The 55,614-nt window shown below is 67.2% G+C and carries 55 protein-coding genes (2 of these 55 running past the window's edge); 31 read left to right on the top strand and 24 right to left on the bottom strand.

All coding sequences use genetic code 11. From position 1 onward, the window contains the following. Nucleotides 1–801, top strand: the 3' portion of a protein-coding gene (locus tag IEY58_RS23590; protein WP_189050377.1) for an aspartate-semialdehyde dehydrogenase. It extends 204 nt beyond the left edge of the window; only the last 801 of its 1,005 coding nucleotides appear in the window; its start codon lies beyond the left edge, outside the window; its stop codon occupies nt 799–801. 56 nt (nt 802–857) lie between these two features. Here the strand turns inward: IEY58_RS23590 and IEY58_RS23585 are convergent, their stop codons facing one another. Further along, entirely contained in the window at nt 858–1,367 is a 510-nt protein-coding gene (locus tag IEY58_RS23585; RefSeq protein WP_189050375.1) for an Lrp/AsnC family transcriptional regulator, read from the bottom strand. A 132-nt stretch (nt 1,368–1,499) separates the two neighbouring features. Between IEY58_RS23585 and IEY58_RS23580 the strand changes: the two genes are divergently transcribed. Further along, nucleotides 1,500–2,822 carry an aspartate aminotransferase family protein gene (locus IEY58_RS23580; protein ID WP_189050373.1) on the top strand — a complete coding sequence of 441 codons (1,323 nt, stop codon included), beginning with the start codon at nt 1,500–1,502 and terminating at the stop codon, nt 2,820–2,822. 36 nt (nt 2,823–2,858) lie between these two features. On the opposite strand, the gene argE is transcribed toward IEY58_RS23580, so the two are convergent. The 3 genes from argE to moaA form a co-directional block, all read right to left on the bottom strand. After that, entirely contained in the window at nt 2,859–4,016 is a 1,158-nt protein-coding gene (gene argE, locus IEY58_RS23575) for an acetylornithine deacetylase (RefSeq protein WP_189050371.1), read from the bottom strand. Between the two features lie 62 nt (nt 4,017–4,078). Next, entirely contained in the window at nt 4,079–4,870 is a 792-nt protein-coding gene (locus IEY58_RS23570; RefSeq protein ID WP_189050369.1) for an NAD kinase, read from the bottom strand. 64 nt (nt 4,871–4,934) lie between these two features. Continuing rightward, nucleotides 4,935–5,927 (bottom strand): GTP 3',8-cyclase MoaA, encoded by a 993-nt coding sequence (gene moaA / locus IEY58_RS23565; protein ID WP_189050367.1) that lies wholly within the window; start codon nt 5,925–5,927, stop codon nt 4,935–4,937. A 45-nt stretch (nt 5,928–5,972) separates the two neighbouring features. Here moaA and mobA point away from each other — a divergent pair, with 45 nt between their 5' ends. Next, complete coding sequence (gene mobA, locus IEY58_RS23560; protein ID WP_189050365.1) at nt 5,973–6,581, top strand: molybdenum cofactor guanylyltransferase MobA; 609 nt, start codon at nt 5,973–5,975, stop codon at nt 6,579–6,581. Here mobA and IEY58_RS23555 read toward each other — a convergent pair. Then, the gene (locus tag IEY58_RS23555; RefSeq protein WP_189050363.1) at nt 6,578–6,766 is read right to left on the bottom strand and encodes a DUF3553 domain-containing protein; all 189 of its coding nucleotides are present in this window, start codon (nt 6,764–6,766) and stop codon (nt 6,578–6,580) included. The genes mobA and IEY58_RS23555 overlap by 4 nt on opposite strands. Before the next feature lie 100 nt (nt 6,767–6,866). Between IEY58_RS23555 and IEY58_RS23550 the strand changes: the two genes are divergently transcribed. The 6 genes from IEY58_RS23550 (at nt 6,867) to IEY58_RS23525 (ending at nt 13,415) form a co-directional block, all read left to right on the top strand. Continuing rightward, nucleotides 6,867–7,478, top strand: a complete 612-nt coding sequence (locus IEY58_RS23550; protein ID WP_189050362.1) for a histidine phosphotransferase family protein — start codon at nt 6,867–6,869, stop codon at nt 7,476–7,478. Between the two features lie 166 nt (nt 7,479–7,644). Next, entirely contained in the window at nt 7,645–10,338 is a 2,694-nt protein-coding gene (locus tag IEY58_RS23545) for a hybrid sensor histidine kinase/response regulator (RefSeq protein WP_189050361.1), read from the top strand. Next, nucleotides 10,335–10,832: a chemotaxis protein CheW gene (locus IEY58_RS23540; RefSeq protein ID WP_189050360.1), complete on the top strand. Its 498-nt coding sequence runs from the start codon at nt 10,335–10,337 to the stop codon at nt 10,830–10,832. Before IEY58_RS23545 ends, IEY58_RS23540 begins: the two co-directional genes overlap by 4 nt. A gap of 44 nt (nt 10,833–10,876) precedes the next feature. Next, complete coding sequence (locus tag IEY58_RS23535; protein ID WP_189050359.1) at nt 10,877–11,242, top strand: response regulator; 366 nt, start codon at nt 10,877–10,879, stop codon at nt 11,240–11,242. Nucleotides 11,243–11,319: 77 nt separating this feature from the next. Continuing rightward, nucleotides 11,320–12,576 carry a protein-glutamate methylesterase/protein-glutamine glutaminase gene (locus IEY58_RS23530; RefSeq protein WP_189050475.1) on the top strand — a complete coding sequence of 419 codons (1,257 nt, stop codon included), beginning with the start codon at nt 11,320–11,322 and terminating at the stop codon, nt 12,574–12,576. Next, entirely contained in the window at nt 12,573–13,415 is an 843-nt protein-coding gene (locus IEY58_RS23525) for a CheR family methyltransferase (protein ID WP_189050358.1), read from the top strand. Before IEY58_RS23530 ends, IEY58_RS23525 begins: the two co-directional genes overlap by 4 nt. Before the next feature lie 193 nt (nt 13,416–13,608). Here the strand turns inward: IEY58_RS23525 and IEY58_RS23520 are convergent, their stop codons facing one another. Continuing rightward, nucleotides 13,609–14,136, bottom strand: coding sequence for a chromate transporter (locus tag IEY58_RS23520; protein WP_189050357.1), 528 nt, complete (start codon nt 14,134–14,136; stop codon nt 13,609–13,611). Further along, on the bottom strand, nt 14,133–14,702 hold the full coding sequence (locus tag IEY58_RS23515) for a chromate transporter (protein WP_189050356.1): 570 nt from the start codon (nt 14,700–14,702) through the stop codon (nt 14,133–14,135). Before IEY58_RS23515 ends, IEY58_RS23520 begins: the two co-directional genes overlap by 4 nt. Nucleotides 14,703–14,779: 77 nt before the next feature. On the opposite strand from IEY58_RS23515, the gene gcvA (IEY58_RS23510) reads away from it, so the two are divergent. After that, complete coding sequence (gcvA, locus tag IEY58_RS23510; protein WP_189050354.1) at nt 14,780–15,697, top strand: transcriptional regulator GcvA; 918 nt, start codon at nt 14,780–14,782, stop codon at nt 15,695–15,697. Between the two features lie 15 nt (nt 15,698–15,712). On the opposite strand, the gene IEY58_RS23505 is transcribed toward gcvA (IEY58_RS23510), so the two are convergent. From IEY58_RS23505 to ctrA, 5 genes are all read right to left on the bottom strand, one after another. Beyond that, nucleotides 15,713–16,696 carry an ABC transporter permease gene (locus tag IEY58_RS23505; RefSeq protein ID WP_189050352.1) on the bottom strand — a complete coding sequence of 328 codons (984 nt, stop codon included), beginning with the start codon at nt 16,694–16,696 and terminating at the stop codon, nt 15,713–15,715. 5 nt (nt 16,697–16,701) lie between these two features. Beyond that, a complete protein-coding gene (locus tag IEY58_RS23500; RefSeq protein ID WP_189050350.1) occupies nt 16,702–17,685 on the bottom strand; it encodes an ABC transporter permease in 984 nt (327 codons plus the stop codon). Then, nucleotides 17,682–19,235: a sugar ABC transporter ATP-binding protein gene (locus IEY58_RS23495; protein ID WP_189050348.1), complete on the bottom strand. Its 1,554-nt coding sequence runs from the start codon at nt 19,233–19,235 to the stop codon at nt 17,682–17,684. The genes IEY58_RS23500 and IEY58_RS23495 overlap by 4 nt, the downstream gene beginning before the upstream one ends. 70 nt (nt 19,236–19,305) lie before the next feature. Beyond that, nucleotides 19,306–20,448, bottom strand: a complete 1,143-nt coding sequence (locus tag IEY58_RS23490; RefSeq protein WP_189050346.1) for a sugar ABC transporter substrate-binding protein — start codon at nt 20,446–20,448, stop codon at nt 19,306–19,308. Between the two features lie 236 nt (nt 20,449–20,684). Then, a complete protein-coding gene (gene ctrA, locus IEY58_RS23485) occupies nt 20,685–21,404 on the bottom strand; it encodes a response regulator transcription factor CtrA (RefSeq protein ID WP_189050344.1) in 720 nt (239 codons plus the stop codon). Nucleotides 21,405–21,600: 196 nt separating this feature from the next. On the opposite strand from ctrA, the gene fliI reads away from it, so the two are divergent. Next, nucleotides 21,601–22,926, top strand: a complete 1,326-nt coding sequence (gene fliI, locus IEY58_RS23480) for a flagellar protein export ATPase FliI (protein ID WP_189050343.1) — start codon at nt 21,601–21,603, stop codon at nt 22,924–22,926. Then, on the top strand, nt 22,923–23,339 hold the full coding sequence (gene fliJ / locus IEY58_RS23475; protein ID WP_189050341.1) for a flagellar export protein FliJ: 417 nt from the start codon (nt 22,923–22,925) through the stop codon (nt 23,337–23,339). Before fliI ends, fliJ begins: the two co-directional genes overlap by 4 nt. Nucleotides 23,340–23,353: 14 nt before the next feature. On the opposite strand, the gene IEY58_RS23470 is transcribed toward fliJ, so the two are convergent. After that, on the bottom strand, nt 23,354–23,851 hold the full coding sequence (locus tag IEY58_RS23470; protein WP_189050339.1) for a hypothetical protein: 498 nt from the start codon (nt 23,849–23,851) through the stop codon (nt 23,354–23,356). Nucleotides 23,852–24,097: 246 nt separating this feature from the next. Here IEY58_RS23470 and IEY58_RS23465 point away from each other — a divergent pair, with 246 nt between their 5' ends. Beyond that, nucleotides 24,098–24,610, top strand: coding sequence for a DUF1499 domain-containing protein (locus tag IEY58_RS23465; protein WP_189050337.1), 513 nt, complete (start codon nt 24,098–24,100; stop codon nt 24,608–24,610). 6 nt (nt 24,611–24,616) lie between these two features. Here IEY58_RS23465 and IEY58_RS23460 read toward each other — a convergent pair whose 3' ends face one another. Together IEY58_RS23460 and IEY58_RS23455 are read right to left on the bottom strand one after the other, a co-directional pair. After that, complete coding sequence (locus IEY58_RS23460) at nt 24,617–25,195, bottom strand: sel1 repeat family protein (protein ID WP_189050335.1); 579 nt, start codon at nt 25,193–25,195, stop codon at nt 24,617–24,619. 149 nt (nt 25,196–25,344) lie between these two features. After that, complete coding sequence (locus IEY58_RS23455) at nt 25,345–25,689, bottom strand: DUF1491 family protein (RefSeq protein WP_189050333.1); 345 nt, start codon at nt 25,687–25,689, stop codon at nt 25,345–25,347. Nucleotides 25,690–25,900: 211 nt separating this feature from the next. Between IEY58_RS23455 and IEY58_RS23450 the strand changes: the two genes are divergently transcribed. Then, nucleotides 25,901–27,076 (top strand): hypothetical protein, encoded by a 1,176-nt coding sequence (locus IEY58_RS23450; RefSeq protein ID WP_189050331.1) that lies wholly within the window; start codon nt 25,901–25,903, stop codon nt 27,074–27,076. A 199-nt stretch (nt 27,077–27,275) separates the two neighbouring features. Here the strand turns inward: IEY58_RS23450 and IEY58_RS23445 are convergent, their stop codons facing one another. Further along, nucleotides 27,276–27,833, bottom strand: coding sequence for a tetratricopeptide repeat protein (locus IEY58_RS23445; protein ID WP_189050329.1), 558 nt, complete (start codon nt 27,831–27,833; stop codon nt 27,276–27,278). Nucleotides 27,834–28,013: 180 nt separating this feature from the next. On the opposite strand from IEY58_RS23445, the gene IEY58_RS23440 reads away from it, so the two are divergent. Then, on the top strand, nt 28,014–30,899 hold the full coding sequence (locus IEY58_RS23440; protein WP_189050328.1) for an FAD-binding and (Fe-S)-binding domain-containing protein: 2,886 nt from the start codon (nt 28,014–28,016) through the stop codon (nt 30,897–30,899). 224 nt (nt 30,900–31,123) lie between these two features. Further along, the gene (locus IEY58_RS23435) at nt 31,124–31,720 is read left to right on the top strand and encodes an Hpt domain-containing protein (RefSeq protein ID WP_189050327.1); all 597 of its coding nucleotides are present in this window, start codon (nt 31,124–31,126) and stop codon (nt 31,718–31,720) included. Between the two features lie 35 nt (nt 31,721–31,755). Here IEY58_RS23435 and gph read toward each other — a convergent pair whose 3' ends face one another. After that, on the bottom strand, nt 31,756–32,409 hold the full coding sequence (gph, locus tag IEY58_RS23430; protein WP_189050326.1) for a phosphoglycolate phosphatase: 654 nt from the start codon (nt 32,407–32,409) through the stop codon (nt 31,756–31,758). 126 nt (nt 32,410–32,535) lie between these two features. On the opposite strand from gph, the gene glmU reads away from it, so the two are divergent. The 9 genes from glmU to IEY58_RS23385 all read left to right on the top strand — a co-directional run bounded on the left by glmU (nt 32,536) and on the right by IEY58_RS23385 (nt 45,285). After that, nucleotides 32,536–33,882 (top strand): bifunctional UDP-N-acetylglucosamine diphosphorylase/glucosamine-1-phosphate N-acetyltransferase GlmU, encoded by a 1,347-nt coding sequence (glmU, locus tag IEY58_RS23425; RefSeq protein WP_189050325.1) that lies wholly within the window; start codon nt 32,536–32,538, stop codon nt 33,880–33,882. 71 nt (nt 33,883–33,953) lie between these two features. Further along, on the top strand, nt 33,954–35,783 hold the full coding sequence (glmS, locus tag IEY58_RS23420; RefSeq protein ID WP_189050324.1) for a glutamine--fructose-6-phosphate transaminase (isomerizing): 1,830 nt from the start codon (nt 33,954–33,956) through the stop codon (nt 35,781–35,783). Between the two features lie 292 nt (nt 35,784–36,075). Continuing rightward, complete coding sequence (locus tag IEY58_RS23415) at nt 36,076–38,385, top strand: tetratricopeptide repeat protein (RefSeq protein WP_189050323.1); 2,310 nt, start codon at nt 36,076–36,078, stop codon at nt 38,383–38,385. Nucleotides 38,386–38,546: 161 nt separating this feature from the next. After that, nucleotides 38,547–38,978 carry an OsmC family protein gene (locus tag IEY58_RS23410; RefSeq protein WP_189050322.1) on the top strand — a complete coding sequence of 144 codons (432 nt, stop codon included), beginning with the start codon at nt 38,547–38,549 and terminating at the stop codon, nt 38,976–38,978. A 155-nt stretch (nt 38,979–39,133) separates the two neighbouring features. After that, a complete protein-coding gene (locus IEY58_RS23405) occupies nt 39,134–40,420 on the top strand; it encodes an arsenic transporter (RefSeq protein ID WP_189050320.1) in 1,287 nt (428 codons plus the stop codon). 36 nt (nt 40,421–40,456) lie between these two features. Continuing rightward, a complete protein-coding gene (locus IEY58_RS23400) occupies nt 40,457–40,654 on the top strand; it encodes a dsRNA-binding motif domain-containing protein (RefSeq protein ID WP_189050318.1) in 198 nt (65 codons plus the stop codon). A 142-nt stretch (nt 40,655–40,796) separates the two neighbouring features. Then, nucleotides 40,797–41,912 carry a 2'-deoxycytidine 5'-triphosphate deaminase gene (locus IEY58_RS23395; RefSeq protein ID WP_189050316.1) on the top strand — a complete coding sequence of 372 codons (1,116 nt, stop codon included), beginning with the start codon at nt 40,797–40,799 and terminating at the stop codon, nt 41,910–41,912. A gap of 72 nt (nt 41,913–41,984) precedes the next feature. Next, the gene (gene gabD / locus IEY58_RS23390) at nt 41,985–43,439 is read left to right on the top strand and encodes an NADP-dependent succinate-semialdehyde dehydrogenase (RefSeq protein ID WP_189050314.1); all 1,455 of its coding nucleotides are present in this window, start codon (nt 41,985–41,987) and stop codon (nt 43,437–43,439) included. Nucleotides 43,440–43,581: 142 nt separating this feature from the next. Then, the gene (locus IEY58_RS23385) at nt 43,582–45,285 is read left to right on the top strand and encodes a methyl-accepting chemotaxis protein (protein ID WP_189050312.1); all 1,704 of its coding nucleotides are present in this window, start codon (nt 43,582–43,584) and stop codon (nt 45,283–45,285) included. A 29-nt stretch (nt 45,286–45,314) separates the two neighbouring features. Here IEY58_RS23385 and IEY58_RS23380 read toward each other — a convergent pair whose 3' ends face one another. Continuing rightward, on the bottom strand, nt 45,315–45,536 hold the full coding sequence (locus tag IEY58_RS23380) for a hypothetical protein (RefSeq protein WP_189050310.1): 222 nt from the start codon (nt 45,534–45,536) through the stop codon (nt 45,315–45,317). A gap of 44 nt (nt 45,537–45,580) precedes the next feature. Beyond that, a complete protein-coding gene (locus IEY58_RS23375; protein WP_189050308.1) occupies nt 45,581–45,772 on the bottom strand; it encodes a hypothetical protein in 192 nt (63 codons plus the stop codon). Between the two features lie 354 nt (nt 45,773–46,126). Here IEY58_RS23375 and IEY58_RS23370 point away from each other — a divergent pair, with 354 nt between their 5' ends. Next, complete coding sequence (locus IEY58_RS23370; protein ID WP_189050306.1) at nt 46,127–47,008, top strand: class I SAM-dependent methyltransferase; 882 nt, start codon at nt 46,127–46,129, stop codon at nt 47,006–47,008. Here IEY58_RS23370 and IEY58_RS23365 read toward each other — a convergent pair. Beyond that, nucleotides 46,977–48,104: a DUF3466 family protein gene (locus IEY58_RS23365; protein ID WP_189050304.1), complete on the bottom strand. Its 1,128-nt coding sequence runs from the start codon at nt 48,102–48,104 to the stop codon at nt 46,977–46,979. The two genes, IEY58_RS23370 and IEY58_RS23365, sit on opposite strands and share 32 nt — an antisense overlap. A gap of 440 nt (nt 48,105–48,544) precedes the next feature. On the opposite strand from IEY58_RS23365, the gene IEY58_RS23360 reads away from it, so the two are divergent. Then, entirely contained in the window at nt 48,545–49,165 is a 621-nt protein-coding gene (locus IEY58_RS23360; RefSeq protein WP_229743906.1) for a hypothetical protein, read from the top strand. A gap of 23 nt (nt 49,166–49,188) precedes the next feature. Continuing rightward, the gene (locus tag IEY58_RS23355) at nt 49,189–49,533 is read left to right on the top strand and encodes a hypothetical protein (protein ID WP_189050302.1); all 345 of its coding nucleotides are present in this window, start codon (nt 49,189–49,191) and stop codon (nt 49,531–49,533) included. Nucleotides 49,534–49,633: 100 nt separating this feature from the next. On the opposite strand, the gene IEY58_RS23350 is transcribed toward IEY58_RS23355, so the two are convergent. After that, nucleotides 49,634–49,837: a DUF1127 domain-containing protein gene (locus IEY58_RS23350; protein ID WP_189050300.1), complete on the bottom strand. Its 204-nt coding sequence runs from the start codon at nt 49,835–49,837 to the stop codon at nt 49,634–49,636. Nucleotides 49,838–49,960: 123 nt separating this feature from the next. Here IEY58_RS23350 and gcvA (IEY58_RS23345) point away from each other — a divergent pair, with 123 nt between their 5' ends. Together gcvA (IEY58_RS23345) and IEY58_RS23340 are read left to right on the top strand one after the other, a co-directional pair. Continuing rightward, nucleotides 49,961–50,851 carry a transcriptional regulator GcvA gene (gene gcvA / locus IEY58_RS23345; protein ID WP_189050298.1) on the top strand — a complete coding sequence of 297 codons (891 nt, stop codon included), beginning with the start codon at nt 49,961–49,963 and terminating at the stop codon, nt 50,849–50,851. A gap of 165 nt (nt 50,852–51,016) precedes the next feature. Further along, nucleotides 51,017–51,535 carry an F-box protein gene (locus IEY58_RS23340; RefSeq protein ID WP_189050296.1) on the top strand — a complete coding sequence of 173 codons (519 nt, stop codon included), beginning with the start codon at nt 51,017–51,019 and terminating at the stop codon, nt 51,533–51,535. Nucleotides 51,536–51,631: 96 nt separating this feature from the next. Here IEY58_RS23340 and acpA read toward each other — a convergent pair whose 3' ends face one another. Continuing rightward, the gene (acpA, locus tag IEY58_RS23335; protein WP_407648434.1) at nt 51,632–53,194 is read right to left on the bottom strand and encodes an acid phosphatase; all 1,563 of its coding nucleotides are present in this window, start codon (nt 53,192–53,194) and stop codon (nt 51,632–51,634) included. A gap of 148 nt (nt 53,195–53,342) precedes the next feature. On the opposite strand from acpA, the gene IEY58_RS23330 reads away from it, so the two are divergent. Continuing rightward, the gene (locus IEY58_RS23330; RefSeq protein ID WP_229743905.1) at nt 53,343–54,491 is read left to right on the top strand and encodes a cytochrome-c peroxidase; all 1,149 of its coding nucleotides are present in this window, start codon (nt 53,343–53,345) and stop codon (nt 54,489–54,491) included. On the opposite strand, the gene IEY58_RS23325 is transcribed toward IEY58_RS23330, so the two are convergent. Both IEY58_RS23325 and IEY58_RS23320 read right to left on the bottom strand, forming a co-directional pair. After that, nucleotides 54,492–55,166 carry a hypothetical protein gene (locus tag IEY58_RS23325; protein ID WP_189050290.1) on the bottom strand — a complete coding sequence of 225 codons (675 nt, stop codon included), beginning with the start codon at nt 55,164–55,166 and terminating at the stop codon, nt 54,492–54,494. It lies immediately after the preceding gene. An 11-nt stretch (nt 55,167–55,177) separates the two neighbouring features. Beyond that, nucleotides 55,178–55,614 carry the 3' portion of a selenium-binding family protein gene (locus IEY58_RS23320; RefSeq protein ID WP_229743904.1) on the bottom strand. The gene runs 961 nt beyond the window's last position, so only the last 437 of its 1,398 coding nucleotides appear in the window; its start codon lies off the right edge, out of view; the stop codon is at nt 55,178–55,180.

Here is a 55,614-nt window from a genome sequence, read left to right as displayed (position 1 = left end):
GCGCTGTTCTCGGCCGGCGGCGCCATCTCGCGCGAATTTGCCCCGGCGGCGGTGCGTGCCGGCGCCGTCGTGGTCGACAATTCCTCGGCCTTCCGCATGGACGAGGGCGTGCCGCTCGTCGTGCCGGAGATCAATCCCGAGGCGGCCAAGTCCCACAAGGGCATCATCGCCAACCCGAACTGCTCGACCATCATCGCGGCGGTGCCGCTCTGGCCGCTGCACAAGCAGAACCCGATCAAGCGCCTGATCGCCGCGACCTACCAGGCCGCGTCCGGCGCCGGTGCCGCCGGCATGGCCGAGCTCGAGGCCTCGACCCGCGCCTATCTCGCCGGCGAGACGCCGGAGCCCAAGGTCTTCCCGCACGTCTATGCGTTCAACCTGTTCAGCCACAATACCAAGATCGATCCGGCGAACGGGTACAACGAGGAAGAACTGAAGATGGTCAAGGAGACCCGCAAGATCTTCGGCGACGCCTCGATCCGCATCAGCTCGACCTGCATCCGCGTGCCGGTGCTGCGCGCGCACGCGATCGCGCTCGACGTCGAGTTCGAACGGCCGACCACGCCGGACGAGGTGCGCGCACTCCTGGCCAAGGCACCGGGCGTGCGCGTCGTCGACGATCCGGTAGCGAACTACTTCCCGATGCCCAAGGACGCCTCGGGCCAGGGCGACATCCTGGCCGGCCGCATCCGCGCCGACATCTCGGATCCGTCAGGCCGCTCGGTCGCGTTGTTCGTGGCCGGCGATCAGCTCCTCAAGGGTGCCGCCTTGAACGCGGTCCAGATCGCGGAACTGCTCTAGGCAATGCCCCACTCCGCCCCAATGGGGCGGAGTGGGGCTAGAGAGCACCGGCAACCTCAGCCGTCCTCGACCGGGATCTCGGTGGTCCATTTTGCAACTTCCAGCACGATCTCGCTGGTGTAGGCGCGGATGCCCGGCGCGCTGGCGAGGATGTTGCGCGCAAAATCCTGGTAGTGTGCCACGTCCTTGCTGCGGACCAGCACGACATAGTCGATGTCGCCCGCCACGGTCAGGCATTGCGCGACGCGCGGCAGGTCGCGCATCCGCGCCTCGAACGCGCGCATCTCCGCCTCTGCCGGACGATCCAGCTTGATCCGCACCACCGTCAGCAGCGGATGACCCAGCGCCGCCGGCGCTAGCATGGCGGCGGTTCGCTCGATCACGCCCTCGGCCCTGAGCCGCCGCACCCGCTTGAGGCAGGCGGGCGGCGACAGGCCGACCTCATCCGCCAATGTCTGGTTCGAGATCGTGCTGTCCCGCTGCAGCGTCCGGAGAATCCGCCGGTCGATGGCGTCGAGCGCCGCATGAGCGGCTTTAGGCGAATTTCCATTTTGAAAGTTTTTCATCGAATTTGGCCGTTAGAATTTCTTTATCTTGTGAGTTTCAGTGCCAGGAAACAAAAATCTCCCCATCTCAAAGAAATCATGAATCGGCCGGCTCGTGGTAGGGTTTTACCAGCCCGCAACGAGGAGCCGCCAATGCCGACGCCGCATCTCACCAACGAGCCCTGGGACGAGCATCTGATCCGCTACGGCATGCCTTTCGTGCCGCATCTCATCACCAAGGCGCGCGGGACCCTGATCTGGAACCAGGACGGCAAGGAGATCCTCGATTTCACGTCCGGCCAGATGTGCGCCACCCTTGGCCACAGCCATCCGCGGATCGTCGAGGCGATCCGCCAGGCATGCGACGGCGCGCTGCATCTCTTCAGCGGCATGCTGAGCCCGCCCGTGGTCGCGCTGTCCCAGCGGCTGGCCCAGATGCTGCCGCCCAATCTCTCGAAATCGCTCTTCCTCAGCACCGGCGGCGAGGCCAATGAGGCGGCGATCAAAGCGGCGAAGCTCTCTACCGGCAAATTCGAGGTGGTGGGCTATACCGGCTCCTGGCACGGCATGACCTCGGGTGCGCAGTCGGTCAATTACGTTGCCGGGCGCAAGGGCTATGGCCCGATGATGCCGGGCTCCCTGGCCCTGCCGGCGCCCAATGCCTATCACTGCCCGGTCCGGCATTGCCGGAATGCCTGCGACGGCACGTGCCTCGAGGTGGGCTTCGACATGGTGGACGCGCAGTCGACCGGCGAGCTCGCTGCGGTCATTGCGGAGCCGATCGAAAGCTCGGGCGGCGTGATCGTGCCGCCCGACGGCTACTGGCAGAAGGTGAAGGAGCACTGCGAGAAGCGCGGCATGCTGCTCATCTTCGACGAGGCGCAGACCGCCTTTGGCCGCCTCGGCCGCGATTTCGCCTTCCAGCATTTCGGCGTCGAGCCGGACATTCTCACGCTGTCGAAGACGCTGGGCGGCGGGCTGCCGCTTTCGGCCACCGTCATCTCAGAGGCGATGGAGGCGGACTGCCACGCGAAGGGCTTCGTCCATGTCACGTCCCACGTCTCCGACCCGCTGCCGGCCCAGGTGGCGCTTGCCGTGCTCGACGTGCTGGCGGAGGAGGATCTGAACGCCCGTGCCCTTGAGATGGGCGAATACCTCGCCGCTGGCCTGCGGCATCTCCAGGACAAGCACGAGATCGTCGGCGACATCCGCGGCTTCGGCCTGCTCCAGGGCGTGGAACTCGTCAAGGACCGGGAAACCCGCGCGCCAGATGCTGCGACCGGGCGCGCCATCACCAACCGCTGCATGGAGCTCGGCCTCTCCATGAACATCGTCTCGGTCGGCGCGATGGCGGCTGTCTGGCGCATTGCCCCGCCGTTGACGGTCAGCCGTGATGAGATCGATCGCGGGATCGCCATCCTCGATCAGGCCATCTCCGAAGTTCTGGCGGACGCGACGCGCGCCGCGGCGGAATAGCGCAGCGAACGGGAGTGGCGGCGCGTCCCCGAAACTTCAGAGTGAGGCGCGATCCAGCAGCCGGTCCATGAAGTGTTCGGCCGCGGTCAGCTGCTCGATCGCGATCCATTCGTCGGGCTTGTGCGCCTGCTCGATCGAGCCGGGGCCGCAGACGATGGTCGGGATGCCGAATTCCTGGTAGGCGCCACCCTCGGTGCCGAAGCTGACCTTGCCGGTGCCGTTGGCGCCCGAGAGCTGCATGACGAGGCGCGTCACCTCGTCGTCGCTCTTCATCTCGAGCCCGGCCATGCCGGACAGTTCCTCGAAATCGAAGCCGGCCGCGGCCGAGACCGCGCGCATCTCGGGCAGCAGCTGCTCGACCGCGAAGCGCCGGACCTCGTCGAACAGTGCCGCCGGATCCTCGCTCGGCAGATAGCGGAACTCGAAGTCGAACACGCAGTCCTTGGGCACGATGTTGAGCGCGGTGCCGCCCTGGATCTTGCCGGTGTGCACGGTCGTGTAGGGGGGCGAATAGTCCGGATCGAACGGCCCCTGGTCGCGGAAGCGACGGGCCATGCCCTTGAGATAAGCCACGAGCTCGGCCGCCGCCTCGATCGCGTTCACGCCCTGGTGGGCGAGCGCCGAATGGCTCTCGAGCCCGTGGACGTGGCAGCGCACCGAGCGCTTGCCCTTGTGGCCGATGACCGGCTTCATGAGCGTGGGTTCGCCGACGATGCAGGCCCGGGGCTTGACCGGGCGCTTCGCGAGATCGGCCAAGAGGGTGTGGATGCCGAGGCAGCCCACCTCCTCGTCATAGGTGAAGGCCAGATGGATCGGCGTCTTCGGCTGGCGGCGGATGAAATCCGGCGTCTTGGCCAGCACGACGCCCAGGAAGCTCTTCATGTCGGAGGCGCCGCGCCCGACGAGCTTGCCGTCCTTCTCGACGAGCTCGAACGGGTCGCTCGTCCAGTCCTGGCCGTCGACCGGCACCACGTCGGTATGGCCCGAGAGCACGACGCCGGGCTTGTCCTCGGGGCCGATGGTCGCGAACAGGTTAGCCTTGCGCCGCTCGGCGTCCCACGACCGGCTGGACCGGACGCCCAGGTCGGCGAGATAGGCTTCGACCCAGTCGATGAGCGCCAGGTTGGAATCCCGGCTCGTCGTGTCGAAACCGACGAGTGTCTTGGTGATTTCAATGCTACTGAGGCCAGCCATCGTGGAGCTCGGGCGTTGTTTCGGGGAGGCCCTCGAACTATGCGCCCGATTGCGGCCCGGCGTCAGCTCTCGAACTGCTCCTTCAGCACGCGCTCCGACAGATTGTGCTCGTGGTCGAACAGTAGGCTGAGGCTGACCTCCCGGGTCTCGCGGACCTCGACCCGCATGACGTTGCGCACCTCGATGAAATCGGCGCCGGCGCTGATCGGCCGCTTCTGCGGCTCCAGCATCTCGAACGTGACGGTGACATGGTGCGGCAAGATGGCGCCGCGCCAGCGCCGCGGGCGGAAGGCGCTGATCGGCGTGAGTGCCAGCACGCCCGAGCCGAACGGGATGATCGGCCCATGGGCCGACAGGTTGTAGGCGGTGCTGCCGGCCGGGGTTGCGACCATGACGCCGTCGCACATGAGCTCGTCCATGCGCCTGACCCCGTCGACCGAGATGCGGATCTTCGCCATCTGGCGGGTCTGGCGCAGCAGTGCCACCTCGTTGATGGCGAGCGCCTGGTGGCACTTGCCGTCGGTGGTCGTCGCCTGCATGGCGAGCGGGTGCAGCCGCTCCGTATCCGCCTTCGCCAGGCGCTCGAACAGATGGTCGGGCGAATAGCTGTTCATGAGAAAGCCGACCGAGCCGCGATGCATGCCGAAGATCGGCAGGTGCCGCTCGAGATGGCGGTGCAGCGTTTCCAGCATGAAACCGTCGCCGCCCAGCGCCACGATCACGTCGGCCTCGTCGAGCGGCACGGTCGGGTAGCGACGCTGGAGATCGGCGAGCGCCGCCTGGGCCGCCTCGGCCTCCGAAGCGACGATGGCGATCTTGGGCGCGGGCGCGCCGCCGCTCTCGGTTACCGACATGAACGAGCAGTCATCGGATCGCCTTCTGAGGCCGGGGAAACAAGGCGGCGGAGAGACAAGGCGGTCAGCCGCCGGTGACACTCATGTGGCGCGGCACGGCCGGACCATGATGCTGGCGATCGATGACGAAATCGTGACCCTTGGGCTTGCGCCGGATCGCGGCCAGGATCGCGTCTTCGAGCGGCCCGTCGCTCTCCCCGGTGCGGAGCGGTGCGCGCAAGTCGGCCGCGTCCTCTTGCCCCAAGCACATGTAGAGCGTGCCCGTGCATGTCACGCGCACGCGGTTGCAGCTCTCACAGAAATTATGGGTGAGCGGCGTGATGAAGCCGAGGCGCCCGCCGGTCTCGCCGACCGTGACGTAGCGGGCGGGGCCGCCGGTCCGGTAGTCGCTCTCGGTCAGCGTCCAACGCTCGTCGAGGCGCGCCCGGACATGGGACAGGGGCAGATACTGGTCGAGCCGCGCCTCGTCGCCGATCTCGCCCATCGGCATGACCTCGATGAATGTCAGGTCATGGCCCTCGGCGCCGCACCAGGCGATGAGATCGTCGAACTCGTCCTCGTTGACGCCCTGCAAGGCCACCGTGTTGATCTTGACCTTGAGCCCGGCCTCTTTCGCCGCCGCGATGCCGTCCATGACCTGGCCGATCCGGCCCCAGCGGGTGATGGCGGTGAACTTCCGCTCGTCCAGCGTATCGAGCGAGACGTTGACCCGCCGGACGCCGGCCGCCTTGAGCGCGCCTGCGTATTTCGCGAGCTGGCTGCCGTTGGTGGTGAGCGTCAGCTCGTCGAGCGCGCCGTCGGCGATCCGCCGTCCCAGGCTTTCGATCAGCCACATGATGTTGCGCCGGACCAGCGGCTCGCCGCCGGTCAGGCGCAGCTTGCGCACGCCCAGGCGGATGAAGGCGTTGCACAGCCGGTCGAGCTCTTCGAGCGACAGCACGTCCGCCTTGGGCAGGAAATGCATGTCCTCGGCCATGCAATAGACACAGCGGAAATCGCAGCGATCCGTGACCGAGACGCGGAGGTAGCTGACGGTTCGTCCAAAAGGATCAATCATGTGTCGTAATATGTCGGTGGAACGGGCGTCGAACAAGGGGGCGGCATGCGGGACGAGGAGCGGCCTTTAGCCGTGGTTCTGGCGGGGGGCCTGGCGCGGCGCATGGGCGGTAGCGATAAGCCGCTCCTGTTGCTCGGCGGCCGGCCGGTGCTGGACCACGTGCTTGCCCGGCTGCGCCCGCAGGTGTCGGGCCTGGCGCTCAATGCCAACGGCGATCCGGCGCGGTTCAGCGACTTCGGCCTGCCTGTGCTGCCGGACCCGCTGCCCGGCTGGCCGGGGCCGCTTGCCGGCATCCTGGCGGCGCTCGACTGGGCCGCTGCGGCTGGAGCTGGCCATGTGCTGACCGTTCCAGGCGACACGCCGTTCCTGCCGGCGGATCTCGTCGAGCAGCTCGGCCGGTCCGTCGCGGACGGTGCTGCGGCGGCCTTTGCCACCTCCGCTGGCCGCCGCCATCCGATCGTGGGACTCTGGCCGGTCGCGGCGCGCGACGCGTTGCGCCACGGCGTCGCAGACGCCGGGATGCGGCGGGTCGACGACTGGGCACGGTCGCTCGACGCCGTGCCGGTCGAGTTTCCAATCGGGGCGGTCGATCCGTTCTTCAACGTGAATACGCCCGAGGACCTCAGGACGGCCGAAAGCCTGCTCGGCCTCTAGCGGCGGTCGAACGTATCCGGATCGACCTCGTCGAGCTCGACCGCCTCTGCGATCAGGACGCGCTTGCCGGCATGCTCGAAGTTGATGGTGATCCGCCCGTCGATCGCTGATTGGACCTGGCCCACGCCCCAGTCCGGCTCCGCCGGCAGGCGCACCCAGGTGCCGGGTACGAAATTTGTTTCCATCCTCTGGTCCGACCTTGTGTCGCGGCAGGGTCCTCTGGGATCATCGGACCATCACGGCAAACGCGGCAAGAGGCATCGGGACAGCATGGGCGCGGACGACATGAGCGGTTGGCAGATCGATCTCAGAATCGCCGAGCTGCTGGCGGCGCGGCTCTGCCACGAGCTGGTGAGCCCGGTCGGCGCCATCAACAACGGCGTCGAACTGCTGGCGGACGACCCCGAGTTCGCGGCCGATGCCGCGGCATTGATCGCGCAGAGCGCCGGCCAGGCGACGCGGCGTCTGCAGTTCTACCGGATCGCCTATGGCTCGACGATGCCGATCGCCGGCGATTCGGCGCGCAAGGCGACGCTCGACCTGTTCGAAGAGAGCAAGATCACGTGCGTCTGGCCGGAGCCGTTCGAGCGGGACGTCTCGAGCAAGCTCATCTGCAACCTGTTCCTGGTTGCAGCCGAGGCCCTGCCGCGCGGCGGCACGCTCCGGCTCGGCACCCGTCCTGCGGGTGGGATCGAGCTGGTGGCGGCGGGCGAGAGCGCGCGCCTGCCGGCCCATCTGCCCGATGCGCTCGTCGGCACGCCCGCCGCAGACGCGATCGACACGCGCAGTGTCCAGGCGGCCTTCACCGCGTCGCTCGCGCGCCGGGCGGGGCTACTACCGTCGATCGAAACGCCGGCGTCCGGCGAGATCGTCTTTGCACTCGCTTCCGGCAACTGAAACGGGCATTCTTGATTCGTTTCTCGGGCGAACCGGTCGGGGCGGCGAGCGCGGTCCGTAACGGGATTTTAAGGAATAAATCCGAAGGTCGGGCAGGTTTCGGAACCTTGCCCAACCATGGGGTTCCGGCCGACCGTTCAGTACTTTTCACGGCGGAAATCAGGCCATGGACGATCTACTCAGCGAATTCCTGACCGAGACCGCCGAAGGGCTGGCGACGCTTGACCTGGAGTTGGTGCGTCTCGAACAGAATCCGAACGATCCGGCGCTGCTCGGCAACATTTTCCGGATCGTGCATACGATCAAGGGCACCTGCGGCTTCCTCTCGCTGCCGCGGCTCGAGACCGTGGCGCATGCGGCCGAGAACGTGCTCGGCAAGATCCGCGACGGCCAGCTCGAGGTGACGCCGGTCGCGATCAGCCTGATCCTGAGCTCGCTCGACCGGATCAAGATGCTGCTGGCGACGCTCGAGGCGACCGAGGCGGAGCCGGACGGCGACGATGCGGACCTGATCGCCCAGCTGAACGCCTTCGCCGAAGGGCAATTGACCGAGGCTGCGGCCCCCGCGGCACCGGCTGCCCCGCCGGCTCCCGTCGCGGCGGCCGTTCCGGAGCCGGAACCCGAGCCGGAGGTCGAGCCAGCGCCGGTCGCTCCCGCACCAGTCGCAGTGGTCCAGGCCGCGCCGCCGGTGCCGGTCGCGAGCACTGCCGTCGCCAAGCCGAAGCCGACCGCCGTCGCGGAACATGAGGCGCCGCCGCCTGCCGCCGCCCGCGCGCCGGCCGACACCGACGTCAAGGACTCGGCGGTCGCGGCCTCCAACATCCGTGTCAATGTCGATCTGCTCGAGAACCTGATGACGATGGTGAGCGAGCTCGTGCTCACCCGCAATCAGCTGATGCAGATCCTGCGCGGCCAGAAGGATTCCGAATTCGGCGTGGCGCTGCAGCGCTTGAGCCACGTCACGACCGAGCTGCAGGAAGGCGTCATGAAGACGCGCATGCAGCCGATCGGCAATGCCTGGGCCAAGCTGCCGCGCCTCATCCGCGACCTCGGCATCGAACTTCGCAAGAAGATCGACCTGCAGATGAAGGGTGCGGAGACCGAGCTCGACCGCCAGGTGCTCGAGCTCATCAAGGATCCGCTGACCCACATGGTGCGCAACTCGGCGGACCATGGCATCGAAGGCCCGGCCGACCGGCTCGCCGTCGGCAAGCCCGAGACGGGCACGGTCACGCTCAACGCGTACCATGAGGGCGGCCACATCATCATCGAGATCGCCGACGACGGGCGCGGTCTCGCCACCGACAAGATCAAGGCCAAGGCGATCCAGAACGGGCTCGCGACCGAGGCCGAGCTGGCGCAGATGTCCGACCAGCAGATCTACCAGTTCATCTTCAAGGCCGGCTTCTCGACCGCCGCCGCCGTGACGAGCGTCTCGGGCCGTGGCGTCGGCATGGACGTGGTCCGCACCAACATCGAGAAGATCGGCGGCACGATTGAGCTGAAGAGCCAACCGGGCCGCGGCTCGACTTTCGTCATCAAGATTCCGCTCACGCTCGCGATCGTCTCGGCGCTCATCGTCGAATGCGCGGGCGAGCGCTTCGCCATCCCGCAGATCAGCGTGGTCGAGCTGGTGCGCGCCGCGCCCGGCACCGAGACGCAGATCGAGCGCCTGAACGGTGCGCCGGTCTTACGGCTCCGCAACCGGCTTCTGCCACTGGTCGGCCTCGACCAGCTCTTGAAGCTCCGGCAGACCCACGACACGTCGGCCGAATGCTTCATCGTCGTGGCACAGGTCGGCACTTACTCGTTCGGCATCATCGTCGACCGGGTGTTCGATACCGAGGAAATCGTCGTGAAGCCGGTGGCGCCGCTGCTGCGCGACATCACGATGTTCTCGGGCAACACGATCCTGGGCGATGGCGCCGTCATCATGATCCTCGACCCGAACGGCATTGCCGCCGCCACCGGCGAGATCACGGTCGGCAGCGACAACCGGGCGACGACGGAGCAGGCGGTGGCGCGCGGACGGCAGATCGACAAGACGTCGCTGCTTCTGTTCAAGGCCGGCGACACGAGCCCCAAGGCGGTGCCTCTGGCGCTCGTCGCCCGGCTCGAGGAGATCGACCGCAAGGAGATTGAATATTCCAACGGCAAGCCGGTCGTGCAGTACCGCGGCAAGCTCATGCCGCTGGTGCCGATCGATCCGAGCCTCCGGGTCAGCCATGAAGGCCGCCAGCCGATCCTGGTCTTCTCGGACAAGGAACGCTCGATGGGCCTCCTGGTCGACGAGATCGTCGACATCGTCGAGGATGTGCTGCATGTCGAGCTCGGCTCGGAGAAGCCGGGTCTGATCGGCAGCGCGGTCCTGGCCGGCAAGGCGACCGATCTCATCGACACGGGCTACTACCTGATGCAGGCCTACGACGACTGGTTCGGCTCGCGCACCGAGGGCGCGCTCGACCAGATCGCCCGGGCAACGCGCGTGCTCCTGGTCGACGACTCGCCGTTCTTCCGCAACCTGCTGACGCCGCTGCTCACGATCGCGGGCTACGACGTGAGCGCCGTCGACTCGGCCGACCAGGCGCTCGACCTGCACGAGGCGGGCGAGGATTTCGACGTCATCATCAGCGACATCGAGATGCCCGGCATGAACGGGTTCGAGTTCGCGACCCAGGTGCGCAGCGACAGCCGCTGGCGCCATGTGCCGATGGTGGCGCTGTCGTCGCACGCGACGCCGGAGGATCTCGACCGCGGCCGTGAGGTCGGCTTCAACGACTATATCGCGAAGTTCGATCGAGACGCGCTGCTCGCCTCGCTTTCGACCACTCTCAACCTGCAGCGCGAGGTCGCCGCATGAGCATCGTTCCCGCCGGTACGCAATCGCGTCAGATCCAGGCCATCGGCGACGCGCAGTCCCACGACTACGTCTCGATCTTCATCGCCGGCCAGATGTTCGGGATCCCCGTCCTGCAGGTGCAGGACGTGCTGGGCCCTCAGCGCATCACCCGCATCCCGCTGGCGCCGCCCGAGGTCGCGGGCTCGCTCAACCTGCGCGGCCGCATCGTGACCGCGATCGACGTGCGCACGCGGCTCAAGCTGCCGAAGAACACCGAGAGCAAGGAGAGCATGAGCGTCGTGGTCGACCAGGGCGGCGAGCAGTACAGCCTGCTGGTCGACAATGTCGGCGAGGTGCTGAGCCTGACGAGCGAGACGTTCGAACGCAATCCCGCGACCCTCGATTCGGCCTGGCGCGACGTGTCGAACGGCATCCATCGGCTCGACGGCAATCTCCTGATCATCCTCGATGTCGCGCGTCTCCTGGACTTTGCGACGAGTGCCGACGCAGCCTAGCGGCGCCTGTCGATTTCACACGCCTCGGCGCCTGGAGTTTGGTCATGAAGTTTTGTCTGATCGTCGATGATTCCCGAGTTGTAAGAAAGGTCGCGCGGCGCATCCTTGAAGATCTCGATTTCGAGATCGAGGAGGCGGCCGACGGCAAGCTGGCGCTCGAAGCCTGCATACGCCGCATGCCGGACGTGGTGCTGCTCGACTGGAACATGCCGGTGATGAACGGGCTCGAGTTCCTGATCGAGCTGCGCCAGGCCAAGGGGGGCGATGCGCCGATCGTGGTGTTCTGCACCACCGAGAACGATATCGCGCATATCCAGGCGGCGATCGGCGCCGGTGCCAACGAATACATCATGAAGCCGTTCGACAGCGACATCATCCACGCCAAGTTCGCGCAAGTCGGGCTGTTGTGACCGACGGCAGGTCACCCTTGTCCGGAACCTCGCCGCCGGGGCCGGTCGCCGATCAGGGCGGCGGGCCATATCGGGTCATGGTATGCGACGACAGTGCCGTCATCCGCGGCCTGATCTCGCGCAGCCTCGAGGCCGATCCCGAGATCCACGTCGTCACGACCGTGTCGAACGGGCAGATGGCGCTGAGCGCGCTCGCCCGCCATTCGATCGAGGTCTGCATTCTCGACATCGAGATGCCGGTCATGGACGGGCTGACGGCGCTGCCGAAGATGATCGAGGCGCAGCCCAACCTGCAGGTCGTGATGGCGTCGACGCTGACCCGGCGCAACGCCGAGATCAGCATGAAGGCGCTGGCCGCCGGTGCCGCCGATTACCTGGCGAAGCCGACGACCTCGATGGCGCTCAACGCCGCGGCCGATTTCAAGGCCGAGCTCGCTGCCAAGGTCAAGGCGCTGGGCGCCGTCCGCCGCCGCGCCGCCGGCATCGCCGTGCCGCATCCCCAGGGACCGACGGCCGCGCCGGCGCATGCGCCGGCCCATTCCGCCGCCGCCCAGGCTCCGGCGCCGATCCACCGCCCGATCGGTGCGCCGGCGGCGCCCAGTCCGATCCAGACAGGCACCCCGCACGCAGGTTCGACGCACGTCGTGTCGCCCGCAGCGCGCCCAACGGGCGCGCCCGGCCTGGCACCGCTGCGCCCGACAGCGCTGGCCGCTGGCCGCGGGCCGCTGTCGCTCCGGCCGGCGCCGACGGAAGTCCCCGAGATCATCGCCATCGGCTCCTCGACCGGCGGCCCGCAGGCGCTCTTCGCCGTGCTCGCGGCCCTGAAGCCGGGCCTGCAGCAGCCGATCGTCATCACCCAGCACATGCCGGCGACCTTCACGACGATCCTGGCCGAGCATATCGAGCGGGCGAGCGGTATCCCGACCCATGAAGCGGCCGAGGGCATGGCGCTCCAGGGCGGGCACATCTATGTGGCGCCCGGCGAATTCCATATGACCATCGAGGCGCACGGCGCGCAGAAGATCGTGAAGCTCCTGAAGACGCCGCCGGAAAACTATTGCCGGCCATCGGTCGATCCGATGCTGCGCAGCCTGATCAAACTCTATGCCCGGCGCATTTTCACTGTCATTCTGACGGGCATGGGGCAGGACGGGCTCAAGGGGAGCGAGGCGGTCGTGGCGGCCGGCGGCGCGGTCATCGCGCAGGACGAGGCGACGAGCGTCGTCTGGGGCATGCCTGGCGCCGTGGCGACGGCCGGGCTCTGCAGCGCGGTTCTGCCGCTTGCGGAGATCGCGTCGTACGTCCGGAAGGTCGCGACGAGGGCAGGGGCATGAATATCGACGATTTCAACCTGCTCTCGAAGCTCATCAAGGACCGGTCCGGCCTGACGCTCACCAAGGACAAGGCGTATCTGCTGGAAAGCCGCCTGCTGCCGGTCGCGCGCAAATGGAACCTCAAAAGCCTCGACGAGCTGGTGATGCGGCTCAGGACCCGTTCCGAGGCCGGGCTGGTGCGCGACGTGGTCGAGGCGATGACCACGAACGAAAGCTTCTTCTTCCGCGACATCAAGCCGTTCGATCAGTTCAAACAGGTGGTGCTGCCCTACCTGCTGCAGTCGCGTGCCCAGACGCGCACGATCAAGATCTGGTCGGCCGCCTGCTCGAGTGGGCAGGAGCCCTATACGCTCGCCATGATGCTCAAGGAGGAGCGGCAGAAGCTCATCGGCTGGAACATCGACATCCTGGCGACCGATCTCTCGACCGAGATCCTGGCCAAGGCGCAGGCCGGGCTCTATTCGCAGTTCGAGGTGCAACGCGGCCTGCCGATCCAGCTGCTCGTCAAATATTTCAAGCAGGCGGGCGACCGCTGGCAGATCGACAGCTCGATCCGCGAAATGGTGCGCTATCGGCCGTTCAACCTGCTGGACGACTTGGCCGGTCTTGGCCAGTTCGACGTCATCTTCTGCCGCAACGTGCTGATCTATTTCGACCAGCCGACGAAGCAGATGGTGCTGGAGCGCATGGCGAAGCAGTTGGCGTCCGACGGCTTCCTCTATCTGGGCGGTGCCGAGACGGTGGTGGGCATCACCGACAAGTTCCAGCCGATGGTGAACCACCGCGGCATCTATCACCACGGCAACGCGACCGCAGCGGCGAAGGTCGCGGGGCTCTGATCGGCTTCTGGCCCGTTATCCCCGCCTGACGCCGAGGTTTTCTAAGGCCATCTCTCTTCTCCGTCATCCCCGGGCTTGACCCGGGGATCCACGTATCGCGGCCAGGCGGCAGCAGATGCGCGCGGCAACCGGCGCGTGGATGGCCGGGTCAAGCCCGGCCATGACGATTGAGGGAGAGGTGCCGTTTACCGACCTACGAAATCCCGACCAGCCCCAGCGCCGTCGCGAGGCCGAAGATCCAGAGCGGGTTGTACTTGGTCATGGCCATGAGCGCGAAGGTGCCGGCGGTGAGCACGGCGCCTAGCCAATCGTGGATCGCTGCCCGCGTGAGCAGATAGGCGCTCGCCGCGACCAGCCCGATCGTGACCGGTGCCAGGCCACGCTGGACGATGCGCTTCACTCGCTCATTGCGGCTCCGCTCCCAGCGGCGCACGGCGAAATAGGTGAGGACGCAGGACGGTGCGCACATCGCGACGGTTGCGGCGACGGCGCCCATGAATCCTGCCGCCTGAAAGCCGATCAGGCTGACCATCAGCACGTTCGGCCCCGGCGCCGCGTTGGCGAGCGCGAACAGCTCGGCGAACTGCCGGTCGGTCATCCAATGCTCGAGCTCGACCGCGACACGGTGCATCTCGGGCACGACCGCGTTGGCGCCGCCGATCGCGACCAGCGACAGGAGCACGAAATGGCGGATAAGGGTGCCGAGCACATCCGGCTTCATCGCGCGAGCCGCCAGACCCAGGCGATGCTGATCGGCGCCAGCGCCAGCACGACATAGACGAGCGGCCAGCCGAAGCCCACGACCGCGACGAACGCGATCGCGGCGACCACTATCGCCTCCGGCCGCTTGATATAGGGCTTGGCGACCTTCCAGGCGGTCGCGAGCACGAGGCCGGCTGCCGCGGCGCCCAGGTTACGGAACACGCCGCCCAGCGCTGCGCTGTTGCCGTAGGCGGCATAGAGCATGCCGAGGGCGAGCACGATGGCGAAGGGGGCGGCGAGCAGGCCGGTCACGGCCGCAAGCGAGCCCAGGGGACCGGCGAAGCGGTTGCCGAGCGCGATCGACAGATTGACGATGTTCGGCCCGGGCAGAAGCTGGCACAGGCTCAGCAGGTCGGTGAATTCGACCTCGCTGAGCCAGTGCCGCTCCTCAACGATCATCCGGCGCGCCCAGGGCAGCACGCCGCCGAAGCCCTGGACGCCGACCGTCAGAAAGCCGAGGAACAGATCGCGCGCACTGACCTTGGCCGCCGCAGATTGGTCATCGGTCATAGGTGCGCTCGTCATGGGTTATCCATGACGGAAGTGCGCTGCCGGCACAAACGAGTTATCATCGCGTTCCTCGTGAGAGAAAGTCACAATAGATGCGCCGTCGCCTGCCCCCCTTGAGTTCCTTGCGCGCCTTTGAGGCTGCGGCGCGCCGCGGCAGCTTCACGGCCGGCGCCGAAGAGCTGCTCGTGACCCACGGTGCGATCAGTCGGCAGATTGCGTCGCTCGAGGATTGGCTCGGCACGCCGCTGTTCGACCGGCTCGGCCGGCGGGTCCGGCTGACGGCGGCAGGGCGCGACTATCTGGAGGCGATGAGCCGCGCGTTCGACGGCATGGCCGAGGCGACCCGGCGCCTGACCGAGGCGAATGCGGTCAGAAGCCTGACCGTAAACGCGCTGCCGACCTTCAGCATGCGCTGGCTCCTGCCGCGGCTCGCGGGATTCCAGCAGCGGCATCCGGACGTGGCGTTGCGCCTCGTGACCTCGGACCGGCCGCTCGACGAGGTGCGCGAACCGTTCGACGTCGCGATCCGGCGCGGGCCTGATACCTGGTCCGGCTGCATGGCGGCGCCGTTCCTGGCGGAATGGGAGGTGCCGGTGATGAGCCCGGTGCTGGCCGAACGCCAGCCGGTGCGCCAGTCCGTCGATCTTGCCCATCACACGCTGCTCCATGCCGACACGCGGCCCGGCGCCTGGCAGCGCTGGCTGTCGGCGGCCGGCCAGCAGGGCCTCGCGGTTGCCGGCAATCAGCGCTTCGATCATTTCTACCTGACGCTCCAGGCCGCGGCGGACGGGCTCGGCGTGGCTCTTGGCCCGCTGCCGATCCTGGCGGACGAGCTTGCCGCGGGCCGCCTCGTGGCACCGCTCGACGGGCCGAAGCTCGAGGCGCGCGGCTATTGGCGCGTCACCCCCAACGGCCGCGCCGACGATGCGGCGGTCCAGGCGCTCAGCGCCTGGCTCGATGCCGAGGGCCAGGCCATGGGTGCGCCTGACCCGAGCGATCCGGACGCGTGAGCGGCGTGCCATGTCTCAAGTCGCCGCGGCCCGGCCGTAGAGCAGCAGCATCAGGATGATAGTAACGCCGTAGACGATCTGGCGGATCGCCTCCTCGATCTGCATGATCGACAGGATCGACTGCAGGAGCGTGATCAGCACCACGCCCGCGACCGTACCGAGGTAGGTGCCGCGCCCGCCCAGGATCGAGGTGCCGCCCAGCACCACGGCGGCGATCGCCGGCAGCAGGTAGGGATCGCCCATGCCCTGATAGGCCTTGGTCGAATAGCCGGCGAGCAGCACGCCGCCGAACGCCGAGAGCGCGCCCGACAGCATGAAGGCCAAGACCGTGATGCGCCGCGTCGAGCTGCCGGAGAGATAGGCGGCGCGCTCGCTGTTGCCGATGGCATAGACCGCACGGCCGAACACCGTGCGCTTGAGGGTGAAGACGGTCGCCGCACCGACCAGCACCCAGATCCAGACCGCATTCGGTATGCCCAGCAGGGTCCGCCCGGTCGCAAGGTCGCGCATGGCGCCGGTCGCCATGTCCTGCGGGGCGGCTCCGCCGGTGCGCAGGATCATGAGGCCCTGCGCCACCGCATTCGTGCCGAGCGTGAAGATCATTGACGGCACGCGCAGATAGGCGACGCCGATGCCGTTCACCAGGCCGAACAGCATGCCGCACAGGATGCCGAACGGGATGGCCACCCAGACGCCGGCCGGCCCCCAGCCGGCGGCGGCCGTCGACATCATGGCGCCGACCGTCATGACCCAGGGCACTGACAGGTCGATCTGGCCCAGCAGGATGACGATCATCAGGCCGGTCGAGGCCATGGCCAGGAACGAGGCGACCTGCAACTGCTGCAGAAGGTAGTCGGCGGAGAGGAAATTGGACGAATAGAGGCTGCCCACCAGCAGCACGACGAGGATGCAGGCGAACGCCGTCGCCACCGCGCGGTCGATGCCGCGCAACGCGTGCGCGAGGCGGAACGGGTCGGGCTTGGCATGATCCTGGTTCATGGGCCTCACCCGAACAGATCGAGACGGTTGCGGAGGTGGAGCAGGCGCAGCGATCCGATGCAGACGGAGACGAGCAGGACCAGGCCGAGGAACAGCGGCTGCCACAAGGGGTCGAGGTCGAACACGAACAACAAGTCGTTGATCGTGCGGAAGATGAGCGCGCCGAAGATGGCACCGACGGCGCTGCCGGTGCCGCCGAACAGGGAGACGCCACCCAGCACGACGGCTGCGATCGAGTTCAGCGTGTAGGTGGCCGCGTTCGACGAGGAGGCCTCGCCCGAATAGGTGAAGAAGGTCAGCATGAGCCCGCCCATCGCCGCGAACAGGCCGGCCAGCGTGTAGGCGGCGAATTTCGCGCGCTCGGTCGCGACACCGGACATGTAGGCGGCGGCCTCGGAGGAACCCACGGCATAGACGGCGCGGCCGAGGGCCGAACGCCGGAACGGCAGCCAGATCAGCAGCACGACGCCCAGCAGCACGACGAGGCTCGCCGGAATGCCGCCCGCGAGCTGGCCGGTGAGCGTGTCGGCCAGGTCGCCATTGACGTCGCCGCCCGGGTCGGGCCGGAGCGCCAGCGCCACGCCGAAATAGATGGCGCCGGACGCGATGGTCGCGACGATCGGCTGCAGCCGGCCGAAGATGACGAGCGCGCCATTGACGGCGCCACAGGCGATCCCGGCCGCGAGCACGCCCAGGACGCCGAGCGCCGTCATGGCCGGCGAGCCGTCGACGATCCAGGATGCAAGACAGTTGGAAAGGATGAACACGGCGCCGATCGAGAGATCGATGCCCGAGGTCAGCACGACGAAGCTCTGCGCCATCGCGAGCAGGGCCAGGAGCACGCCCTTGTTGGCCGCGGTCTGCACGACATTCGCGCTGAAGCCGGCCGGGTGATTGCCGGTGTAGACCGCGAACATCAGGACGAAGACCAGGGCGGCCAGCAGCGTGCCGCGATGCTCGGCGAAATGGTAGCGCCAGTCGCCTCTCATGCGCCCACCGCCGGCACATGGCCGGCCTCCCCGGATGATGCCGCGATGTTAAGCGCGCTGCCGACGAGCGCCCGCTCCGTCAGATCGTCGCCGGCGAGCTCGCGGCTGACGGCGCCGTCATAGAGCACCAGCACCCGGTCGCAGCAGCCGATGAGCTCGTCGTAATCGGTCGAATAGAACAGGATCGCCACACCCTCGTCGGCGAGCTTGCGCAGCAGCTGGTAGATCTCCTGCTTGGTGCCGACGTCGATGCCGCGCGTCGGGTCGTTCAAGAGGATGATGCGCGGCGCCAGCATCAGCCATTTTGCGATCACGACCTTCTGCTGGTTGCCGCCCGAGAGCGCGCCCACGGGAATGTCGACCCCGGCGGCCTTGATCGCGAGCAGGCGCAGCATCTCGTCGATCGCCCGGGCTTCGGCCACCCGGTCGATCACGCCGCCGCGCGCGAGCCGGCCCAAGGCGGCGAAGCTCAGATTGTCGCGCACCGACATCGGCAACATCAGCCCCTCGGTCTTGCGGTCCTCGGGGATGAGCGCCATGCCGATCCGCTTCGCCTTGGCGGCGCCCGGTCCGCCGATCGCGACGGCGCGCCCGTCGACCAGCACCTCGCCCGAAAGGCCGCTCAGCACGCCGAACAGGGCCAGCAGCAGCTCGCGCTGGCCCTGGCCGTCGAGCCCGCCCAGTCCGACGATCTCGCCCGGCCGGACGGCGAGCGAGATGTCCTTCAGGCGGTTCGTCCAGCCGAGCCCGCGCGCTTCCAGCACCGGCGCCGCCGCGGCCGGCACCGGCGGCGGCTTCGGCGGGAAGATGTGGCTGTATTCCCGGCCGATCATCAGCTCGACCACCTCGGCGTCGGTTTTGCTGCCGGCGGCATAGGTCGCGACATTCCGGCCGTTGCGGAACACGGTGCAGTCGTCCGCCAGCTCCGCGATCTCCTGCATGCGGTGCGAGATGTAGAGCAGGGCCAACCCCTCCTCGCGCAGGCGCTTCAGCACGCGGAAGACCTTGGTCACGTCCGCGGCCGTCAGCGCGGACGTTGCCTCGTCCAGGATCAGGATGCGCGGGCGGCGGGCGAGCGCCTTCGCGATCTCGACCATCTGGCGCCGCGATAGCGGCAGATCCTTGACGAGCGCCAGCGGGTGGATGTCCGCAGCGCCCGCGCGCTCGAGCCATTCCTCGGCCCGGGCGCGCTGCGCCCGGCGGTCGACCAGGCCGAAGCGGCGCGGCGGATCGGCGATGAACAGATTGTCGGCGACCGAGAGATCCGGCACGAGCGACAGTTCCTGGAAGATGCAGACGATGCCGGCCTGGTTCGCCGCCGCGGGCCGTGGGAACCGGACTTCCCGTCCCTCGAACGCGAGGCGGCCCTCGTCGGGCTGGACCACGCCCGACATGATCTTGATGAGCGTGGACTTGCCGGCGCCGTTCTCGCCCAGCAGCGCGTGGATGCGGCCGGCGTGGAGTGTCAGCGACGCCTGGCGGAGCGCGCTCACGCCGCCGTAGCGCTTGGAAATCCCCTCCATGCCGAACAGGGGCACGCCACCATCCATGGTTCTCTCCGGGCGATGCAGCAAGGGGGACGCCGGCACCTCTCCGGCGTCCCGGCGGTGCAGCCGGCGCCTACTGGTTGCCTTCCGACTGGCCCATGATCTCCTGGGCGGTGAAGTTGATGCCGCAGGTCGGAAACGCATTGCCGACGAAGAAATTATCGGTCTGCTGCGCGAAGTAGCTGTCGCCGTCCTTGAAGTTCGGGTCCTCGACATGGGCCAGCGGCAGCTTGATCGATTGCGGCACGATATCGCCCTTGAGGGCGGTGATCGCGGTCTTGATGGCGACTGCGACCTGGGCCGGGCCGGTGCCGCCGGACGCGCATTTCAGCCCCTCCTTGCCGTGGGCAGCGCACAGCTTGCGGAAGCCGTTCTCGGTTTCGGCTGCCGCCGGCACGAACGACTGCTTCGCGTCCATGAAGGCTCGGACCATGCCGGTCGAGCCGCCCTGGGCGGTCATGCCGTCGAAATGCTTGTGCACGGCGATCGCGTCGGCCGTCACTTTCTGGGCCGTGCCGTCGTCCCACTTGCCGACCACCTCGACCGTCTGGAACGGCTTGCCGGATGCCTTCAGCACTTCCTGGATGCCCTCGTGCCGGTCCGTGTCGACCGAGGTGCCGGCGACGCCGCGCACCTCGAGGATCGTGCCGCCGTTCGGCACGGTCTGGACCAGCCAGTGGCCCCAATATTCGCCGAGCCCCTTCTGGTCGACGTTGACGTTGATGGCCTCGTCCGTGTCGATCGTGTTGTCGAAGGCGACCAGTACCACGCCGGCTTGGTTGGCGCGCCGTACCACGGATTTGAACGCGGTCGGGTTCTGGGCATCGACGATGACGGCGTCATAGCCGGAATCGATGAAGTTGTTGACCGCGGCGATCTGGGCCGCGATGTCCTCGCCGGTCGAGACGACCTTGAATTCCTTGAGGTCGGCCTTGACGGACGGCTGGTCGGCATAGGCCTTCGCCGTCTTGATCATCTGGATGCGCCAGGTATTGCCGATGAAGCCGTTGGCGAGCGCCACCCGATAGGGGCCTTTCTTCGCCGGGTACTGGAAGAATTTCGTCTTGTCGGTCCAGGGTGCGAAGCAGGTGGGATCCTTGCTCGGACCAGCCACGGTCTTGGGCCCGGCCGCCTGCGCGGTCCCCGCGCCCCACAAGAGCCCGCCCAGCAACAATCCGGCCACCGCTATGGCGGCCGCGGCACTGAATTTCGGCATGTCGTCCTCCCTCTATCCCATTGTTCTGGGTTGAAAAGGTGCGATCGATGCCGGTTCTTATCCTCAGACTTAACCCAGATTTCCCTGCTTTTGCCGACAAGTCCACACGTGAGTTGCCGCAGGGCACGCAAAAATTGCGTGGACGGGCACGGGGACACGCCCATTCGCTGCCGGAATCAAAAAAACCCGGCCAGGCTAATCGCCCGGTCGGGTTTTCGTTTGAGAGGCGTTGCCGATCAGGCGGCGGGCTGGCGCGCCCCGCTTGCGGCCGATTCCGCGGTCGGCTGGTCGCGCAGCACGTAGCCGCGGCCCCAGACCGTCTCGATGTAGTTCTCGCCGTTGGTGGCGTTCGCCATCTTCTTGCGCAGCTTGCAGACGAAGACGTCGATGATCTTGAGCTCCGGCTCGTCCATGCCGCCGTAGAGATGATTGAGGAACATCTCCTTGGTGAGCGTCGTGCCCTTGCGGAGCGACAGGAGCTCGAGGATGCCGTACTCCTTGCCGGTCAGGTGCAGCGGCTTGCCGTCGACCTCGACCGTGCGGGTGTCGAGGTTGACCGTGAAGCGGCCGGTGCGGATGACCGACTCCGAATGGCCCTTGGCGCGCCGGATGATGGCGTGGATGCGGGCGACGAGCTCGCGCTTGTCGAACGGCTTGGTCAGGAAGTCGTCGGCGCCGAAACCCAGGCCCTTGATCTTGTGATCGAGCTCACCCAGGCCCGACAGGATCAGGATCGGCGTGCGCACACGCGCCGCGCGCAGCCGGCGCAGCACCTCGTAGCCGTCGATATCGGGCAACATCAGGTCGAGGATGATGATGTCGTAATCGTACAGCTTGCCGATCTCGAGCCCGTCCTCACCCAGGTCGGTGGTGTCACAAATGAAGCCTTCGGCTTTAAGCACAAGCTCGATCGTGGCCGACGTGGCGGTATCATCTTCGACGATCAGTACCCGCATGACGGACTCCTAGGTGCTCCAATTAACCTTGGTTAAGGTTAACAAAATGCGGGGCGAGCGTTAAGAAAAGATTTACCGCGCCACAACCGCGCGTCGATGCGGCGTTAAAACTTGCTTAAGCAGGAAACGGCATCATCTCGAGCATCGTTGGGCAATCGGCCAGCCCACCCATACGGACCATCCATACGGAAAGGCGATGCTGCTCGAAGGGATCTCGCAGGCGGTTGGAAGCCTCGCGGCCCATCGCTACTGGGGGCGCGTGACCGCGATCCTCGGCATGCTGGTCGAGGTAGGCGGCATCGAGCGCCGGCTCACCATCGGCGGGCGCTGCCTCATCATCCGCGACCATGACGCGCCGCTGCCGTGCGAGGTGATCGGCTTCCGTGAGGGCCGCACGCTCGTCATGCCGTTCGGGCCTCTGACCGGCATCGGGCTCGGCAACCGCGTCGAAGTGGCGCTGGTGCCGCCGGCGATCTTTCCCGACCGCCGCTGGCTCGGCCGCGTGGTGAACGCGATGGGCGAGCCGATCGACGGCAAGGGGCCGCTGCCGCAGGGGCCGCTGGCCTATCCGCTCCGGAACCTGCCGCCGCCGGCGCATGCGCGGAAGCGTGTGCAAGGCAAGGTCGACCTGGGCGTGCGCGCGCTCAACACGTTCCTGACCTGCTGCCGCGGCCAGCGCATGGGCATCTTCGCCGGCTCCGGCGTCGGCAAATCCGTGCTGCTGTCGATGCTGGCGCGCTACACCGCAAACGACGCGAGCGTCATCGGCCTCATCGGCGAGCGCGGCCGCGAGGTGCAGGAATTCATCGAGGACGATCTGGGCGAGGAAGGCCTGGCGCGCAGCGTCGTCGTGGTCGCGACCTCGGACGAATCCTCGCTCATGCGTCGGCAGGCGGCCTATCTGACACTCTCGGTCGCCGAATATTTCCGCGACCAGGACATGGACGTGCTGTGCCTGATGGACAGCGTCACCCGCTTCGCCATGGCGCAGCGCGAGATCGGGCTCTCGGCCGGCGAGCCGCCCGCCAGCAAGGGCTATACGCCGACCGTGTTTGGTGAACTGCCGCGGTTGCTCGAGCGCGCCGGGCCCGGCACCGGCGCCGGCAGCATCACCGGGCTTTTCACCGTGCTGGTCGAGGGCGACGACCATAACGAGCCGATCGCCGACGCGGTGCGCGGCATCCTCGACGGCCATATCGTGCTCGACCGCCGCATCACCGAGCGTGGCCGCTATCCGGCGATCGACATTTTGCGCTCGGTCTCGCGCACCATGCCCGGCTGCAATTCCGACGAGGAGAACGCGCTGGTGCAGAAGGCGCGGGCGCTCGCCGCGACCTACGAGAACATGGCGGAGCTCATCCGCCTCGGCGCCTATCGCCGTGGCAGCGATGCCAAGATCGACCAGGCCATCGACTATTACCCCGCGATCGAGAAGTTCCTGGCGCAAGGCAAGCGCGAGCTGTCGACGCTCGCGCAAGGCTACGCCGACCTGGCCCAGATCCTGATCGGAGCCGACGCGTGAAGCCGTTCCAGAGCCAGATTCGCCTGCATAAATGGACGGTCGACGAGGCGCAGCGGCGTCTCGGCGAACTGATACGTCTCGCAGACCGGCTGCGCCAGGACCTGGCGGACCTCGAGGCCGAGGCACTCCGCGAGCAGGCGGCGGCCCAGGCGTCCTTCGAGGCGAGCCTCACCTACGGTGCCTATGCGGAGCGGGTCATCGAGCGGCGCGAGAAGCTCAACCGTTCGATCGCCGAGGTCGACGGCCAGGTTGAGCACGCGCGCGATGCGCTCAAGGATGCCTTTGCGGAGCTGAAGAAGTTCGAGCTCGCGGCCGAGGCGGCCCAGGAGCGGGCACGCCGGAAGCGCGACGCGCGCGAGCAGGCGCAGCTCGACGAAGTGGCGATCGGCATGTTCCGCGGCCGTGGTAAATAGCCAGCGGGAAGTCGTCAGCCCGTCGCTTCCGCATCATCCGCCGGTGGCGGCGTCAGCACCTCGTCCAGCAGGTCGAAATAGGCCTTGACCGGCAGCAGCGCGGTCACGACCGCGGTCACGATGCGCGTCGCGATCGCCGGCGTCGTGAGCCGGGTCCGCCCGCCGACGCGCACGCCCTGCCTGGGGCTCAGCTCCCACTCGAGGCCGGTGCCGCGCAGGCCGGCCAGCACGCGCAGCAGCCGGCTGCGCAGCACGCGGTTCTCGACCGAATAGGGCAGGGTGCCGATCTCGGTCGTGAATTCGACGAGGAGCGCGTCCGCGTCCGGGCGCGCCTCGGCCTCGAATGTCCGGCCGGCAAAGCGAAAGCCGAAGCGAATGGGCCCCCGCGGTTCCCGCCGCGCGATGGCTCCGTCGTGGCCGACCGTGACGGAGCCGGCTTCGAGCGGTGCCGTCTGCTCGACCAGGAAAGCGAGTGCCGCCGGGTTGAGAGGCTGGTCGGGCGGCGCATTCATGGGGATGTTCCGGAACCGCGAGAGGAGAGACTGCGCGCAGGATGGCGGCGTCAGGCTTAAGGATAAGTAAAATCCCATGCATCTTTGCCACCGGTCGCGACCGGTGCCGAGAGACCTGACGCGCGCGGCCAATTGCGTTACAAGGCCCGTGCGTCAAAAGACCGGTGCGTCAAAAGACCGGCGCGCCAGAAGGCTTGGCCGGCGATATACCGGCGTCCCGGCAGCGGCAGAGCGGACCTTGTGAGCGTGAAGAAGAAAACATTGGGTGGGATGCTCGCGGTCGCGGGACTCGTTCTCGCGGGATTGATCGTCATCCGCATCGTCATGGGACGCGATGCCGAGGATCGCGTGGCCGAGGGTGAGTTGGTCGACTTCAACCATCTGCCGGCGGTCGAGAAGCAGGGCCGCTTCCTCATGTGCCCAAAGGACTTCTGCAGCCGGGCGCCCGATGCCGAGGCGCCGGTCTTCGCGATGGAGTGGGAGCAGCTGCGCGATCTCTGGAGCGAAGCGGTCGCGCGCCAACCCCGCGTCAAGCTCGTCGCCGGCGACGGCGAGCGGCGAAAGATCGTCTATGTCCAGCATTCGCCGCTCCTGCGCCTGCCCGATATCGTCACGATCGAATTCGTGCCCCTGCCGGACGGCAAATCGAGCTTCGCGATCGAAAGCCGGGCGCGCTTCGGCTGGACCGACTTCGGCGGCAACGCCGAGCGGGTGCGCGCCTGGGTCGCCCTCGTCGAGAGCGTCGCCAAGAAATCTTAGCCGCGGCTAGTGCGGCTGCCAGGCGTTCGCCTGCGCCTCGGCCTTCTGCCAGTCTTCCGGGCTCAGCGTCGAATGCAGCTTCTGCAGCAGCGGCGGGTCGAGGTCGGAGACGCCGGTCTGCAGACGGCCGGGGTTGCGCCGCCAGACCAGGTACCACATGCCGGCGGCGACCGGCTCGACTTTGAAGCGGCCGCCTTCGAGCATCATGTGGATCAATTGCACCTGGGCCGCTGGAAAGCCGGCGTCGGCCGCGGTCAGGATCCATTTCGTCCCCTTGACCAGCGCGTCGTGCCCGGCTTCGGGCGAGGGCGCCGTCGCGGCGCTCGCGATATAACACTGGCCGAGCGACAGTTCCGCCTGCTCGAAGCCGTGCCCTTGCGCTGCCATCGGCTCCAGGATTTCGATCGCCTTGGCATACTCGCCGCGCTGCTTCAGGTACATCGCCCGCTCATAGGGCGAGAAGCTCTGGATCAGCTGCTGATTCTTGCTGCGGTTGTCGTCCTGGGCATGCGCCGCGGATCCCAAGGACAGGATGATGACGACGAGAGCCAGCCCGAGTGTGCGGACCCAAACCTGAAATGTCATGCTATGCCGATCCCGTCCGATACCGATCCCGTCCGATACCCAATCTTTGGCGAGCAAGGACGGCCGGCAATCCAGGCGCCCCGTTGCCGCGGGATTAAGCCATCCGGACCGAGGCGGCGCAATGCCCGGCCGACAAGGCGCGCGCTCGCTCAGGTCGAAAGAATCTTGCCGGCAAACGGCAGGTGGCCGTCGCGGTCCTCGACCTCGATCACCCACAGGTCGGGGTCGCGCCGGCGGGCGCGCTCGATATAGGCGTCGGCCGTCGGCTCATCGACCGGAACGGCGCCGGTGCCGCGGTACCAGGCGCGCGCGCCGTCCGGATCGCGCGTCTCGGCCAGCACTTCGCAGCCGTCGGCGAAACGGTTGACCTTGACCAGCACGCTGCCGCTCGTCGGATCGCCCTTGGCGACCACGGTCACGATGCCGCCGTCGAGATTGGCGCGCCGCACGGCCGCCTGGACCCAGATTTCCGTCTTGAGGCGTGCCTCGACCATCCTGCCCCTGCAATTCAACTTCTGCGATTCAACTTCGGCGATCGTCGCCTTGCCGGCGTGCCGCCCCCTCGGGCAGGATAGCGTGCCCTCGCGCGCCGGTTCAAACCCCGCGCGCCCAGATGGCTGAGCATCAGGGGCCGGACGATAGCCTCCGATAGTGGTTTCCCGGGCGAATGGTCGAGCGATGGGTGAGTTTTACAAGAGTCGCCGCTTGCGGTACGAGATCCTGGCGCTCGTCGATCAGCGCTGGCAGATCGTCCAGGTGATCGACGACGGCCGCGACGAGCTTGGCCGCCCGTTCGACCGGCTCGACTATGAAAAGCTGGAGCGGCGGGTCGAGGCGGCGGCATCGGCCGTTCTCAGCCAGACCGGCGTCTCGGCCGTGCGTGTGGTGCGCGAGCGCGAGCGGGCCGATGGCTTCGTCACGCGTGCCGAGGTCCTGTCACGCCAGGCGCCGCCCGTGCCGGCCGACAAGAAGGTTGCCGTGCTCGATGTGGCCGGCCCGGTTCCGGTCTGCCGGGGGCTCGACGATTTGTTCGCGCGCCCCGCCTGCAGGGCCATCGGCACGATGCTGCGTCCGTTGCTCGACAAGCTTGGGGCGACGCCGATCGAGCTCGTGACCTATGAGGCGACCTCGCAGGCGGTCCTGCAGCAGGACAGTGCGATCAATACGGCGATCAGCCGGGCGGCGCGGGCGCAGGAGGGCGATACCGAGCGCCAGCGCAGCAATTTCCTCGGCAATCTGGTCGATCGCGCCCGGCTTCGGGTCAAGGCGGCCCAGGCGGAACGAAACATGCCGCGCCTCGGGCCCGAGGGGCTCGACGCGCTGCTCGACGCGCTCGAGGGCCGCGTCGCGCCCGAGGATTTCCGCTTCTGGGCGTTCCGCAGCCTGTCCGCCCATTTCAAGGGCGTCAGTCTCTACGGCAAGCTCGAGATCGTACTCGACCTGGCCAAACCCAATCCGTCGGCGGTCGGCATGGGTCTGCTCGACGAGTTCGCCGCCTGTCTGATCGACGCGCCGAGCCTGCTTAAGGACGTGCTGGGCGACCAGAATGAACTTGGGCCCGCGCTGCTGCTGCTCGCCCAGATCGCCGCCGGCCGGGCGCCGGCGGGTGCCGCGGCCGATGCGCCGTCGGTCCGGCTCGCGGCGGAACTCGCGGCCGGCCGGCTGCCCCAGGCGCATCAGGCGCTGTGGAGCCGGATCCTGCGCAGCATCGAGGGGCGCAAGCGCCTGACGCGCGGCGGGGCGAACGAGGAATGGGCGGGGCTGATGACGCTGGAGCGGGCTCTGCTCGAGATCGTGCCCCAAGCATGGCAGGGGCCGGTGCAGGCAGCGGTGCTGCGGCGGCAGACCGCGCTGCGCGAGGAGGTGATGGACCAGCTGTAACCGGGCGGCCTCGAACCGGGTGGCCGGGGCCCAAATAGCAACGGCCGGGTCATAGGCCCGGCCGTCGAAAAAGATCTGAAAGTGCGTGGCGCCCCCGGTCCGATCCCCTCGAACCATGTAACAGATTGTATCCGAGTGTGTGGCTTTGTAACAGCGAAAAAGTGATTGCCGCTGCAGATTCCTTGGGCGCAACCCAGGATCACGTCGGCGGCGTGAGCGCTTTGGCGGTGATCTGCGGATTGGATGGCGGCGCTGCCGACGGCGTCGGCGCAGCGTCGAGCGACTTTTTCAATCTTTTGTAATTGTCGCGCGCATTTTGGTCGCCGGCGGCCATGCCGCGCTCGTAGTAGCGGAGCGCCGCATTCGGGTCCCGACCGTTGCCGCGACCGGTTTCCAGCATCCGGCCGAGGTCGGTCAGGGCTGCGACATTGCCGCCATCGACGGCAGCGCGGAACAGGCTGGTCGCGAGATCGTCGTCGCGGTGCACGCCGCGCCCGTCGGCGTAGAGCTGGCCCAGCATCTCCGTGGCGTCGACATTGCCGAGCGCGGACGCGTTCGACAGCAGATAGGCGGCCTTGGTGTCGTCCCGCGGCACGCCGCTGCCATCCAGATACATGTGCGCCAGTGCCACGTCGAACCGGCCGCTGCGCGCTTCGGTGGGGCTGGGGCCGGGCGGGGCCGCGCACGCGCTCGTGGCGAGCGCCAGAATGAGCCCGGCGCCCCGGCACGAGCGGGACCATTCTCGGTGCGCACGCATCTCGCTTTCCCCTCCGCGACCCGCAATTGGCGGTATGATGCCACAATGGAGAAGGGCACGCAGCGGCCGACCGAGAGAGGCCTGCCGACATCTTGCATGCAATTCCCACGTGCTATTCTTCGCTGAAAATCGGTGCTAGCGTGCCGCTCTTCCAGATTGCATGCAAAATGGAGCTGTGGGATGAGGCGGATGGAGCAGGTGCGGCCGGGCGATCCGAGGCTCGCGCGGCGCTTGGCCGCCGCCGTCGAAGGCGAGGTCCGGTTCGATCCCTTCACGCGCGGGCGCTACTCGACCGACGCCTCCATCTATCAGATCGAGCCGATCGGCGTCGTCATCCCGCGGACGGCGGCCGACGTGGCGACCGCGATCGAGATCGCGCGCGAGGAGGGCGTGCCGGTGCTGCCGCGCGGCGCCGGCACCTCGCAATGCGGCCAGACGGTGGGCCGCGCGCTGGTGCTCGACACCAGCCGCCACCTGAACCGGGTGCTCGAGACCGACGTCGCGAGCGAGACCGTCACGGTCGAGCCGGGCATCGTGCTGGATCGCCTGAACAAGATCCTGAAGCCCAGCGGCTTCAGCTTTCCGATCGACGTGTCGCCGGCCAACCGGGCGACGATCGGCGGCATGACCGGCAACAATTCCTGCGGCGCCCGTTCGATCCAGTACGGTATCATGGTGCACAACGTGCTGGCCGTGGACGCGATCCTGGCCGATGGCGCCCAGGCGCGCTTCGCCGAGACCGGCGGCAATCTGCCGGGCGCCACCGATCGCTACGCCGATCTCGTGCGCAGCATGGACGATCTCTATGTCGAGGAGGCCGACGAGATCGCGGCGCGCATCCCGAAGGTGCTGCGCAAGGTCGGCGGCTACAACATCGAGACGCTGGGTGAGCGCCCGCGCAACCTGGCGAAGCTGCTGGTGGGATCCGAAGGCACGCTGGGCTTCTTCACCAAGATCCAGCTGCGCATGCACCGGCTGCCGAAGCATCGGGTTCAGGCGATCTGCCATTTCGCCCATTTCTACGACGCCATGGCGTCGACCCGGTACATCGTGACGCTAGGCCCCTCGGCGGTCGAGCTGGTCGACCGCACCATGATCGATCTCGCGCGCAAGATCCCGGCCTTCGCGCCGACCATCGAGCGGGCGGTCAAGGGCGAGCCCGAGGCACTCCTGCTGGTCGAGTTCTCGGGCGAGGATCACGCGGCATTGCTCGGCAAGATGGCCGAGCTCGACCAAATGATGGGCGATCTGGGATATCCCGACGCGATTGTGCCGGCGGTCGACCCGGCGTTTCAGGCGAAGCTCGCCGAGGTGCGCTCGGCCGGGCTCAACATCATGATGTCGATGAAGGGCGACGGCAAACCGGTCTCGTTCATCGAGGATTGCGCGGTGCCGCTCGACGATCTCGCCGACTATACCCAGCGCCTGACCGATCTCTTCGGCCGCAACGGGGTCGAGGGCACCTGGTACGCCCATGCCTCGGTCGGCTGCCTGCATGTCCGCCCCGTGCTCAACATGAAGGACGGCGAGGATGTCGCGAAGATGCGCCGGATCGCCGAGGAAGCCTTCGCCATCGTGCGCGAGTACAAGGGTGCCCATTCCGGCGAGCACGGCGACGGGCTCGTCCGCTCGGAGTTCCACGAGGCGATGTTCGGGCCGCGCATCGTGCGCGCGTTCGAGCGGGTCAAGGACACGTTCGATCCGGACGGCCTCTTCAATCCTGGCAAGATCGTCCGACCCCAGCGCATGGACGACCGCAGCCTGATGCGCTATCGGCCGGACTATCAGGCGCTGCCGCTCGAGACCGCGCTCGACTGGTCGGAGTGGGGCGGGTTCCTCAATGCCGTCGAGATGTGCAACAACAACGGCACCTGCCGCAAATCCGACCCGGGTGTCATGTGCCCGAGCTTCCGGGCGACCGAGGACGAGCAGGACGTGACGCGCGGCCGGGCGAACAGCTTGCGCCTGGCGCTCTCGGGCCAGCTCGGCCCGAATGCGCTCACCTCGGACGCCATGAAGGCGACGATGGATCTGTGCGTCGGTTGCAAGGGCTGCAAGCGCGAATGTCCGACGGGTGTCGACATGGCGCGCATGAAGCTCGAGTTCCTGCACCATTGGCAGCGGCGACATGGGCTTACGGTGCGGCAGCGGCTCGTCGCGTACCTGCCGCGCTACGCGCATCTCGCAAGGCATTTTGCGGCAATTCTGAATCTGCGAAACCGCGTTCCGGCATTGGCGGCGCTGGGTGAGCGCGCCCTCGGCCTGTCGCGCCGCCGCTCGCTGCCGGCCTGGCGCGCCGATGCGTGGCGGCCGATGGCGGCTGAGGGCGAGGGGGCGGAAGTTGTCCTGCTCGCCGACACGTTTAACGGCAGCTTCGAGCCGGAGAACCTCAGGGCCGCCCGTCGCGTGCTGCTGGCCGCGGGATATCGGGTGGTCGAGCCGCCGCGCAACGGACGGCCGCTGTGCTGTGGCCGCACGTTCCTTGCCGCCGGCCTGATCGACGAAGCCCGGGTCGAGGCGCGCCGCCTGATCGCGGCGCTGGCACCGTTCCTCGCGCGGGGCGCGAAGATCGTCGGGCTCGAGCCCTCGTGCCTGCTGACGCTCCGCGACGAGTATGCCGGCATGCTGGGCAAGGAAGAGGCGACGGGGCTCGCCCGGAGTGCAATGCTGTTCGAGGAGTTCCTCGCCGCCGAGCAGCGCACGGGCCGGCTCAACCTGGCCCTGCGGCCGATCGGCGTCGGCGAAGCCTACCTGCACGGCCATTGCCATCAAAAGGCGTTCGGCCTCGTGCCGGACGTCGCGACGGTGCTGGGGCTGGTGCCAGGCCTCACGGTCAAGACGATTGAGGCGACCTGCTGCGGCATGGCCGGCGCCTTCGGCTACGAGGTGGAGCATTTCGACGTCGCCATGCGCATCGGCGAATTGTCGGTGCTGCCGGCTGTGCGGGCGGCACCGCCCGAGGCGCTGATCGTTGCCGACGGCACCAGCTGCCGGCACCAGATCGCCGACGGGGCAGCCCGGCCGGCGCTGCATGTTGCCCGCGTGCTGGAGCGCGCCCTGGCTTAGGTCCTGCCTGACCTGGTTCCTCGCTGGCCTAGATCCTGCACAGGCCTTCCTCAGCAAGAACAAATGCCGCACCGGGGTCGAGCGATGCCCGCAAGCGGGGTCGCGAGCGTCGACGGCCTTGGTTCGGCCGTGATATTCGATGCGATCTCAAGGGGGGCCGCCGGCTCGACGGCATTGTCCGGAGGCCGGCGTTTCGAGGATTGGCAGCGACCGAGATCATGCTCATGGATGAACAGCCCGGCATCGATGTCCCATCGGCTCTCGCGCGGTTGGGGGGCAATCGCCCGCTTCTGTCTCGCCTGCTGGCGGAATTCGGCCGGACCCAGGCCGATGCCGTGACGGCGATCCGCCGCGCGCTGGGCGAGGGCGCGCTTGAGGAGGCGACGCGCCGGGCCCATACGCTCAAGGGGGTTGCCGGCAATCTTTCCGCGATGCGGCTCGCGCGGGTCGTCACCGACGTCGAGATGGGCCTCCGTTCGGGCGAGACGACGGGCATGGAGCCGCTGCTCGCTGAACTCGACTATGCCATGGCGGAGGTGCTGTCCGGCCTGACGCCGGCCGAACCGGTGCCCGTCGCAGCACCGACACCGGCGCCGGCCGCGGTCGACCTCAAGCTGCTGATGACCGCGCTCGACGCGCTGCTCGCCCGGAATTCCCTTGCCGCCCGACGGGAGCTCATGGGGGTGCGGACGGCGCTCGACGAGAAGGGCGTCGACAGCAGCGTGCTGGCCGGTGCCATCGATCGTCTGGCGTTCGCCGAGGCGCGGCGTGTGCTCCGCGAATTGGCGATCGTGCTGTCGATCAGCCTGCCGCCGCTTTGACGAAGGCGGGGCGAGACGGATCGCGCGGCAGGGGATTATACGAATAGAGGAGCGAGATCGGCGAATCGGTCGAGCCGGTGGTCGGCCGCGATCGCCTCGACCGGGCCATGGTGATAGCCGTAGGTCATCAGGATGAAATCGACGCCCGCGGCTGCGGCCGTGGCGGCATCGACCTCGCTGTCGCCGACCATCACCGCATCCCCGGTCGTGAGCTTGAGGCGCGACAGCGTTTCCGTGATGACGCGTGGATCCGGCTTGCGGAACGGCAGGCTGTCACCGGCGATCAGGTGGCGGAAATACTGGGCGAGCCCGAGCTTGCCCAGAATATGGCGCGCCGAGGATTCGTGCTTGTTGGTGCAGACGGCAAGCTGCCGGCCGGTCGCCGCGAGCAGCTCGAGCGTCGTCGCCACGCCGGGAAAGACCGTCGTCAGCCGTGTCGGCTCCGCATCATAGGCCCGGTTGAAATGGATCATCGCCGTCTCGTGCTCGACGGGGGCGCCCGGGCTCGCGGCCAGCGCGCGCTTGACCAGCGTCGGCACGCCGTTCCCGATCATGCCGATCACTTGCGTGAGCGTCAGCGGCGCGCGATCGAGTGCTGCCAGCATCCGATTGACCGCGTCGTGCAGGTCTCCGGCGCTGTCGATGAGCGTGCCGTCGAGGTCGAACAGGATCAATTGCTTCGCCGTCATGTCGATTCACAAAAGTTGTTTCGTAAACGGTAAGGAGTGCGTGACACATTCTGCGCCGCACACATTGTGACCTGACCGGCGGGTTTCAGTCGCGGTCTATTTTTAGGAGGGCTCATGGAGGGTGGGATGTCTCGGAACCGGCTGGCGGTGGTCGTGCTCGCGGCGGGCAAGGGGACGCGGATGAAATCGGCCCTGCCCAAGGTGATGCACGAGATCGCCGGGCGACCGATGCTGCGCCATGTGCTCGACACCTGTGCCGGGCTCGACCCGGACCGGATGGTCGTGGTTGCCGGCCCCGACATGCCGAGCGTCGAGGCTGCGGCCGTCCCTCATGCGATCGCCCATCAGCTGGAACAGCGCGGCACCGGCCATGCGGTCGGCTGCGCCCGTGCGGCACTCGGCGAAGCGCCGTTTGACGCGGTACTCGTCGTCTATGGCGACACGCCGCTCATCACGGTCGAGACGCTCGCCCGCATGGTTGAGGAGCGGGAGCGGACCGGCGCCGCGGTCGTCGTGCTCGGCATGCGCGTGGCGCCGCCCAACGCCTACGGCCGCCTGGTGCTCGACGGCTCGGGCGATCTCGACGCGATCGTCGAGGCCGTGGAGGCCTCGCCCGGGATCCTGGCGCTCGATCTCTGCAATTCGGGCGTGATGGTGATTGATGGCGCGGCGCTGTTCGGCCTCGTCGACCGGGTGCGCGACGACAACAGCAAGGGCGAATTCTATCTGACCGACATCGTCGGCATCGCGCGCGGCGACGGGCGGCGCGCGCGCGTCGTCGAGGCGCCGGCCGACGAGCTGGTCGGCGTCAATTCCCGCGCCGACCTGGCGGCGGCCGAGGCGATCCTGCAGCAGCGCCTGCGCGCGGCCGCAATGGCCAACGGCGCGACGCTCGTCGATCCGGCGAGCGTGTTCCTGGCGGCCGACACGGTTCTGGGCCGCGATGTGGTGATCGGCCCGCAGGTCGTGTTCGGCCCCGGCGTCACGGTCGGCGACCGGGTGCAGATCAAGCCGTTCTGCCATATCGAGGGCGCCCGGATCGGTGCCGGCGCCATCATCGGCCCGTTCGCGCGCCTCCGGCCCGGCACCGTGCTGGCGGATGACGTCCATATCGGCAATTTCGTCGAGCTCAAGAACGCCGAGATGGGCCCGGGGGCGAAGGCCAACCACCTCACGTATCTGGGCGACGCCACGATCGGCGGCGGGAGCAACATCGGCGCCGGCACGATCACCGTGAACTACGACGGGTTCGGCAAGTACCGCACCGAGATCGGCGCGCGCGCCTTCATCGGCTCCAACAGCTCGCTCGTGGCGCCGATCAAGATCGGCGACGGCGCCATGACCGCGGCCGGCAGCGTGGTCACGCACGATGTCGAGGCGGACGCGATCGCCATCGGCCGCGCGCGCCAGGTCGACAAGCCGGGCCGTGCCGCGGAGTTCCGCGCGCTCCAGCGCGCCAAGCACAAGAAGTAACGCGTGAATTGGTAGGCCGTCCTTAGCGCTCGGGGCGGCGGACGGAGCATTTTTCGAAAAGGATCATTCTCATGTGCGGCATCATCGGCATCATCGGCAAGGCAGAGGTGGCGCCCCTTCTCATGGAAGGCCTGCGCCGGCTCGAGTACCGGGGCTACGATTCGGCTGGCATCGCGACGCTCGTCGACGGGCGGATCGAGCGGCGCCGGGCCGAGGGCAAGCTCCAGAATCTCTACGATCGCGTGACCCAGAACCCGATCGAGGGCACGACCGGCATCGGCCATATCCGGTGGGCGACCCACGGCGCGCCGATCGAGCGCAATGCGCACCCGATCGCGACCGACCGCGTCGCCATCGTCCATAACGGCATCATCGAGAATTTTGCCGAGATCAAGGCGGAGATGCTCGCCCAGGGCCGCGAATTCACCAGCGACACCGATACCGAGGCGGTTGCGGTCCTCCTGACCAGCTATCTCGAAGCCGGCGCCAGCCCGACGGAGGCGGTGGCAAAGACGCTGCCGCGCCTGCACGGCATCTTCGCGATGACGATCCTGTTCGCGGGCTATCCCGAGCTCCTGATCTGCGCCCGGCGCGGCGCGCCGGCGGCGATCGGCTACGGCAACGGCAAAGGCGAGATGTATATGGGCTCGGACGCGCTCGCGCTCGCGATGCTGACCCAGCGCATCACCTATCTGGAAGAGGGCGACTGGGCGGTGCTGTCGCCGACCGGTGCCCAGCTGTTCGATGCCGACAACCGGCCGGTCGAACGGCCGATCAAGCAGACGGCGCTGTCGGGCGCCATGATCGGCAAGGGCAACCATCGCCACTTCATGCACAAGGAGATCTACGAGCAGCCGGCGGTCATCGGCGATACGCTCTCGACCTTCGTCAACCCGGCGACCCGCACCGTGGCGCTGCAAGACCTGCCGTTCGACCTGGCCGAGGTCTCGCGCGTCACCATCGTCGCCTGCGGCACCTCGTTCCATTCGGCGCTGGTGGCCAAATACTGGTTCGAGAAGCTGGCCCGCATCTCGGTCGAGGTCGATATCGCGAGCGAGTTCCGCTACCGCGCCGCCGAATTGCCGGAGGGCGGCCTGGCGCTCTTCATCTCGCAGTCGGGCGAGACGGCCGACACGCTTGCAGCGCTCCGCTACGCCAAGAGCCAGAAGCAGCATGTCGCCGTCCTGGTCAACCAGCCGGAAAGCTCCATGGCGCGCGAGGCCGACGTCATGCTGCAGACCCTGTGCGGTCCCGAGATCGGCGTCGCTTCGACCAAGGCCTTCACGGCGCAGCTGGCTGTGCTCGCCTGCTTCGCGATCGCGGTCGCGCGGGCACGCGGCAAGATCGACACCCAGCGCGAGGCCGAGCTTGCGACGGCGCTCGCCGAAGTGCCGTCGCGCATCGCCGAGGTGCTGGCCGACGAGGAGGCGATCGAGGCGCTCGGCAAGTCGTTGATCGACGCGCGCGACGTGCTCTACCTCGGTCGTGGCACCTCCTATCCGCTGGCGCTCGAAGGGGCCTTGAAGCTCAAGGAGCTGAGCTACATCCATGCCGAGGGCTACGCTGCCGGCGAGATGAAGCACGGGCCGATCGCGCTTATCGACGATCAGATGCCCGTCATCGTCGTAGCGCCGCACGACGAGCTGTTCGAGAAGACCGCGTCCAACGTCCAGGAGGTGCTGGCGCGCGGCGGCAAGGTGATCATGATGTCGGATGCGGCCGGCATCGCCGCATTCCCAGGCAAGACGCTGGCCACCATCCGCCTGCCGGACTGCGATCCGTTCGTGGCGCCGATCCTCTATTCGATCCCGCTGCAGCTGCTCGCCTACCACACCGCCGTCCACAAGGGCACGGACGTGGACCAGCCGCGCAATCTCGCGAAGAGCGTCACGGTCGAATAGTTCGCCGGCAGCCCATTTCTTTCCGTCATGCCCGGACATGACGAAAGGGGAAGGGCAGCACCTGCCCGCCGCGGCCATAGTGCCTAGGGACGACGGTCTGCGGCAGGAACCGACCGGCAAAAATTGCCGAGCTGCACAGGGTGCCTTGTTATTTTTCTATTAACTAGCTGAAAAGCCGCAAAAGGGGCTGCGGCAGGGTGATTGCTCCTCGGGAAAGGTGCCGAATCAAGGCCTTGCTTCCGAGGAGGTATCTCAGAATGCCCGTGCCGTTCCTCTTGCCGGTCGCCCGGTCATGAGCGAGGTGACACCGCCGCACGATGGCGTGGGTACCCCCGCAGCCCTGTTCGAAATTGCGATCGGCCACCATGAGGCCGGTCGGATCGCCGAGGCCGCGACGATCTATCGGCACATCCTGGCGATCGATCCTGCCCACGCCGACAGCCTGCATCTCTTGGGCCTGGTGATGCACCAGGCGGGCGATCTCGACGGGGCGGCCGCCCTTATCCGGCACGCAATCGAGATCAACCCGGCGGCGGCACCCTATCACAACAACCTCGGCAACCTGCTGCGCGACCTGGGGCAGCGCGCCGCCGCAGCCGAGCATTACCGGCGTGCGTTCGACCTGCGTCCGGCGAGCGCCGAGATCGCAAGCAATCTCGGCACGGTGCTGCGCGAGCTGGGGCAGGGGGTGGACGCCGTCGCCTGCTACCGCCGTGCCCTGGAGCTCAGTCCCGACGCGCCCGAGATTCTCTACAATCTCGCCAACGCGCTGGCCGACCAGGATCAGCCGGCGGAGGCCGAGGCCAGCTATCGCGCCTGCCTGGCCGCGCGGCCGAACCATGCCGGTGCCTCCTACAATCTCGGCAATCTGCTGATCAACTTGAGGCGCTGGCCCGAAGCCGAGGCGCTCTATCGGGCCGTGCTGCGGCTCGCCCCCGACCACGCCGCGGCCCACAACAATCTCGGCATCGTGGTGCAGGAGCTGGGCCGGCTCGACGAGGCCGAGGAGTGCTATCGCCGGGCGCTGCAGCGCCAGCCGGACCATGCCGACGCGCAATATAATCTCGGCTGCGTCTGCCAGATCGACGGCCGGCTCGACGAGGCGACGGCGTGCTACGAGCGGGCGCTCGCGATCCGGCCCAATTACGGTGCCGCGCGTCTGGCGCTCTGCATGGCGCAACTGCCCGTGCTCTATCAGGACGAGCTCGAGCTGTTCCGCCGCCGCACCGACTATCTGCGTCAGCTGAAGCAGCTGCGCGCGGACGCCGGCACGGTCTTTCCGCTTGAAAAGCTGGCCGAGGGCGCCGGCGCCAGTCAGCCGTTCTTTCTGGCCTATCAGGGCTACAACGACCGGGCGTTGCAGGAGCTCTACGGCGATCTCCTGTGCCGGACCATGGCGGCGCGCTACCCGACGCCGGCGCTCCACGGCACTTCGGCCGGCGGCAGCAAGATCCGGCTCGGCATCGTCAGCGGCTTCTTTCACGACCATACGATCTGGAAACTGTTCATCGAGGGCTGGCTGAAGCAGCTCGACCGGTCGCGCTTCGAGGTGCTGGGCTATCACACCGGCACGACACACGACGCGGAGACGGATCTGGCGCGCGATCTCTGCGCCCGCTTCGTCGAAGGCGGTCGGCCGACCGCCGAGTGGCGGCGCCTCATCCTCGACGACCGGCCGGAGGTGTTGCTCTATCCCGAGATCGGCATGGATCCGATGGCGGCGCAGCTGGGCGCGCTCCGGCTCGCCCCTGTGCAGTGCGTGAGCTGGGGCCATCCGGAGACGACCGGCTATGCGACGATGGACGTGTTCCTCAGCAACGCGCTGATGGAGCCGCCCGGCAGCGGCGCACACTATACCGAAGAGCTGGTGCTGCTGCCGAACCTGTCGACCTACTACGATCCCGGTGGGGCACCGCCAGCCGCGATCGGGCGTGCGGCACTCGGCCTGCGTGAGGGTGCCACGGTCTATTGGTCAGGGCAGGCGATCTACAAGTACCTGCCGCAGTTCGACGCGGTCTTCCCGCGGATCGCGCTCGGCGCCGGCGACTGCCAGTTCGTCTTCATCGAGTTCGCGAAGAGCCGGGCGGTCACGAACCTGTTGCGACGCCGGCTGGAGCAGGCGTTCGCGGCGGTCGGGCTCGATGCGGCTGACCATTGCGTGTTCCTGCCGGCCATGGACCAGCAGCGCTTCCTCGCTGCGATCGGCCAGGCGGACGTGGTGCTCGACACCATCGGCTGGTCCGGCGGCAAATCGACGCTCGACGCGCTCGTGCAGGACCCGGCGATCGTGACGCTGGAAGGCGGGCTGATGCGCGGCCGCCATACGGCGGCGATCCTCCGACGCATGCAGATCACCGACACCATCACCCGCTCGGTCGACGACTATGTCGCGAAGGCGATCCGTCTTGGCCGCGATCCCGGGCGACGGCGAGCGTTGCGCGACAAGGTCGCGATCGGCAAGCAGCAGGTGTTCCGCGACGGCGCCTATATCTCGGCGCTCGAGGCCTTTCTCGACGCGCGCGGCCGGCAGGGCCGCGGCACCTGCGTGCCTCGTCCAGCTCGTCCGTGGCGCAGCGCGGCAAACAGTGCTGCATGGGCCTGACGGACAGGATGCGGCGCTGCATCGCGGCGAGAGGTTATCGAGGCGAGAGGTTCCGACAATCGGTCATCGTTTCATGCTAGCGCCGGCCCGGCGGTGGAGCGATTCTGCGCCGCGGTGGCGCTGCCGCGCCACCGGTGCATCGACCCGCTGGGAGAACGACCATGAAGATCGATCGCAAGGGTTCCGCCGTCTGGCAGGGCGGGCTCAAGGACGGCAAGGGTGCCATCACGACCGAGAGCGGCGCGCTCGAGGCCTATCCCTACGGCTTCGCCAGCCGGTTCGAGGGCGTCAAGGGCACCAATCCGGAAGAGCTGATCGCAGCCGCTCATGCCGGTTGCTTCACCATGGCGCTGTCGCTGATCCTGGGCGAGGCCAAGCTCACCGCCGAGCGGATGGAGACGAGCGCCAAGGTCACGCTCGAGCAGGTCGAAGGCGGCTTCGCCATCACCGCCGTCCACCTGACGCTGCAGGCGAAGATTCCCGGTGCCGACCAGGCGACATTCGAGAAGCTGACCAGCATGGCCAAGGCCGGCTGCCCGGTCTCGAAGCTGCTGAAGGCCGACATCACGCTGGATGCGACCCTCGTATCCTGACGCCTGTGTTCTGAGCCCTGCGTCCGGCAGCGGCGAAACCGCCGCCGGACGCAAGCGTGTCTCCAACGGCTCTCCGCTTGAAATCGAGCAAGTTTCGCGTCACATCGGCCCGGTGAAATTGACCGGCGTAGGCCGACCCGGCGCAACAGGGAGCCATGAGCATCGCCATTTCTTTTTCGGCCGCGGAGGCCATCTGGTCGACCGCGGTCCTGGCCGTGGGCGGCGTCATCCTGCGGCCCCGGCGCCTGCCGGAAGCGATCTGGGCCGTCGCCGGCGCCGCCGTCCTTGTCGCGACCGGCCTCTTGCCCTGGCGCGACGCGCTCGCCGCCATCGGCCGGGGCACTGACGTCTATCTTTTCCTCGTCGGCATGATGCTGCTCGCCGAACTTGCCCGGCAGGAGGGGCTATTCGACTGGCTCGCAGCGCTCGCAACCCGCCGGGCGCGCGGCTCGGCCCGCCGCCTGTTCGGGCTCGTCTATCTGGTCGGCATTCTCGTCACCGTGTTCCTGTCGAACGATGCGACTGCGGTCGTGCTGACCCCGGCGGTCTATGCCGCCGCCCGGGCGGCCGGGGCCGAGCCACTGCCGCATCTCTTCGTCTGCGCCTTCATCGCGAATGCGGCGAGCTTCGTGCTGCCGATCTCCAACCCGGCCAACCTGGTGATCTTCGGCAGTGCCATGCCACCTTTGCTCGACTGGCTCGGCCGGTTCGCGCTGCCCTCGGCACTCGCCATCGGGGCAACTTATGTCGGCCTGCGCCTGACGCAGCGGCGGGCGCTCAGCCAGCCGATCGCGGCCGAGGTACCCTTGCCGCACCTGGCGCCGGGCGGGGCACTCGCCGCCGGCGGCATCGCGCTCACGGCGCTCGTCCTGCTGCTGGCGTCGGCGTTCGGCCAGCCGCTCGGCCTGCCGACCTTCCTCGCCGGCACGCTCACGGCCGCAGCGGTCCTGCTGCAGCAGCGGACAGTGCCCTGGGCCCTGCTGCGCGGTGTTTCCTGGAGCGTCCTGCCGCTGGTTGGCGGCCTCTTCGTGCTCGTCGCCGGGGTTGCCGAGACCGGCGTGCTGCAGGACTTGGCGCAGCAGCTGCGGGCGACGGCCGACGGATCGGTCGCCCATGCGGCCTGGACCGCGGGCCTGCTCTCGGCGCTCGCCTGCAATCTCATGAACAATCTGCCGGTCGGGCTCATCGCCGGGTCCTTCGCTGGCGGCGCCCTCGCCGGCGGTGCTGGCCTGCCGCAGGCGGTCACGGGGGCGCTGCTGGTCGGCGTCGACCTCGGGCCGAACCTCTCGGTCACCGGCTCGCTTGCGACCATCCTGTGGCTGGTGGCGCTGCGGCGCGAGGGGACCCACGTCGGCACGCGGCAGTTCCTGCGCTTGGGCCTGATCGTGATGCCGCCCGCCCTGGTCCTGGCGCTGGCAGGGCTGGCGCTGGCAAGCCCGTGAGCTATGGTGGCCGCTGGGCAATGAGGTGAAGCGGGTATGGCCGAGAGCAGGGCGACGATCGAGATCCGCGAGGCGGGGCCGCAGAAATTCGAGCTGTCGGTGACGTTCGACGGCCAACGGTTCGAGTGCGGCAACTATCTCAATCGCGCTGCGGCCCAGCAGGCCGGCCGGCTATTCGTTACACGGAAAGAAGGCGAGCAGGCGGCGCGCAAGAAGGCGCCGCGCCGGAAATAGTCCCGTACGTCCGCGCGACAGGCTTGGCGCCGTGCCCCCGGGGCTCGCTGGCGGCGCGCGCTCGCGTCGTCTTGTCTCGCGCCCACGTTTGATGCTTCTCTCACCATTCGGGATCTAGGCACGCGAGAATAGGCACGACGGGATGAGCGACGGCGGCACGACCAAATTCAACACCGGCATCCTGCCGTCGCAGACGCTGCGTGCGCTCGTCGCCGAGGGCGCGATCACGGCGAGCGAGCCGATCCTCGATGACCAGGTGCAGCCGGCGAGCGTCGACCTGCGCCTCGGGCCCGTTGCCTACCGCGTGCGCGCGAGCTTCCTGCCGGGGCGGCACGCGACGGTGAAGGAGCGGCTCGACGCGGTCGAGATGCATGCGATCGACCTCAGCAAGGGCGCGGTCTTCGAGCGGCACTGCGTCTATATCGTGCCGCTCCTCGAGTCGGTGCGGCTCACGCCCGGCCTGAGCGCGCTTGCCAATCCCAAGAGCTCGACCGGCCGGCTCGACGTGTTCGCCCGGCTCATCACTGACCACGGCACCGAGTTCGACCGGGTCGAGGCCGGTTATGCCGGGCCGCTCTATGCCGAGATCAGCCCGCGCGCCTTCAGCGTGCGCGTCCATACCGGCACGCGGCTCTTGCAGCTGCGCCTGCGCCGGGGTGAGCCCAGCCACGACGACACCTCACTCCGGGCGCTCCATCAGGCGGTCGGCCTCAACGACACGGCGCCGGACCAGGCCAACATCAAGGGCGGCATCGCCTTCACCGTCGACATCCGCGGCGACGAGAACGGGCTCGTGGGATATCGCGCCCGCCGCCATGCCGGCCTCATCGATCTCGACCGGATCGACTACTACGACCCGCTCGATTTCTGGGAGCCGATCCATCGGCGCGGCCGCAGTGGCATCATCCTCGATCCGAACGACTTCTACATCCTGGCCTCCAAGGAATCGGTCGTGGTGCCCGCCGACCATGCCGCCGAGATGCTGGCCTATGACAGCCTGGTCGGCGAGTTCCGCGTGCATTACGCGGGTTTCTTCGACCCGGGCTTCGGGCTTGGCGAGACCGGCGGCGCCGGCAGCCGGGCGGTGCTCGAGGTGCGCGCCCACGAGGTGCCGTTCCTGATCGAGGACGGCCAGGTCGTGGGCCGCCTCGTCTATGAGCGCCTGACGGAGCGGCCGGACAAGCTCTATGGCCAGGGTATCGGGTCCAACTACCAGAGCCAGGGCCTGCGCCTCGGCAAGCAATTCCGGCGCATCTGACGAGGATCCGGGATCGGACGAGTGCCGCCCGGGTTCGGTCGAGGAAAACCGCGCCCCATAGGGAGAGATGTCATGCAACTGACCGACAGCAAGCTGTTTCGCGAGCAGGCCTATGTCGACGGCGCGTGGGTGCCGGCCGACAGCGGCAAGACCGTGGCCGTGACCGATCCCGCGACCGGCAAGGAGCTGGGTACGGTGCCGAACATGGGGGCGACCGAGACGCGGCGCGCCATCGAGGCGGCGAACGCAGCCCTCCCGGCCTGGCGTGCCAAGACCGCCAAGGAGCGGGCCAACATCCTCAGGAAATGGTTCGAGCTGATGATGGCGAACCAGGAGGATCTGGCGCGGCTCATGACGGCGGAGCAGGGCAAGCCCCTGACCGAATCGCGCGGCGAGATCGCCTATGCCGCCTCGTTCGTCGAATGGTTCGCCGAAGAGGGCAAGCGCATCTACGGCGACACGATCCCGCCGCACGGCGCCGACAAGCGCGTCATCGTGCTGAAGGAGCCGATCGGCGTCTGCGCCGCGATCACGCCCTGGAACTTCCCGGCCGCGATGATCACGCGCAAGGCCGGCCCGGCCTTGGCTGCCGGCTGCACCATGGTGCTGAAGCCCGCAACCGCGACGCCCTATTCGGCCTTGGCCTTGGCCGAGCTCGCTGAGCGTGCGGGCGTGCCCAAGGGCGTGTTCTCGGTCGTGACCGGCAGTGCGTCGGCCATCGGCGGCGAGATGACGTCGAACGACATCGTGCGCAAGGTGACCTTCACCGGCTCGACCGAGATCGGCCGGGTGCTGTTGCGCCAGGCGGCCGAGACCATCAAGAAATGCTCGATGGAGCTGGGCGGCAATGCCCCGTTCATCGTGTTCGACGACGCCGACCTCGACGCGGCGGTCAAGGGCGCCATCGCGTCCAAGTACCGCAACGCCGGCCAGACCTGCGTCTGCGCCAACCGCATCCTGGTGCAGGACAAGGTCTATGACGCGTTCGCCGGCAAGCTTGCCGACGCGGTCGCAGCGTTGAAGGTCGGCAACGGCTTCGATCAGGGCACCGTGATCGGGCCGCTGATCGACGACAAGGCAGTCGCCAAGGTCGAGGAGCACATTGCCGATGCCGTCAAGAAGGGCGCCAAGGTGACCTTGGGCGGCAAGCGCCATGCCCTGGGCGGCAGCTTCTTCGAGCCGACCATTATCACGAACGTCACGCCGGACATGGCCGTCGCCCGTGAGGAGACGTTCGGGCCCTTGGCACCGCTCTTCCGCTTCAAGACGGAGGCCGAGGCGATCAAGCTCGCGAACGATACCGAGTTCGGCCTCGCGGCCTATTTCTACAGCCGCGACATCGGCCGCATCTTCCGCGTTGCCGAGGGCCTGGAATATGGCATCGTCGGCATCAACGAGGGCATCATCTCGACGGAAGTGGCGCCGTTCGGCGGCGTCAAGCAATCGGGCCTCGGCCGCGAAGGCTCGAAATACGGCATCGAGGACTTCCTCGAGATCAAGTACCTGTGCCTCGGCGGCATCGCCTGAGAATGCTGGCGCTCCCGGCCTCGGCCGGGAGCGTAGCCCCGATGTCCCATTCTTAACGGCTTCACAAGCGCCGCCTCCTAGCGTCGAGGGTGCCCGAGCGGCTCTGCCGCCACCGGTGCCGATCCGAAGCTGGAGGCGAGACATGCTGGCGAACGTCCGCATCAAGACGAAGCTGCTGGTCCTGGTGGCGCTGATCAGCGCCGTGACGCTGGCGATCAGCTACATGGCGATCGATGCTGCCCAGCAACTGAGTGCCGCCGCTTCGGACATTGCCGAGACCGGCAAGGAAGCACTGACCGCGGCGCGCATGAACCAGGATCTGCTGGCGATCAATCGCGCGGAATTCCGGATGACCGCCGATCCGTCACCGGAGACTGTGCAAGCGGCGAGGCAGGTCATCAGCGACCGGCGCGCCGAGTTCGAGGCTCGGGCCGCCAGGCTCGTGAAAACGTCTGATGCCGAGCAGACCCGGCTGCTCGAAACCGTCACCAAGGACTATCAGGCGTTCATTACGGGACTCGATGCCGTGTTGCGCGCGGTCGACGCGCACGCCAAGGACGCGTCGATCAGCGACAGCCAGAAGGCGATTTTCGCCGAGGCGATGAAGAACCGGGCGGAAGCAGAGACTGCGATCGCCACGGTCAAGGCCTACGCCGACGCGGCGGACGCGAGCAATGCGGCGACGGCGAAAGCCAGTCAGGCGCTCTATGAGACCATCAGCACGACGCTCGTCGTGGCGAGCCTCGTCGGCATCGCGGCGGGCTTGGCGTTGGGCTTCTTCCTGTCGCAATACGGCATCTCGAAGCCGATCGCGATGATCGTGGCGTTACTCCGCCGCTTGGCCGAGGGCGACCTCGAGGTCGCCGTCACCGGTACCGAGCGCGGCGATGAAATCGGCGACATCGCGAAGACGGCGCAGGTCTTCAAGGAGAATCTGGCGCGGACCCGCGCGCTCGAGGCCGAGCAGGTCGAGATGAAGGCGCGGGCCGAGGCGAAGCAGAAGGCGGCGATGAACCACCTTGCCGACGAGTTCGAGCAGAACGTCAAGATCATGGTCGACGCCGTCGCTTCGTCCTCGACCGAGCTGCGTGCCGCGGCGCAGACCATGTCGAGCACGGCCGACCAGGCCTCCGAACAGAGCAGCGCCGTGGCGGCGGCCGTCGAGCAGACCTCGGCCAATGTGCAGACCGTGGCCGCCGCCGCCGAGGAACTGGCTGCGTCCATCGGCGAGATCGGCCGTCAGGTGACCCACTCGGCCGCGGTGGCCGGCCGCGCCGTCGACCAGGCTGAGCGGACGAGCCATACGGTCGAAGGCCTGTCGCGCGCGGCCGAGAAGATCGGCGAGGTGGTGCGCCTGATCGAGGGCATCGCCGGGCAGACCAATCTGCTGGCGCTCAATGCCACGATCGAGGCGGCGCGGGCCGGCGAGGCGGGCAAGGGCTTTGCGGTCGTAGCGTCCGAGGTGAAGGCGCTCGCCAGCCAGACGGCGCGCGCCACCGGCGAGATCCAGAGCCAGGTGAGCGAAATTCAGACGGCGACCAGCGGAACGGCCGCCGAGATCAACAGCATCGGCAGCGTCATCGCCGAAATCAACCAGGTGACGACCACGATCGCGGCCGCCATCGAGGAGCAGGGTGCTGCGACCGGCGAGATCACGCGCAATGTCCAGCAGGCAGCGCAGGGCACGCAGCAGGTTGCCGACAATATCGCCGGCGTGTCTGTCGCGGCGGGTGAGACCGGTGCGGCGTCCCAGCAGGTCCTGGGCGCGGCAACCGAACTGTCCGAGCAGGCCGAGCGCATGCGGCGGGAAGTGGCAACCTTCATCGCCGCCGTCCGCGCGGCCTAGTTTCGGCCGCTGGGGTCGGGCAACCTCGGCTAGGCCGCGCGCGTCGTACCGGGCCGGTCGCGCGGCTCCGGCTCGACAATGCGCGCCGGAAAGCCGGACTGCTGCAGATATTCGATCACGAGTTCCGCCTCATCCCGCGGAATCTGCCGGATGCGCGCCCCGCTCGTCACGCTGCGCTGGACCTTGAGGCCGAGCGCCTCGGCAACGGGCTGCGCGCTGGCCGGGATGGCGATGTCGACGAGATCGGCCATGGGGGCCTCCTGTCATAAGGGTTTCTCGAGTTCACGCCCGGCCGTCACGCCCGGCCGGTGCGGGGCGCGAGCCAGACCACGACGCGGGCCTGCGGATCGCCGCCGGCGCCGAACCGGTGCGTCTCGGCCGCCTTGGCGGCGAAGGCCGCGGCCTGTTCCACCGTTCGCCGCTTTTCCGGCGGTAGGGCCATCCACTCGCGGATGATGGTCCGGCGCACACCAGGCTCTGCTCTCATGTCGATCAATCCTTGAAAGAGTTCTTTCGCAACGGCTTCGCTTGAACTGAATGCTCAGCAAGTGCGAGCCGTAATCGCCTGATATTCATAGGCGGCTTGTGCCATATAATCAATGCTACGACTTATTGATGGCGGCGGTCGATTTTATTTATGAGAATTTTATAAGGCCGTATTTGCTGTTGTCTTGCTTTTGTATTGATAAAAGGGAGAACTATTTGCGTGAACCTGTTGCCTCAACTGCTGCAGAGGTTAAGCATGCACGCGGTCCAACGATCTCACCCTCGCGTCTCTCTGGTCGAAATCCAGGGGAGCGAGACCATCGCCAGCATCTATAATCGTGCCGGCAGCGCATACGTGGCGTATGCCGACGGCGACCCCGAACACCTGTTCGATTTCTCGGGGCCGCATGCCTATGCGGACCGCTGCCTCTGGTCGGTGCTGGACGGCAAGCTCACGGAACTGCGGGCGCGCGGCGCGCAAGTCGTCCGCATCCTCGATGCCGGCTGTGGCCCCGGCACATGGCTCCGTCGGCTCGTCACGCGCGCCTTGGAATTGGGTTTCTCCAACATCATCGCGCGCGGCTTCGACGTGGCCGAAACGCAGATCCGGACGGCGCGCGACCTGGGACAGCGGCTCAGCGAATTGCCGGGCGTCGTGCTGGTCTTCGATGTCGCTGATTTGACCGAGCCGTTGCCCGAGGCGGACGGTTCGGTCGATCTGACGCTCTGTCTCTATAGCGTGCTGAGCCATCTGCCGGCTGAGAGCTTGCCGCGGGTATCGGCCGAGATGGCGCGCGTCACTCGCGGCCATTTCGTGGCCACGGTCCGCTCAGTCGGCAGCACGCCATCGATCTTCGTCGATTCGGTCGAGAAGGCGCGTCATTTCCAGCACGACCATGAGCGGGATCTATGCCGGGTCGAACTCTACGACGGCCGCAGCTTCGTCCTGCGCTTCCATTTGTTCACGGCGGCGGAATTCCGGGACAGCTTCGCCGATCGCTTCGTCGTCGAGGATCTGCGCGGCCTCGACCTGTTCCACAGCCGTTTCGTGCAGGATCCCCGCTGGAACCCGGCGTCGCTCGCAAGCGACCGCGTGAGCCGTGACCATCTCGACCGGCTGGAGGACACCTATGCGCGTCTGCCCGGCTTCATGGAACAGGCGAACCATTTCATGCTGGTGGGGCGCCCGATCGCTGGCGACGCCCCTAGCGCGTCCCTGTCACTTGTCGAGGCATGATCGCCTGGGCGGCCGGCGTCCACATGACGCCGAGCGTCCTCTGCAGGTCGGGATCGGGGCTGATCGCCAGCTCGACGGTGCCGACGACCTGTCCCAGATCGTTGATCGCGGCCGGATAGGCGTTGGTGATGCCGGCGAAGGTGCCGAGATCGATCACTTGGCCCCGGACGAACAGCACCGGGCGGGAGAAGCCGGTGCCGTTGTCGGACCAGCCGACAGCCTGGCCTAGATTGTTGATGGCGGTGGCCACGCTGTTGGCGCCGCCGGGCAGGGTGCCGAGGTCGGTGATCGTGCCGTTCGCGAACAGGGCCGCATGGGACGCGCCGGTGCCGAAATCTGCCGAACCGACCGCTTGCCCTTGATTGTTGATGCCGAGCGCCATGCTGCTGGAGCCGCCGGGCGGCACGCCGAGGTCAGCGATCTGGCCATTGGCGAAGCTGACGGCATGAAGACTGCCGGTCGCGGTCGTCGCATAGCCCACCGCGACGCCTTGATCGTTGATGCCGGTGGCGTAGCTGTAGCTGCCCCCGGGCAGGACGCCCAGATCGATCACCTTGCCGCCGGCATAGCGGACGGCATGGGTCAGGATACCGTTTTCGCCCAAGACCGCGTCCGCGTAGCCGACGACCTGGCCCCGGTTGTTGATGCCGGTGGCATAGCTGTTCCCGTCGGGCAGGACCGTGCCGAGGTCGCTCGTGGCGCTGGGGGCGAACTGGGCGGCGTGAGTGGGGCCCTTCGCGGCGAAGACAGTACCGACGGCGACGCCCTCGTCATTGATGGCGACGGCACTGCCGCGATCGAAGCCGGGCGGCTCGTAGGGCAGGCTGTGGAAGCGGAAGACCTGCCGGTTCGCGAACAACACCGGCCGTACCGGTACGAAGTTCACAAAATCGTCGGTCAGCGAATAGCCGACGGCGTCGCCCCAGTTATTGATCCCGGCGGCGTCGCCAGAGTAGTCGCCCGGAAAGGCGCCCAGGTTCCGGATGGTGAAGGAAGACGGAACGGCGGCCGGTTGGGCGGTCTCGGCCGAAGCGCCGGGAGCGGCGAGCAACGCGAGCGCGACGGCGGCCAGGATCGGCAATCCGCGACACGTCATCGCCCCACCTCCAGCCACGTGCCGCCGAAGCCACCGGGCTCAGCCCAAAGGCAGAATCCATCACTCTAGGCGCCGATCACTCAGCGACGGAACGCTGAACTGGTGCCAAGGAAAATGCAATCGAAAGTGGCGCGTCATTTTTATGGCACATGCGCAGGTCGGGCTGCCGCATCTGGGGCGCACGGCGCTCCCCCCTGTCACGCGAGCAATGTGAAGTAGTTCATTAGAAAATTTTTCTCTCTATTGTAGAAGGTCGATCTCTCTGCCGATATGTGCACGGGAGGGTGGCGCGACTTTCATGTTTGCGCTGCCAATATATTGACCAGACGTCTGAATGACGGGGTCGGATGAAGATATTTACGGGAGAATTTATGATGTCTACCACAAGTGAATATGTTTTCCTGAATGGGTTCTTCAATGGGACGTTCACCATATTCAATATGAGGGATCCGACGAGCCAGCCCTTCAGCGAGAAATCGCTGGGGTCGTTACTGATCGTCGACCGGCCCGATACCGAGCTGACGATCGATTTGGGAGCGCAGATCGCCACGAACGCGACCACCGGCCTGGTCGCGAACGAACTCATCGATGCCGGCGCCTCGCTGACCAGCAAGATCCGCGTGCAGGGCGTCGTGTGGCCGTCGGTGCCGTATTTCTTCCAGAACCCGTTCGCTCACAACATCAGCGACATGCTCGTCCGCGTCGATTTCGACTTCCATATCGAGACGCCGTGGTACTGCAGCGATGCCGACGGCACGATCTCGGTCTATCTCTTCCTGTTCCTCGACGGGGAGCGTCACCTGCAGGGCGCGGTCGACGGCACCTGGTTCAGTTACAATGGCGGCGGCCCGTTCTGCACCGGCCACATCACGGCCGGCCTCAATGCCGCGATGCCGAACGTGGTTTCGCAGGTCGGGCCGATCCTCCAGCAGGCCTTGTCCAAGGCGGCCGGTGTCCCGTTCAGCAATCTCCACTACCTGCCGGGCACCGGCGTCAGCACGCCAGGCGTCTTCATCCAGAACGCCAGCGACGACGTCGCACTTGGCCTGAATCTCGCCTAACGGATCTCATTGGGAGACTTGAGATGGACACGAACGACAAACTGATTGACGACGTGAAGGCCGCGCTCCGGGCGGCCGGATACGGAAACATCATCGCGCGGACGAGCGATCCCGGCGTCGTCATCAGCGCCGAGAAAGGCACGGCGGGCGCCGTCTTCTACCTGACCTCGCAGATCGCGGGCAAAGCCACGGCGTCGTCAACGGCGACCGGTGGCCGGACCGCCGATGCCGACAAGGTAAAAGCGATGGTCGCGCCGACGGTCGCCGGCGTCGAGGAACTGATGCGCGCGGAGCCGGCACGGGCGGCCGAATTGCTCGGCATGTCGACGAGCCAGATCCACGCGGTGCTGGATCGGATCAGCCGCTAGCGCTGAGCGGCAGAGGCCCCCGGGGCGACTGTTGCCGTCCCGGGGGTTTTTGTTTGCGATAGGCCGGCGGGCGCGGCAACGGCCCCCTCCGACCGGGCAATCAGGCGGCCCAGAACGGCTTTGCGGCTTCGGTCACGGCGGCCGCCTGGTCGATGCCGACGTCCTTCAACTCGTCCACGGTCAGGGCCGCGAGCACCCGGCGCTGGCTCGACCGGCCGGCCCACAGGGCGACGGTCTGGACGAACGAGGTCAAGGAGAAGCGGGCGGGGGTGTTGATGGCGATCTGGCTGGCAGTGGCGAACATGATAGGTCTCGGGTCTGTCTGGTTCGGCGCTCGAGGCCGATGACGAGAACCTGATACCGCCCGGGCTTGCCGGCAAACGCGGCTTTCTCTAGGGTTCATGAGATAAATTCATGGGGGTGCTTCATGGAGCGTCGACTGCCGCCGCTCAACGGTCTGCGCGCGTTCGAGGCGGCGGCCCGTCTGCTCAGTTTCACCAGGGCGGCGGCCGAGTTGAGCGTGACGCAGAGCGCCGTCAGCCATCAGATCCGCGGGCTCGAGGACCGGCTCGGCATCGCCCTCTTCAAACGCATGCCTGGTGCGCTCGTGCTGAGCGAGGCCGGCGAAGCGCTGCTGCCGATCGTCGCCGACGCGTTCGACCGGCTGGCCGAGGGCGTCGCGTCGGTCATCGAGCATGAGGTGAAGGGCGTGCTGACGGTCAATGTCTCGCCGTCCTTCGCGGTGAGATGGCTGGCGCCGCGGCTCGGGCGCTTCCGCGAGCGCTTTCCGGGCATCGAGCTGCACCTGCTCACCAGCAACTACTACACGGACTTTGCGCGCGAGGGCGTCGACGCGGCGATCCGCCATGGTGACGGGGCCTGGCCGGGTTTGCACGCCGACCGGTTCCTCGATGACCAGGTCTATCCGGTCTGTTCGCCGAAGCTCCTCGAAGGGCCGCACGCGCTCAAGGCGCCCGAGAACTTGCGCCACCATGTGCTGCTCGACCTCATCAACCGGCCCTATTGGCCGCGCTGGCTCGCCGCCGCCGGCGTGCCGGACCTGAAGCCGCGCGACCTGGTGCTGTTCGACGATATCGGTTTCGGGCTCGAGGCGGCGATCGCCGGCATGGGCATCGCCATGGGCCGCTCGACGATCCTCGGCGACGACCTGCTGCAGGGCCGGCTCGTGCGCCCGTTCGCGCTCGACATGCCCGGCCGCTACGGCTTTTACCTGGTCTGTCCGGAGGCGATCGCCAACCGGCCGAAGATCGCGCGGCTCCGGGCCTGGCTCAAGGACGAGGGGTCGGGCGGGGCCTGAACTTGCTTGGCGGACCGGTTCTTCTCTTTGCGTAGCCGCAACGTTCGAAATATGACTAGACGTACTGGTTGTATATCGTGATCGTTAATTCTCCTGCCGATTGCATATTTTGCGAGTATCGGTCAAATATATAGGGTCGAAAATTGTATATTCTTGGAGGCGATCATGTCGTGGTGCGATCTTCCAGAAGAAATAAAGAACATAATAATTTCGGAAATGTCTCCGGCAGAACAGATGGTTATGGCGCTGACATGCAAGGAAATGTTGAACGGATATTATGCTACGAGCGGCGTTAGGATCGAACTCATGCAGCGGGCAAGGGATATAGCCATGAGAATGGCGATCAGTGATCTTGGCGTTGTGGCGAATTATGAATGGCTTGCAGAAAAAAACCGAATGAGTGAACAAGAAATTTTCTCATCTGGCCTGCTGTATGACAAGATCAGAAAAATAAGTCACAATAATGGGCAATTTGCGAAACTTATATACTATGTCTTGATCTCTGCCGACGCTGTGGAGCGGCAAATATGCGTGAATCACGCTTTTGTTTGGATCGCCAAGAAATTGAGAGTTATCCAGACGCGAAGATTGGCTGCTGCCTTTGAGGTATATGGGCTTGGGAACCCGTCGCCGGCAGTCATCAACTCTTCGTATTACACGCAAGACACCTGCATAATTTCCTGAGGACTCAAAGGGTTCTGGGAGATCGCCCGATACAGAACAAACCAAAACGGAGGCGTGGAGCCGCGGAGTGAGCATCCGCGGCCCATCGGCGCCGGACTAGCTGCCTTTCTTTCCGCTAAGGTTGAGCGCCTGCGTCAGGTCGCCCAGCGCCGGGCTGTGGTTGGCGGCGAGCGCTTCGTCGCGCGCCTTGATGCCGGGCAGTGCCGGCAGCTCGAAGCGATGGGTGATGAAGCGCAGGATCGAGGTCGTATCGTAGGTGGTGTGATCGACATAACCGCGCTTCGCATAGGGCGAGACGATGAAGGCCGGGATGCGCGTGCCCGGACCCCAGCGATCGGCCTTGGGCGGCGCCACATGGTCCCAGAAGCCGCCGTTCTCGTCATAGGTCACGACGACCAGCATGTGCTTCCATTGCGGGCTCTTCTCCAGGTGATGGATCAGGTCGGCCAGGTGCTTGTCCCCCGACGCGACGTCCGCATAGCCCGCATGCTCGTTGAGATTGCCCTGCGGCTTGTAGAACGTGACCTGGGGCAGGCTGCCCCCATCGATCGCCTTGATGAACTCGGCGCCGTTGAGCCCGCCGTCCTTCAGATGCTCGGCCCGCGCCGGCGTGCCGGGCGCGTAGTTGGCGAAATAGTTGAACGGCTGATGGTGGAACTGGAAGTTCACCGGCGCACCGCCCTTGCCGTCGAGCGCCGCGGCCCAAGCGCCGCCGTACCAGGCCCAGGTGACGCCCTTGGCCGACAGCAGGTCGCCGATATTGGGCTCGGTCTGCGGCGGCAGGGTCGTCGCCACCGCCGGATCGGCATAGGCCGGATCGCCGCCCTGGGCCGGCTTGTTGGCGCTCGGCTGATAGGGCGGCTGCATGGTGTTGACGGCATAGAAGTCCGGCGTGAGGTTGCCGTCCCGAACGAATTTCGGGATGCCGCCCAGCACCGATTTCGGCGAATTGTCGGCGATCTTGAGCGTGACGCCGTCGGCCTCGACCTCGGAGATCGAATCCTTGGCCGGGCTCTTGTCCGCATCCGGGTATTTCGGCGCGCAGGCGCAGATCAGCTGGAAATGGTTGAAGAACGAGCCGCCGAAGCCGCCCATGAAGAAATGGTCGGCGAGCGTGTATTTGCGGGCAACCTGCCACATCGGCAGCTTGCGGCCGTCGTAATGGCCCATGACGAGCGCGCCGGCATCGGCGTATGCCACGAACTTGTCGTTCTTGCCGCCGTCGATCTGCATCTGGTTCTCGTAGAAGCGATGCCAGAGATCGTGGGTCACGACGTCGAGCTTGGTGTCGAGCCCCTTGGGATTGTCGATCGCGAACGGCCGGTTCGGCATATGCTCCGTCACCGCCTGGATCACCGGCGGCGTCACACCCTTGGCCGTGAGCCCGTCCCAGATGGGCGGCAGCTCGGCCATGACCTGGCCGTCGCGGTCGTACTGCTTCAGGCTGGTGGGCGAGGCCTGCTTCAGGCCGTCGGCGCCGGGGAAGCTGCCATAGAGATTGTCGAAGCTGCGGTTCTCGGCATAGATCACGACGACCGTGTCGATCTGATCGATGCCGCCCGCTGGCGCGGCGAGGGCGGGTGTTGACAGGGCCGACGCCTGGGCGCCGAGCGCCAACAAACCTGTAACAGAGGCCGACAATACTCGCTGTGCCTTCACGTCCCTGTCCCCCTTATGGATGCGCTTCGATCGTGCCAGTCGAGCATAAGACTGTGAAACTATGGGGATAGTCCGCAAAAAAATCCTCTGGTCCCTGCTACCGGTGCTTGTCGGCCTGGTTGCGACGGGCAAGGCGCCCGCCGAAGTCATGTCGCGCGCTGAGGCGCGCCGCCAGGCGGAGGCACTGCAGGCGCTGGGTGCCAAGCTGTTCACCGACCCGCACCTCTCCGCGTCCGGCAAGCTCTCCTGCGCCTCGTGCCATGATCCGGCCCACGGTTTCTCGCCGGCCAACGCCCTGCCGGTGCAGATGGGTGGCGCCGATATGAAGCAGCCGGGTACGCGCGCCGTGCCGTCGCTCACATATCTCGAGGCGACGCCGCCCTTCACCGAGCATTTCTTCGAGAGCGAGGATGACGGCGACGAGAGTGTCGACAACGGCCCGACCGGGGGCCTCACCTGGGACGGACGCGTCGACCGCGGCCGCGACCAGGCGCGCATCCCGCTGCTCTCGGCCCATGAAATGGCGAACCGCAACCCGGCCGAGGTCGCGGGGCGACTGGAGAAGGCGGGCTACGCGGCCGCCCTCCGACGCATCCTGGGCGTGAAGCTCGCGACGCCGGACCAAGTGTTCGACGCGGCGGCCGAGGCGATCGAGGTCTACGAGCAGGATTACCGGGTCTTCTATCCCTATTCGAGCAAGTACGACGCCTTTCTCGCCGGCAAGGCGACGCTCTCACCGGCCGAGGCGCGGGGGCTCGCCTTGTTCGAGGACCCGGCCAAGGGCAATTGTGCCAGCTGCCACATCAGCGAGCGTGCCCCTAACGGCACGCCGCCGAGCTTCACCGACTACGGCCTGATCGCGATCGGCGTGCCGCGCAACCGGGCGATCCCGGTCAATGCCGATCCGAACCATTTCGACCTCGGCCTGTGCGGGCCGGACCGGACCGACTTCAAGGATCGCAAGGAATATTGCGGCCTGTTCAAGACGCCGTCGCTGCGCAACGTGGCGCTGCGCCAGAGCTTCATGCACAACGGCGGATTCCATAGCCTGCGTCAGGTGCTGGAATTCTACGTCGAGCGCGATACCGATCCCGGCAAATGGTACGGCCGCAAGCCGGATGGCACTGTCGACAAGTACGACGACCTGCCCGCGGCCTATCACGGCAACGTCAATACCGACCCGCCGTTCGACCGCAAGCCGGGCGACAAGCCGGCGCTGGACGCCGCCGAGATCGACGATGTGATCGCGTTCCTCGGTACGCTGACCGACGGCTACAAGGCCGCGGCCGCGCGCTGATCACCACAGCCCGGGTGCGGGCGCAAGGGTGGCCGAAAGCGAGAGGACGCCGACCAGGATGAGGCTCAAGGCCCAGACCGCATCCAGATTAAACCAGCTTCGCGACACGAGCTTCAGCCCGAGGTAGCGATAGGCGAGCCACGCCAGGAGCCCGCCGGCCGAGAGCATCGCGAGCGCGTGGACGACGGAGACCAGGATGCCCATGCCGACGTCGGCGTTGATGAGCGCGCCCGCCGCCCGGTCGCCGCCGTCGCGCCCGGCGGACCGGCAGAGGCCGAGGTAGATCGGCACGAGCATCAGGCCGGCACCATGTGCGATCGCCACGGCGAAGGACCAGAGCCCCAGTTGCGTCGGTCGTATCCGCGCCAGCGCGCGCGGATGGCGCCGGACGACGAAGCGGAAGACGCCGAACCCGACGACAAGGAGGCCGGCGCCGACCTGGATCTGCCGCTGCCATGCGACGAGCGCCACCAGCAGCGCGAAAGGCAGGACCATCAGGAGCATTGCTGCCAGGTGGCCGATCGTCAGCGGCCAAAGCGCGCCAACGAGCGCGCGCGGGCGCTGCTCCATCAGCCCCGCCGAGACGGCGAGTGGCCATCCCATCGCCGGGTTCACGCCGTGATAGAGGCCGCTCGCGATGACGGCCAGCCACAGCCAGGTCGGCGTCCCCTCCATCCTGGTGGCAGTCAGGCAGAGGGATAGCAGAACGAGTCCGTCGAGCAGTCGCCGCCCTCGAGCCGGATCTGATGGGCCCGGTACCCGTCGGGGAATGTCACCCAGTAGTCGGTTGCCAGCTCCAGGCCGCCGTTCGGACCGGCATGGGCCATGACCTCGGCGCCGGGGACGCCGGCCGGATAGAACTGGTCGTCCCAGGTCGAATAGAGCGAGTTGGTCCAGTAGACCCGCCTGCCGTCGCGGCTGATCTCGACCATCTGCGGGCCGCCGGCGAAGACCTTGCCGTTCGGGTGCGGCGTCCGGCGAGCAATGCCGCCGATGCGGACCGAGCCGGCCAGCTTTGGCTTTCGGGGCTCGGTGACGTCGTACTGGCGCATCTCGCCGGTGCCCCAGCAGGCGACATAGAGAAACCGGTCGTCGAGCGAGAGGTCGATGTCGGATACCAGCG

It is taken from the genome of Aliidongia dinghuensis (assembly GCF_014643535.1).
Classification (GTDB): domain Bacteria; phylum Pseudomonadota; class Alphaproteobacteria; order ATCC43930; family CGMCC-115725; genus Aliidongia; species Aliidongia dinghuensis.
This window is presented reverse-complemented; position numbering and strand designations above follow the sequence as displayed.

Coding starts and splice junctions, on each gene's coding strand:
- IEY58_RS23550 (WP_189050362.1), top strand. CDS start 6,867: ATGAGCGGTTGGCAGATCGATCTCAGAATCGCCGAGCTGCTGGCGGCG.
- IEY58_RS23495 (WP_189050348.1), bottom strand. CDS start 19,235: ATGGATGGTGGCGTGCCCCTGTTCGGCATGGAGGGGATTTCCAAGCGC.
- argE (WP_189050371.1), bottom strand. CDS start 4,016: ATGGCTGGCCTCAGTAGCATTGAAATCACCAAGACACTCGTCGGTTTC.
- IEY58_RS23540 (WP_189050360.1), top strand. CDS start 10,335: ATGAGCATCGTTCCCGCCGGTACGCAATCGCGTCAGATCCAGGCCATC.
- IEY58_RS23410 (WP_189050322.1), top strand. CDS start 38,547: ATGAAGATCGATCGCAAGGGTTCCGCCGTCTGGCAGGGCGGGCTCAAG.
- IEY58_RS23545 (WP_189050361.1), top strand. CDS start 7,645: ATGGACGATCTACTCAGCGAATTCCTGACCGAGACCGCCGAAGGGCTG.
- moaA (WP_189050367.1), bottom strand. CDS start 5,927: ATGATTGATCCTTTTGGACGAACCGTCAGCTACCTCCGCGTCTCGGTC.
- IEY58_RS23365 (WP_189050304.1), bottom strand. CDS start 48,104: ATGACGTGTCGCGGATTGCCGATCCTGGCCGCCGTCGCGCTCGCGTTG.
- IEY58_RS23570 (WP_189050369.1), bottom strand. CDS start 4,870: ATGTCGGTAACCGAGAGCGGCGGCGCGCCCGCGCCCAAGATCGCCATC.
- gcvA (WP_189050298.1), top strand. CDS start 49,961: ATGGAGCGTCGACTGCCGCCGCTCAACGGTCTGCGCGCGTTCGAGGCG.
- IEY58_RS23530 (WP_189050475.1), top strand. CDS start 11,320: ATGGTATGCGACGACAGTGCCGTCATCCGCGGCCTGATCTCGCGCAGC.
- IEY58_RS23375 (WP_189050308.1), bottom strand. CDS start 45,772: ATGAGAGCAGAGCCTGGTGTGCGCCGGACCATCATCCGCGAGTGGATG.
- IEY58_RS23415 (WP_189050323.1), top strand. CDS start 36,076: ATGAGCGAGGTGACACCGCCGCACGATGGCGTGGGTACCCCCGCAGCC.
- gabD (WP_189050314.1), top strand. CDS start 41,985: ATGCAACTGACCGACAGCAAGCTGTTTCGCGAGCAGGCCTATGTCGAC.
- IEY58_RS23500 (WP_189050350.1), bottom strand. CDS start 17,685: ATGAGAGGCGACTGGCGCTACCATTTCGCCGAGCATCGCGGCACGCTG.
- IEY58_RS23405 (WP_189050320.1), top strand. CDS start 39,134: ATGAGCATCGCCATTTCTTTTTCGGCCGCGGAGGCCATCTGGTCGACC.
- IEY58_RS23520 (WP_189050357.1), bottom strand. CDS start 14,136: ATGAAGCCGGATGTGCTCGGCACCCTTATCCGCCATTTCGTGCTCCTG.
- IEY58_RS23470 (WP_189050339.1), bottom strand. CDS start 23,851: ATGAATGCGCCGCCCGACCAGCCTCTCAACCCGGCGGCACTCGCTTTC.
- IEY58_RS23385 (WP_189050312.1), top strand. CDS start 43,582: ATGCTGGCGAACGTCCGCATCAAGACGAAGCTGCTGGTCCTGGTGGCG.
- IEY58_RS23460 (WP_189050335.1), bottom strand. CDS start 25,195: ATGACATTTCAGGTTTGGGTCCGCACACTCGGGCTGGCTCTCGTCGTC.
- IEY58_RS23325 (WP_189050290.1), bottom strand. CDS start 55,166: ATGGAGGGGACGCCGACCTGGCTGTGGCTGGCCGTCATCGCGAGCGGC.
- IEY58_RS23380 (WP_189050310.1), bottom strand. CDS start 45,536: ATGGCCGATCTCGTCGACATCGCCATCCCGGCCAGCGCGCAGCCCGTT.
- IEY58_RS23515 (WP_189050356.1), bottom strand. CDS start 14,702: ATGACGAGCGCACCTATGACCGATGACCAATCTGCGGCGGCCAAGGTC.
- IEY58_RS23490 (WP_189050346.1), bottom strand. CDS start 20,448: ATGCCGAAATTCAGTGCCGCGGCCGCCATAGCGGTGGCCGGATTGTTG.
- IEY58_RS23330 (WP_229743905.1), top strand. CDS start 53,343: ATGTCGCGCGCTGAGGCGCGCCGCCAGGCGGAGGCACTGCAGGCGCTG.
- IEY58_RS23395 (WP_189050316.1), top strand. CDS start 40,797: ATGAGCGACGGCGGCACGACCAAATTCAACACCGGCATCCTGCCGTCG.
- IEY58_RS23505 (WP_189050352.1), bottom strand. CDS start 16,696: ATGAACCAGGATCATGCCAAGCCCGACCCGTTCCGCCTCGCGCACGCG.
- glmU (WP_189050325.1), top strand. CDS start 32,536: ATGTCTCGGAACCGGCTGGCGGTGGTCGTGCTCGCGGCGGGCAAGGGG.
- IEY58_RS23525 (WP_189050358.1), top strand. CDS start 12,573: ATGAATATCGACGATTTCAACCTGCTCTCGAAGCTCATCAAGGACCGG.
- IEY58_RS23555 (WP_189050363.1), bottom strand. CDS start 6,766: ATGGAAACAAATTTCGTACCCGGCACCTGGGTGCGCCTGCCGGCGGAG.
- IEY58_RS23455 (WP_189050333.1), bottom strand. CDS start 25,689: ATGGTCGAGGCACGCCTCAAGACGGAAATCTGGGTCCAGGCGGCCGTG.
- ctrA (WP_189050344.1), bottom strand. CDS start 21,404: ATGCGGGTACTGATCGTCGAAGATGATACCGCCACGTCGGCCACGATC.
- glmS (WP_189050324.1), top strand. CDS start 33,954: ATGTGCGGCATCATCGGCATCATCGGCAAGGCAGAGGTGGCGCCCCTT.
- gph (WP_189050326.1), bottom strand. CDS start 32,409: ATGACGGCGAAGCAATTGATCCTGTTCGACCTCGACGGCACGCTCATC.
- IEY58_RS23445 (WP_189050329.1), bottom strand. CDS start 27,833: ATGCGTGCGCACCGAGAATGGTCCCGCTCGTGCCGGGGCGCCGGGCTC.
- IEY58_RS23585 (WP_189050375.1), bottom strand. CDS start 1,367: ATGAAAAACTTTCAAAATGGAAATTCGCCTAAAGCCGCTCATGCGGCG.
- IEY58_RS23440 (WP_189050328.1), top strand. CDS start 28,014: ATGAGGCGGATGGAGCAGGTGCGGCCGGGCGATCCGAGGCTCGCGCGG.
- IEY58_RS23535 (WP_189050359.1), top strand. CDS start 10,877: ATGAAGTTTTGTCTGATCGTCGATGATTCCCGAGTTGTAAGAAAGGTC.
- IEY58_RS23355 (WP_189050302.1), top strand. CDS start 49,189: ATGGACACGAACGACAAACTGATTGACGACGTGAAGGCCGCGCTCCGG.
- IEY58_RS23400 (WP_189050318.1), top strand. CDS start 40,457: ATGGCCGAGAGCAGGGCGACGATCGAGATCCGCGAGGCGGGGCCGCAG.
- mobA (WP_189050365.1), top strand. CDS start 5,973: ATGCGGGACGAGGAGCGGCCTTTAGCCGTGGTTCTGGCGGGGGGCCTG.
- IEY58_RS23340 (WP_189050296.1), top strand. CDS start 51,017: ATGTCGTGGTGCGATCTTCCAGAAGAAATAAAGAACATAATAATTTCG.
- IEY58_RS23360 (WP_229743906.1), top strand. CDS start 48,545: ATGAGGGATCCGACGAGCCAGCCCTTCAGCGAGAAATCGCTGGGGTCG.
- IEY58_RS23350 (WP_189050300.1), bottom strand. CDS start 49,837: ATGTTCGCCACTGCCAGCCAGATCGCCATCAACACCCCCGCCCGCTTC.
- IEY58_RS23435 (WP_189050327.1), top strand. CDS start 31,124: ATGGATGAACAGCCCGGCATCGATGTCCCATCGGCTCTCGCGCGGTTG.
- fliI (WP_189050343.1), top strand. CDS start 21,601: ATGCTGCTCGAAGGGATCTCGCAGGCGGTTGGAAGCCTCGCGGCCCAT.
- IEY58_RS23580 (WP_189050373.1), top strand. CDS start 1,500: ATGCCGACGCCGCATCTCACCAACGAGCCCTGGGACGAGCATCTGATC.
- gcvA (WP_189050354.1), top strand. CDS start 14,780: ATGCGCCGTCGCCTGCCCCCCTTGAGTTCCTTGCGCGCCTTTGAGGCT.